At 55.3% G+C, this 56432-nt stretch carries 57 protein-coding genes and 3 pseudogenes (2 of these 60 running past the window's edge); 51 read left to right on the forward strand and 9 right to left on the reverse strand.

Going from position 1 to position 56432, the window contains the following annotated elements:
• Positions 1 to 1036 carry the start of an FHA domain-containing protein gene (locus JMJ04_RS10395; protein WP_201370438.1) on the reverse strand. The gene continues 2069 nt to the left of window position 1, outside the view, so only the first 1036 of its 3105 coding nucleotides appear in the window; its start codon is at positions 1034 to 1036; its stop codon lies beyond the left edge, outside the window.
• 346 nt (positions 1037 to 1382) lie between these two features.
• Positions 1383 to 2741 carry a DUF4097 family beta strand repeat-containing protein gene (locus JMJ04_RS10400; RefSeq protein ID WP_201370439.1) on the reverse strand — a complete coding sequence of 453 codons (1359 nt, stop codon included), beginning with the start codon at positions 2739 to 2741 and terminating at the stop codon, positions 1383 to 1385.
• A 244-nt stretch (positions 2742 to 2985) separates the two neighbouring features.
• On the opposite strand from JMJ04_RS10400, the gene JMJ04_RS10405 reads away from it, so the two are divergent.
• The 7 genes from JMJ04_RS10405 (at position 2986) to JMJ04_RS10435 (ending at position 8651) form a co-directional block, all read left to right on the forward strand.
• Positions 2986 to 3939 carry an MBL fold metallo-hydrolase gene (locus JMJ04_RS10405; protein WP_201370440.1) on the forward strand — a complete coding sequence of 318 codons (954 nt, stop codon included), beginning with the start codon at positions 2986 to 2988 and terminating at the stop codon, positions 3937 to 3939.
• Positions 3936 to 4673, forward strand: a complete 738-nt coding sequence (locus JMJ04_RS10410; RefSeq protein ID WP_201370441.1) for a site-2 protease family protein — start codon at positions 3936 to 3938, stop codon at positions 4671 to 4673. Before JMJ04_RS10405 ends, JMJ04_RS10410 begins: the two co-directional genes overlap by 4 nt.
• Before the next feature lie 120 nt (positions 4674 to 4793).
• Positions 4794 to 5321: a hypothetical protein gene (locus JMJ04_RS10415; protein WP_201370442.1), complete on the forward strand. Its 528-nt coding sequence runs from the start codon at positions 4794 to 4796 to the stop codon at positions 5319 to 5321.
• 6 nt (positions 5322 to 5327) lie between these two features.
• Entirely contained in the window at positions 5328 to 6236 is a 909-nt protein-coding gene (locus JMJ04_RS10420) for a segregation and condensation protein A (RefSeq protein ID WP_201370443.1), read from the forward strand.
• Positions 6237 to 6470: 234 nt separating this feature from the next.
• Positions 6471 to 7037, forward strand: coding sequence for a nucleotide exchange factor GrpE (locus JMJ04_RS10425; protein WP_201370444.1), 567 nt, complete (start codon positions 6471 to 6473; stop codon positions 7035 to 7037).
• A gap of 183 nt (positions 7038 to 7220) precedes the next feature.
• Complete coding sequence (locus JMJ04_RS10430) at positions 7221 to 8234, forward strand: DnaJ C-terminal domain-containing protein (RefSeq protein ID WP_201370445.1); 1014 nt, start codon at positions 7221 to 7223, stop codon at positions 8232 to 8234.
• 24 nt (positions 8235 to 8258) lie between these two features.
• Positions 8259 to 8651: a MerR family transcriptional regulator gene (locus JMJ04_RS10435; RefSeq protein WP_201370446.1), complete on the forward strand. Its 393-nt coding sequence runs from the start codon at positions 8259 to 8261 to the stop codon at positions 8649 to 8651.
• Between the two features lie 65 nt (positions 8652 to 8716).
• Here the strand turns inward: JMJ04_RS10435 and JMJ04_RS10440 are convergent, their stop codons facing one another.
• The 4 genes from JMJ04_RS10440 to JMJ04_RS10455 all read right to left on the reverse strand — a co-directional run bounded on the left by JMJ04_RS10440 (position 8717) and on the right by JMJ04_RS10455 (position 14924).
• Positions 8717 to 10540, reverse strand: coding sequence for a glycoside hydrolase family 3 N-terminal domain-containing protein (locus tag JMJ04_RS10440; RefSeq protein ID WP_201370447.1), 1824 nt, complete (start codon positions 10538 to 10540; stop codon positions 8717 to 8719).
• Between the two features lie 147 nt (positions 10541 to 10687).
• Positions 10688 to 12661: a zinc-dependent alcohol dehydrogenase gene (locus tag JMJ04_RS10445; RefSeq protein ID WP_201370448.1), complete on the reverse strand. Its 1974-nt coding sequence runs from the start codon at positions 12659 to 12661 to the stop codon at positions 10688 to 10690.
• Between the two features lie 214 nt (positions 12662 to 12875).
• Positions 12876 to 13961 carry a sensor histidine kinase gene (locus JMJ04_RS10450; protein WP_201370449.1) on the reverse strand — a complete coding sequence of 362 codons (1086 nt, stop codon included), beginning with the start codon at positions 13959 to 13961 and terminating at the stop codon, positions 12876 to 12878.
• A gap of 204 nt (positions 13962 to 14165) precedes the next feature.
• Complete coding sequence (locus JMJ04_RS10455; protein WP_007908627.1) at positions 14166 to 14924, reverse strand: response regulator transcription factor; 759 nt, start codon at positions 14922 to 14924, stop codon at positions 14166 to 14168.
• A gap of 530 nt (positions 14925 to 15454) precedes the next feature.
• Between JMJ04_RS10455 and JMJ04_RS10460 the strand changes: the two genes are divergently transcribed.
• The 33 genes and pseudogenes from JMJ04_RS10460 to JMJ04_RS10625 all read left to right on the forward strand — a co-directional run bounded on the left by JMJ04_RS10460 (position 15455) and on the right by JMJ04_RS10625 (position 46712).
• Entirely contained in the window at positions 15455 to 15892 is a 438-nt protein-coding gene (locus JMJ04_RS10460; RefSeq protein WP_007908625.1) for an RrF2 family transcriptional regulator, read from the forward strand.
• 274 nt (positions 15893 to 16166) lie between these two features.
• Positions 16167 to 16634 carry a response regulator gene (locus JMJ04_RS10465; protein ID WP_007908623.1) on the forward strand — a complete coding sequence of 156 codons (468 nt, stop codon included), beginning with the start codon at positions 16167 to 16169 and terminating at the stop codon, positions 16632 to 16634.
• Between the two features lie 42 nt (positions 16635 to 16676).
• A complete protein-coding gene (gene cysK / locus JMJ04_RS10470; RefSeq protein WP_201370450.1) occupies positions 16677 to 17630 on the forward strand; it encodes a cysteine synthase A in 954 nt (317 codons plus the stop codon).
• Positions 17631 to 17986: 356 nt separating this feature from the next.
• Entirely contained in the window at positions 17987 to 18820 is an 834-nt protein-coding gene (locus tag JMJ04_RS10475) for a hypothetical protein (protein WP_201370451.1), read from the forward strand.
• A 1026-nt stretch (positions 18821 to 19846) separates the two neighbouring features.
• On the forward strand, positions 19847 to 23338 hold the full coding sequence (rpoB, locus tag JMJ04_RS10480; protein WP_201370452.1) for a DNA-directed RNA polymerase subunit beta: 3492 nt from the start codon (positions 19847 to 19849) through the stop codon (positions 23336 to 23338).
• A gap of 85 nt (positions 23339 to 23423) precedes the next feature.
• Positions 23424 to 27776 (forward strand): DNA-directed RNA polymerase subunit beta', encoded by a 4353-nt coding sequence (gene rpoC / locus JMJ04_RS10485; RefSeq protein WP_201370453.1) that lies wholly within the window; start codon positions 23424 to 23426, stop codon positions 27774 to 27776.
• A gap of 100 nt (positions 27777 to 27876) precedes the next feature.
• Entirely contained in the window at positions 27877 to 28326 is a 450-nt protein-coding gene (rpsL, locus tag JMJ04_RS10490; RefSeq protein ID WP_007908613.1) for a 30S ribosomal protein S12, read from the forward strand.
• 585 nt (positions 28327 to 28911) lie between these two features.
• On the forward strand, positions 28912 to 29382 hold the full coding sequence (gene rpsG / locus JMJ04_RS10495) for a 30S ribosomal protein S7 (protein WP_201370454.1): 471 nt from the start codon (positions 28912 to 28914) through the stop codon (positions 29380 to 29382).
• Positions 29383 to 29391: 9 nt separating this feature from the next.
• Positions 29392 to 31467, forward strand: coding sequence for an elongation factor G (gene fusA, locus JMJ04_RS10500; RefSeq protein ID WP_201370455.1), 2076 nt, complete (start codon positions 29392 to 29394; stop codon positions 31465 to 31467).
• A gap of 480 nt (positions 31468 to 31947) precedes the next feature.
• Entirely contained in the window at positions 31948 to 33153 is a 1206-nt protein-coding gene (gene tuf, locus JMJ04_RS10505) for an elongation factor Tu (RefSeq protein ID WP_201370325.1), read from the forward strand.
• 81 nt (positions 33154 to 33234) lie between these two features.
• On the forward strand, positions 33235 to 33552 hold the full coding sequence (gene rpsJ, locus JMJ04_RS10510) for a 30S ribosomal protein S10 (RefSeq protein WP_201370456.1): 318 nt from the start codon (positions 33235 to 33237) through the stop codon (positions 33550 to 33552).
• Between the two features lie 325 nt (positions 33553 to 33877).
• Positions 33878 to 34666: a 50S ribosomal protein L3 gene (gene rplC / locus JMJ04_RS47985; protein WP_201370457.1), complete on the forward strand. Its 789-nt coding sequence runs from the start codon at positions 33878 to 33880 to the stop codon at positions 34664 to 34666.
• Positions 34667 to 34671: 5 nt separating this feature from the next.
• Positions 34672 to 35376 (forward strand): 50S ribosomal protein L4, encoded by a 705-nt coding sequence (rplD, locus tag JMJ04_RS10520; protein WP_201370458.1) that lies wholly within the window; start codon positions 34672 to 34674, stop codon positions 35374 to 35376.
• Positions 35377 to 35393: 17 nt separating this feature from the next.
• A complete protein-coding gene (gene rplW, locus JMJ04_RS10525; RefSeq protein ID WP_007908592.1) occupies positions 35394 to 35690 on the forward strand; it encodes a 50S ribosomal protein L23 in 297 nt (98 codons plus the stop codon).
• Positions 35691 to 35702: 12 nt separating this feature from the next.
• Complete coding sequence (rplB, locus tag JMJ04_RS10530; protein WP_201370459.1) at positions 35703 to 36539, forward strand: 50S ribosomal protein L2; 837 nt, start codon at positions 35703 to 35705, stop codon at positions 36537 to 36539.
• A gap of 3 nt (positions 36540 to 36542) precedes the next feature.
• Entirely contained in the window at positions 36543 to 36830 is a 288-nt protein-coding gene (rpsS, locus tag JMJ04_RS10535; RefSeq protein WP_007908588.1) for a 30S ribosomal protein S19, read from the forward strand.
• A 2-nt stretch (positions 36831 to 36832) separates the two neighbouring features.
• A complete protein-coding gene (gene rplV / locus JMJ04_RS10540; protein WP_201370460.1) occupies positions 36833 to 37183 on the forward strand; it encodes a 50S ribosomal protein L22 in 351 nt (116 codons plus the stop codon).
• Positions 37184 to 37198: 15 nt separating this feature from the next.
• Positions 37199 to 37939 (forward strand): annotated as a pseudogene (rpsC, locus tag JMJ04_RS10545) (30S ribosomal protein S3); the annotation flags it as partial.
• A gap of 294 nt (positions 37940 to 38233) precedes the next feature.
• The gene (rplP, locus tag JMJ04_RS10550; RefSeq protein ID WP_007908579.1) at positions 38234 to 38665 is read left to right on the forward strand and encodes a 50S ribosomal protein L16; all 432 of its coding nucleotides are present in this window, start codon (positions 38234 to 38236) and stop codon (positions 38663 to 38665) included.
• Positions 38652 to 38858 (forward strand): 50S ribosomal protein L29, encoded by a 207-nt coding sequence (gene rpmC, locus JMJ04_RS10555; protein WP_201370462.1) that lies wholly within the window; start codon positions 38652 to 38654, stop codon positions 38856 to 38858. The genes rplP and rpmC overlap by 14 nt, the downstream gene beginning before the upstream one ends.
• Before the next feature lie 2 nt (positions 38859 to 38860).
• Entirely contained in the window at positions 38861 to 39241 is a 381-nt protein-coding gene (gene rpsQ / locus JMJ04_RS10560; protein WP_007908576.1) for a 30S ribosomal protein S17, read from the forward strand.
• A gap of 21 nt (positions 39242 to 39262) precedes the next feature.
• Positions 39263 to 39631, forward strand: a complete 369-nt coding sequence (gene rplN / locus JMJ04_RS10565) for a 50S ribosomal protein L14 (RefSeq protein WP_007908574.1) — start codon at positions 39263 to 39265, stop codon at positions 39629 to 39631.
• Between the two features lie 11 nt (positions 39632 to 39642).
• Positions 39643 to 40026, forward strand: coding sequence for a 50S ribosomal protein L24 (gene rplX, locus JMJ04_RS10570; RefSeq protein WP_374229145.1), 384 nt, complete (start codon positions 39643 to 39645; stop codon positions 40024 to 40026).
• 5 nt (positions 40027 to 40031) lie between these two features.
• Positions 40032 to 40577, forward strand: coding sequence for a 50S ribosomal protein L5 (rplE, locus tag JMJ04_RS10575; RefSeq protein WP_201370463.1), 546 nt, complete (start codon positions 40032 to 40034; stop codon positions 40575 to 40577).
• Positions 40578 to 40591: 14 nt separating this feature from the next.
• Positions 40592 to 40777, forward strand: coding sequence for a type Z 30S ribosomal protein S14 (locus JMJ04_RS10580; protein ID WP_007908564.1), 186 nt, complete (start codon positions 40592 to 40594; stop codon positions 40775 to 40777).
• 100 nt (positions 40778 to 40877) lie between these two features.
• Positions 40878 to 41273, forward strand: a complete 396-nt coding sequence (rpsH, locus tag JMJ04_RS10585) for a 30S ribosomal protein S8 (RefSeq protein WP_007908563.1) — start codon at positions 40878 to 40880, stop codon at positions 41271 to 41273.
• A 12-nt stretch (positions 41274 to 41285) separates the two neighbouring features.
• Positions 41286 to 41861 carry a 50S ribosomal protein L6 gene (rplF, locus tag JMJ04_RS10590; protein WP_201370464.1) on the forward strand — a complete coding sequence of 192 codons (576 nt, stop codon included), beginning with the start codon at positions 41286 to 41288 and terminating at the stop codon, positions 41859 to 41861.
• 399 nt (positions 41862 to 42260) lie between these two features.
• Positions 42261 to 42815 carry a 50S ribosomal protein L18 gene (locus JMJ04_RS48400; protein ID WP_307811666.1) on the forward strand — a complete coding sequence of 185 codons (555 nt, stop codon included), beginning with the start codon at positions 42261 to 42263 and terminating at the stop codon, positions 42813 to 42815.
• 47 nt (positions 42816 to 42862) lie between these two features.
• A pseudogene (gene rpsE, locus JMJ04_RS10605) lies at positions 42863 to 43360 on the forward strand (30S ribosomal protein S5); the annotation flags it as partial.
• Between the two features lie 213 nt (positions 43361 to 43573).
• Positions 43574 to 43783: a 50S ribosomal protein L30 gene (rpmD, locus tag JMJ04_RS10610; RefSeq protein ID WP_201370466.1), complete on the forward strand. Its 210-nt coding sequence runs from the start codon at positions 43574 to 43576 to the stop codon at positions 43781 to 43783.
• 5 nt (positions 43784 to 43788) lie between these two features.
• Positions 43789 to 44244: pseudogene (gene rplO / locus JMJ04_RS10615) on the forward strand (50S ribosomal protein L15); the annotation flags it as partial.
• A gap of 243 nt (positions 44245 to 44487) precedes the next feature.
• Positions 44488 to 45819, forward strand: coding sequence for a preprotein translocase subunit SecY (gene secY / locus JMJ04_RS10620; protein WP_201370468.1), 1332 nt, complete (start codon positions 44488 to 44490; stop codon positions 45817 to 45819).
• Positions 45820 to 46052: 233 nt separating this feature from the next.
• Complete coding sequence (locus JMJ04_RS10625) at positions 46053 to 46712, forward strand: adenylate kinase (protein ID WP_201370469.1); 660 nt, start codon at positions 46053 to 46055, stop codon at positions 46710 to 46712.
• Here the strand turns inward: JMJ04_RS10625 and JMJ04_RS10630 are convergent.
• Positions 46709 to 46864, reverse strand: coding sequence for a hypothetical protein (locus tag JMJ04_RS10630; RefSeq protein ID WP_201370470.1), 156 nt, complete (start codon positions 46862 to 46864; stop codon positions 46709 to 46711). The genes JMJ04_RS10625 and JMJ04_RS10630 overlap by 4 nt on opposite strands.
• A 636-nt stretch (positions 46865 to 47500) precedes the next feature.
• On the opposite strand from JMJ04_RS10630, the gene infA reads away from it, so the two are divergent.
• The 10 genes from infA (at position 47501) to rpsI (ending at position 53253) form a co-directional block, all read left to right on the forward strand.
• Positions 47501 to 47719, forward strand: a complete 219-nt coding sequence (gene infA, locus JMJ04_RS10635) for a translation initiation factor IF-1 (RefSeq protein ID WP_007908553.1) — start codon at positions 47501 to 47503, stop codon at positions 47717 to 47719.
• A gap of 171 nt (positions 47720 to 47890) precedes the next feature.
• Entirely contained in the window at positions 47891 to 48007 is a 117-nt protein-coding gene (rpmJ, locus tag JMJ04_RS10640) for a 50S ribosomal protein L36 (protein ID WP_007908552.1), read from the forward strand.
• Positions 48008 to 48099: 92 nt separating this feature from the next.
• The gene (rpsM, locus tag JMJ04_RS10645; RefSeq protein ID WP_201370471.1) at positions 48100 to 48480 is read left to right on the forward strand and encodes a 30S ribosomal protein S13; all 381 of its coding nucleotides are present in this window, start codon (positions 48100 to 48102) and stop codon (positions 48478 to 48480) included.
• A gap of 20 nt (positions 48481 to 48500) precedes the next feature.
• Complete coding sequence (rpsK, locus tag JMJ04_RS10650) at positions 48501 to 48902, forward strand: 30S ribosomal protein S11 (protein ID WP_007908550.1); 402 nt, start codon at positions 48501 to 48503, stop codon at positions 48900 to 48902.
• 25 nt (positions 48903 to 48927) lie between these two features.
• Positions 48928 to 49560, forward strand: coding sequence for a 30S ribosomal protein S4 (gene rpsD / locus JMJ04_RS10655; RefSeq protein WP_201370472.1), 633 nt, complete (start codon positions 48928 to 48930; stop codon positions 49558 to 49560).
• Positions 49561 to 49763: 203 nt separating this feature from the next.
• Complete coding sequence (locus JMJ04_RS10660) at positions 49764 to 50744, forward strand: DNA-directed RNA polymerase subunit alpha (protein ID WP_007908548.1); 981 nt, start codon at positions 49764 to 49766, stop codon at positions 50742 to 50744.
• Between the two features lies 1 nt (position 50745).
• A complete protein-coding gene (locus JMJ04_RS10665; protein WP_201370473.1) occupies positions 50746 to 51372 on the forward strand; it encodes a bL17 family ribosomal protein in 627 nt (208 codons plus the stop codon).
• A 193-nt stretch (positions 51373 to 51565) separates the two neighbouring features.
• Positions 51566 to 52360, forward strand: coding sequence for a tRNA pseudouridine(38-40) synthase TruA (truA, locus tag JMJ04_RS10670; protein ID WP_201370474.1), 795 nt, complete (start codon positions 51566 to 51568; stop codon positions 52358 to 52360).
• Positions 52357 to 52827 carry a 50S ribosomal protein L13 gene (gene rplM, locus JMJ04_RS10675; protein ID WP_201370475.1) on the forward strand — a complete coding sequence of 157 codons (471 nt, stop codon included), beginning with the start codon at positions 52357 to 52359 and terminating at the stop codon, positions 52825 to 52827. Before truA ends, rplM begins: the two co-directional genes overlap by 4 nt.
• Before the next feature lie 54 nt (positions 52828 to 52881).
• Positions 52882 to 53253, forward strand: a complete 372-nt coding sequence (gene rpsI, locus JMJ04_RS10680; protein WP_201372356.1) for a 30S ribosomal protein S9 — start codon at positions 52882 to 52884, stop codon at positions 53251 to 53253.
• A 122-nt stretch (positions 53254 to 53375) separates the two neighbouring features.
• Here the strand turns inward: rpsI and JMJ04_RS10685 are convergent, their stop codons facing one another.
• Entirely contained in the window at positions 53376 to 54383 is a 1008-nt protein-coding gene (locus JMJ04_RS10685; RefSeq protein WP_201370476.1) for an LLM class flavin-dependent oxidoreductase, read from the reverse strand.
• 221 nt (positions 54384 to 54604) lie between these two features.
• Here JMJ04_RS10685 and JMJ04_RS10690 point away from each other — a divergent pair, with 221 nt between their 5' ends.
• Positions 54605 to 55480: a helix-turn-helix transcriptional regulator gene (locus JMJ04_RS10690; protein WP_236037975.1), complete on the forward strand. Its 876-nt coding sequence runs from the start codon at positions 54605 to 54607 to the stop codon at positions 55478 to 55480.
• Between the two features lie 135 nt (positions 55481 to 55615).
• Here the strand turns inward: JMJ04_RS10690 and JMJ04_RS10695 are convergent, their stop codons facing one another.
• Positions 55616 to 56432 carry the 3' portion of a branched-chain amino acid transaminase gene (locus JMJ04_RS10695; RefSeq protein WP_201370477.1) on the reverse strand. 107 nt of this gene lie beyond the right edge of the window, so only the last 817 of its 924 coding nucleotides appear in the window; the start codon falls outside the window, past its right edge; it ends in the stop codon at positions 55616 to 55618.

The following is a 56432-nucleotide window of genomic DNA, read 5'->3' on the forward strand; positions in this document are numbered from 1 at the left end:
TGCGGTAGCCACCCTGAACCTGTTCCAGGCGGGCATGGAACTTGGAGATTTGCAGGTGGTCCAGCACCACAGTATTCTCAGCGACGCGACCCAGTGTGATGACAGGCATCCCAAGCTGAATCGGGCGAATCTCGGGAATAGCATCACTTGAGTTGCCACTGCCATCTTTAAAGAGCAGGGTCGTAAAGGTGCCATGCTCATCGCTAATACGGAAGGTATCACCATTGGCCAGGGCATGCTGGAAGGATTCGCTGCCGCGTACCACATGTCCCTGGAACTCCACGCCATTGCTGGAACGCCCGGTTTTGGGATGCGGATGGACCAAGACCAGGCTCTGTCCCTGGCGCTGAATAATAGCGTGATAGGCCGAGACGGTGGGCCGGTCAATCACGATATCGTTGTCGGGCGCGCGCCCAATGCTAAAGCCCTGCTTCTCCGGCGCGAGCTGGAAGACGCGGCGATCCTGCCCAGTATAGTTTGTCACTTCAAGGGTGGGAATGCCCTTGATCTCGGGCGCGCCAGCCTTGGAGCCACCCAGGCCCATGGGTCCATTAGCCTGAATAGTGGGTTGGTATCCAGCCTGAGATGGTGCCTGTGGCGGCATGACCTGGTACCCCGCCTGTTGATAGCTGGCCTGAGGCGGTGTCTGTGGCGGCATAGGTGGCAATTGGGGTGAAGCTGCGTATGGTGCATTGCCTACCGTTGCAGGAGCAGCAGTAGGGATGCCCAGGCGGAAGTTCACCCGACCTCCTATGCAGACAATATCGCCTGCTTTGAGGAAGGCCTGTTGGGTCTCCTGCTGATTGACGGTTAGTGTGTTCTGGGGAGCCAGTTTCTCAATCTTCCAGGCACCGTTGACCAGCGAGAGCTGGACATGGCGGCGGGAGATTGAAGGATCGGAAATAACAATATCATTGCCCGGCTCGCGTCCAATTTGCAGGACCGGCTTGCCAACTGGCAGAACCGAGCCCGCGCTTGGACCTGAGAGAAACTCAAGCGAAGCGAGATTTGGGGACGGTGGTTGAGCCACGTTCATGTAGTGTTGTCGCGAGCGGACGCGCGTAGCATGCACGACGCGCCAGCGACGTCTCCTTTCCGCGAGAGGTAAGGTAAAAGATTGCGTTACAAAAATGGATATGATAAATGCGGATATTTGAGTATGTAATATGCCCATTATAGAGAATAAGCATTGCCTATGCAACCACTCTCTTATTATAGAGAACGATGGATCTGTCATGCTCTCGACCATGGATTTGTGTGATATCACCTTGCCCCATCCAATGCACAAATTATATATGGGTTAATAGTGTGTCCCCTGGACAGCCGGAGGCTGTCCAGGGGACACACTATTAACCCATTGCGAGCGCCGCAGGCGCGAGAAGTTAGGCGCCGGGGGCTTTGTGTAGGTTGATGTTGCCGATGCTCACATCAAGGTTGAGGGAGGCGGGCGCGGGCGTGCCAGCCTGGGGATTGAGTGGGCCGTTATAGCTCATGGAGTTCTCGTCTTTGGGATCTTTTTGGGGCTGAATAGGGAAATCGCTTTTGATTTTGCCTATATTAGTGGTGAGGTTGACCTGAATGTTCAGGTTGGCGGGAAGGGTTACATCGACATTGCCCTGCTCGCTACGAATGTAGTAGCGCGCAGGAGCAGTGGCGGTCGCCGTGGGGGGAATCAGGAGCAGGCCATTGAAGGTCACGCCCTTCTGGCCCGTTTCGAGGCGCGAGCCGGAGGCGAGGATGGCCTGGGTCACCTTGATGGCTCCTGTATTACCGTGAAGGCTATATACACCACTTAAGCCCTGAACAGTGATGTTGCCTACGGGCGCCTCGACTCCTATCTGGAGCGAGGGCGTCTGAGGGAGAATACCGGGCGGGATATGAATGGTAATATCGGTCGAGGCCGTCGTGTCCTGTGCCAGTCCTCCAGTAGTGGGAAAGACCACGTTGACAATCAGTGCCTCACCGCTGGCTGTGGTGCCCTGCTGATTGGTGGGATTAGGCAGACGGGTACAGGTCAGAGGCTGGGTTACGGTTGCAGGCGGCTGGATCTCAACCTTCATCTGGGCGAACTTCTGTTGCGCATCGCCCTGTGAGGTGGCCTGGACCATCTTCTTGCTGGTGATAGTCGTGGTGGCGCTGCTAGGATCGACGAGCAGCGCGACATTGCCAATTTTAGTGCAGACCTCAACTGTGCCCAGCGAGGTGATAGGCGTGGTCACGCTCTCTTCTTTAGTATACTGGTGTAGTGGATTAAAGGGATTGACGGGCGTGCCACCGTTTTTGAGGGAAGGGACGACGAAGTAGAGCACCACCGCGATGGCGAGACCCACGGCCACAAGCATCCCCAGCCCACAGCCAAGGAGCATTGAGGGGAGAGAACTCTTGCGGCGGCGGGGACGCTTGCGTGCCACCGGGCGCGCGCGAGCTGGTTCTCTGGGGCCAGGCGAGCGGCGTGGAGGTGTAGAGGAATACGCGCTGGAGCGCCTGCGCCGGGGAATGTACTCAGGATAGGTCTCCTCGTCGGCCTCGCCAGCGTTTACTGAGTCTTCCCACGCGTCATATGCGTCATACTCTTCAACTGGCAGCTCTTCTTCAAGATAATCCTCGTCATTAATGGGCCGTGTGCGCTGTATATAGGGCCGTTGGCGGTTGGTGTAGTAGCGTCCCTGGTCCTGTGCTCTGCGCCTGTTACGCCCATCGGGATACTGTTCCTGATTGCCGCGTGGGGTTCCCTGGTCCATACTCTCTCTCGCTTTCCCTGTCGTATATATGCTACACCTATCATACGTTACGCAGGCCGAATTTGCAGCAATTTTATATCCCTTTTTCGTGTCATAAGGATATGGACGATGGATGTGGCTGGTGGGTTTTGCCCACCAGCCACATCCATCGTCCATATCACAAAACCTTTTCAATCCCCTGACTGCACGTTATAATAGGGAAGATTATCTCATACGTTAAGCTGCGAGTAGGAGCAATTTTAAGATGGCTGGTAAGCAGCGTTTGCTAGTACGCTTTTGGGGTGTACGTGGCAGCTATCCAACGCCGGGAGCACATACGCTCCGTCATGGTGGCAATACCTCCTGTATTGAGGTGCAGGCGGGCGAGCATACCCTGATTTTCGACGCTGGCAGCGGCATTATTCGCCTGGGCGACGCGTTGATGAGGCGCCTGGCTCAGGATACGACGAAGCAGGAGAGCCTGGACCTGGCGTTGTTTATCACTCATGGGCATGGAGACCACCTCGTGGGTTTTCCATTCTTTGCTCCTCTCTTCGAGGCTCGTACGAAGTTACATCTCTTCGGCCCGGACCTGGCGGGCCAGAATATAGAACAGCTTGTAACACCACTTATGTCGCCCCCATATTTCCCGGTAGATATGCGCCAACTTCCCTCCCAACGTACCTTCCACACGCTCTATGATACTCAATGTGTCACCTGGCATGCTGGCGGCCCTGCTTTGGAGGAGAGCGCTGAGGGCAACGCGGGAGCCGAGGGCGAATTGAGGGTCGTCGCGAAATTGACGCAGTGTCACCCACAGAATGGAGCCTGTATTTATCGGATCGAGTACGCGGGGAAGAGTATTGTGTATGCGACGGATGTTGAGTGGAAGGAGGGGAGTGATGCCGAGTTTGTGCAATTTATAGAGGGGGCGGACCTCTTGATTCACGATGCACAGTATACCGTGACCGATTATCAACAGGAGAAGCATGGCTTTGGGCATAGCACCATTGCCATGGCGACTGAGGCGGCCCGCCTGGCGCAGGTTCGTGAACTGGTGCTCTTTCATCATGAGCCGACCTACGACGATAACCAGCTTGACCTGATGGAGGCTGAGGCACGCGCGCAATTCGCGCATACACGCTCCGCCTGCGAGGGGATGGAGATCGACCTTTTGGCAGAGACGCAGAAAGAACAGAGAAGAGAGAAAACGTTATGAAAATAAACGTGCTTCTAGCGCTGATGATCATCCTGTCATTTCTCGTGGCCATTGTGTTGCACGAGTGGGCGCATGCCGCCGTGGCGAACTGGCTGGGTGATTCGACTCCGCGTCGCGAGGGACGCCAATCTCTCCGTCTGCGTGCGCATATTGAGCCGCTTGGATTGATCATGTGCATTTTTATGGCGTTTCAGCCTGGAGCCTTACCTATGGGGCTTGGCTGGGGGGCGGCTGTGAAGCCTGACCCCTGGAAGTTGCGCACCGGCCCCAATCGTGGCGTAATCACGGTCGCCCTGGCGGGCCCGCTGATGAACCTGGGGCTGGGCATTGTAAGCGCTTTGCTGGTGCGTATACTGGAGACTACAAGCATTGCGCTCTACATTAACAACCCAATAACTATTCGTCTCGTTCAGCTCCTGGTCGTCTTTTCGGTTGTGAACTTCTCTCTGGTGCTCTTTAATATTCTGCCGTTCTATCCCCTGGACGGCTACCAGGTGTTGTATACGCTGCTTCCGAGCAAACAGGCCGTGAAGTTTGCGCGCTGGGCTGCCCCATATGGGCCAGTGATTATCTTAGTTCTCTTTCTTGTTTTACCATTTGTAGGGAGGCTGTTGAATGTAGGAGACTTCTTCCTCTTTAACTTAGGCCCCTATATCTGGTCGGGAGCGATAATAGCGCTTCAACCTCTTACTGGTATTCCAGTCCAATATCTCGGTGGATGGTATTTCTTATAACCTTGGGAGACTATACCGGAGTGCGATACATTAGCCCTACCGAGATTATTTATGTGGGTGTGTTGGTGAAGGTGGTTCTGGAAAGGGCCGCCGGTAGTTGTGAGGTGGTAGTAAGATACTATGATATTACAGAAGGTTCACTATCGGCTGGGACAGGTGCGGCAGCAGATGGGTTTTGTGCAGCCGCTCACGCTGGATGAGCATCGAGAGGTCACGCGCTGGCTTCCACAGTCGGCGCTCTCGTTGTTTTATACAATGACGCCAGCAGACCAGCGACATAGCGTACGTGTGTGTCAGGGGTTGCAGGAGAGCGGTTGCCAGGAAGAGGATATGCTCGCGGCGGCACTCTTGCATGATGTGGGGAAGGCTGAAGGACGTGTACCTTTCTGGACTCGACCGGTGATTGTACTAGGGAAATTACTGGCCCCAGCCCTGCTCTCGAAAATCGCCGTCTCTCCCCTGGATGCAGAGAAGAGTCGCGTAACACGCTGGCGGCTGACGCTTGGCTATGCCTGGTGGCACGCGGAGGTAGGAGCAGAACTGGCCCAGGCCGCAGGCCTTTCGGAACGCGCGGTCCTCTATATCAAAACTCATCACCAGGCAAATGGGCCCGCCGCCATCTTATACCGCATTGACGAGGTATCATAGTCCCCCATGTTAAAAAAAGTTGAAAAAGTTAACAAGGCTGAACACGCTGAGCAGGCTGACCCACGTGCCAACGCGCAACTTGCCTCGGAACTCTCGCCGAAGGAGGCGGCAGAGCAGAGCGCGCGCGAGCAGGCACGCTATGTCGTGCATCTTCCCATATTTGAAGGCCCCCTGGATCTGCTGCTGCATTTAATTGAGAAGCGGCAAATGGAGATTACTACCGTTTCGCTGGTCGCGGTAACGGATCAGTATCTGGAATATTTAGCGCAGTGTGAGTCGGAGGCTTTGCCTCTGGCGAATATGGCGGCCTTTGTCTCCATTGCCGCGCGTTTGCTGTATATCAAATCGCAGAGCCTGCTTCCTCAGACCCCGCGCGAGGAGGGCAATAGCGAGGCCGAGAGCGCCAGCAGCCTGGCCGAGGAGCTACAGCATCACCTCTTAGAGTATAGGCTGGCTAAAGAAATCGCCTCGACGTTAAAGCAGCGTGAGGAAGAGGGTTTGCAGACGCATGGGCGTTCGAGCCTGCTAGCAGGTATCGAGGCCCAGCTTGCCTGGATGCCGCCCACGCTCACAGGTATGGAGGCTCAATCGCTCAGCCGGGCCTTTCAGCGCCTACTGGAGATGAAGGTCAAGGAAGAGGCCCAGGGCGAGCACCTGATGCCCGTCGCACGCGTACGGGTGAGCGACCAGATCGCCGAGATTGTCGAACGCTTGCAGGAGCGCGAGACAATCTTACTCGAAGAGGTTCTAGAAAATGAGTCCTCACGCTTCGTGATTGTGGTCACCTTTATCGCCGTCCTTGAACTCTGGAAGTGGCGCCGCGTGAATGTGGCTCAGGAAGAGCTTTTCGGTGCCATTGTGTTAGAGCGCGGTGAGCGCTGGTCCTCAACTGAGCACGACGACGTAGAAGATTAATGAGTTGAGAGAAAAACGAGAGGATTGGTGCGCGACTAGTCGCGCACCAATCCTCTCGTTTTTCTCTCAACTCATTAAAAACTCTATGTGACTTCTAGCAGGAAACTTGACAGTAGTCGACTCAAGTTCTATACTCGAATGCATAATAGCTTGCAGGAGTTTATCGCCTTTGGCATAGCGATATGTAGCGTCCATCGTCGTAAAGATAAATAGATATGAGGAGATTGAAACACTGTGAAGGAAGAGTTTCAGGAGCAGACCAACCAGCAGCAGAATGAGCAGCAAACCTCTGGTGCCGAGGCGCGTGTCGCCGAACTGGAGGCCCAGCTAGAGCAGGCACGCAAGGAGGCCACAGAGAATTGGAATAAGTATCTGCGCGAGCGCGCGGAGTGGGATAATTTTCGCAAGCGCCAGGAGCGCCAGTTAGAGACGCGTGTTCTTGCTCACAAGAAATCTCTCTTTCACAAACTGCTCGATGTCATGGATAACGTGGAGCGCGCTCTTGTGTACCAGGAGAGCATGGATAAGCAGAACTTGCAGCAGACACTACGTATGTTCCACTGGCAGATGAACGAGATTCTCCGTGGTGAGGGTCTGAACCCTGTCCCCACGGTGGGCGAGCCCTTTAACCCCTATATGCACGAGGCCATTGAGGCGGTCGAAAGCGCCGATAAGCCAGAGGGCACGATTCTGGAGGAGACGCGCAAAGGCTACACCCTCGGCGAGGAGACGCTACGTCCCGCGCACGTCAAAGTCAGTGTTCCCCTGGGAAAGAATGGCAACAACGGAGCCAATAACTAGCACAACGTGTACGTTATGTCTGGTAGGTGGTGCGGGTTGGCGGCTTGCGGCCGCCAACCCGCACCACCTACCAGCGAGCGCCGCAGGCGTGAGGAGTCAAACCAATTGTTAGTCAAACCCCGTGTGCACAGGGTTTGACTAACAAACAGAGTATATGCATGGTAAAAGAGTGAGGCTGGGCCGATGGATTATAAGGACTACTATAAAATTTTAGGGGTATCGCGCACTGCCAGCGCCGATGACATCAAGAAAGCCTTTCGCAAACTGGCGCGCACTCATCATCCCGATGTCAATCCAGGTGATAAGAAGGCGGAAGCGAAGTTCAAAGAGATTAACGAAGCCTACGAGGTCTTATCTGACCCCGATAAGCGCAAGCGCTATGATACGCTTGGACCAAACTGGCGCGATCAATTTAACGGCTTTTCGGGAGCCAGGCGGAGTGCGGGTAGCTATCCTAACTATGATCCTAGCGGCTCAGGCTTCTCTGATTTCTTCGAAGTACTCTTTGGTCGTAGCGGCGGGCAGGGATTTCCCCCTGGCGCGAACGGGCGAGCCTCTACCGCGGGCATGCGTAGTCGCGCGGGCGAAAACCTGGAGCAGACCGTCGAGGTGACAATTGAGGAGGCCTATCTTGGTAGCCAGCGTACGTTTACCATTCAGGCCCCTGAGACCTGTTCCGCCTGTAGGGGCATGGGGCAGATTGGTGGACGCCTATGCGCGAAGTGTGGTGGCCGGGGCAGCCTGAATGGACAGGGCAAGCGCCTGCAAGTTAAAATTCCGCCCGGTGTAGATAACGGCTCAAAGATCCGTGTGGCGGGCGAGGGTCATCCTGGCGCCGGTGGCGGGCCGCGTGGCGACCTCTTTCTGGTCATAAGCATCAAGCTAGACTCTGCTTATGAGCGCAAGGGTGATGACCTGTATATGGATGTGGATGTTGACCTCTTCACGGCTATGCTGGGGGGATCAGTGCCAGTGACGCTCCCCGATGGGAAGCGCCTGAGTCTGACGATTCCCGCCGAGACGCAGAATGGCAGTCTGTTTCGCCTGGCTGGGAAGGGCATGCCACATCTCAAAAGCGAGGGGCGAGGGAGCTTCTACGCCCGCGCTAAGGTTGTGCTGCCAATGCGCCTCTCGCCAGAAGAGCGTGGCCTATTTGAGCAGCTAGCGCGCGCCCGTGGGGTTGAAGCGCATCCATAGCCCGCTGAAAGGAGGGATGTACGCATGCCAGAGATGCGTGATGGCGCCTGGTATATCATCAGTATTGCCGCGCAAAAGGCTGAGGTACACGAGCAGACGCTGCGGCACTATGAGCGCCTGGGCTTGATCGCGCCCGCGCGCAAGGGCGAGAGTCCGCATAGCCCTCGGCTCTACTCGGATAAAGACATCGAGCGTGTGCTACATATCCGGCGTTTGATGCGTGACCTGGGGGTAAACCTGGCAGGCGTCGAGGCCATCCTGCGTATGAAAGATCATATGGAGCAGATGCAGGAAGAGATGAAGCACCAGCTAGAGGAGATGCGTATCCAGCACACCAATGAGACCCGGCGCCTCAAAGAGATCATCGAGCGGCTACAAGGCGCGCCCGATGTCTTCTCTCCCGAGGAAGATAAGTAGTGTAAAAAAGAGCGAGAGAGAGGTGAAGGCGGCATTTCCACTTTCACCTCTCTCTCGCTCTTTTTTTAATTTTGGGGTGGGACGGCGGGCATCAGGTGACGTTGCATCTTGAGTGCGATCACGCGTGTGGCGGCCTCATCCAGGCGCGCCCTGGAGAGCGTGCCATCCTGGAGGGCGGCTTTGATGGCATTGACCATGTCCAGGGTTTGGACGTAGCCGGTGGGGCCAAGCAGCATGTCGTTGCCTGCCTGGAGGGCCATCACACCCGCCTGGGCCATGCTGATGGGCTGGCCGTTGATGGTAACCCCCTGCATGTAGAGCGCGTCCGTTAGCGTCATACCATCATAGCCAAGCTCTTTACGCAGGATATCAGTCATGAAGGTGTGCGAAAGTTCTGCGGGATAGATTGGGTCGATGGCGGGCATCAGGATATCTGTTGGCATAACCAAGCCAGGATTCTCCAGCTTATCCTTAGTCTGGATGAAATGCTTAAAGGGAGCAAGCTCCGTCTGGTAGAGCTGCTCTTTGGTGCGATTTACCACAGGCAGGCCTTTATGAGGATCAATCTCGGCGGCGCCTATACCGGGAAAATGCTTGATGCAGGCGATAACACCATCTTGCTGCATAGACTTGATATAGGGGCCAGCGAAATTGATCACTGAGTCCGCAGTATAGCCAAAGGTGCGTGTGGCCTGGCCGGGACCCTGGACCAGGGCCACATCCACGCTAGGAGCGAGATTGGTATTGATGCCCAGCGCGAGAAGGTCTTGCGCAACTTTATGCCCCTGCTGCGCCGCGACCTGTGGATCGCCAGTATTATAGATATCCAGCGCCGAGGGGCGTGGTGGATAGATGTTGGTGAGTCGGTGAACGATGCCACCTTCCTCATCGGTGGAGATGAGCAGCGGGAGCTTTGCGTGTTGCTGCATGCTGCTAATATCACCTTTGGTCTGAGCCGCGGTCTGCATCTGAAACTCATACATGATGACGCCCCCGGCGTGCAGCTCGGTGAGCATGCGGTTCAGATCGTCGGAGTAGTAGGTGTCATCGTACTCGACCATGATAACCTGTCCGATCTCCTCATCCAGCGACATGCGGGCAACATAGAGACCAGCCAGTTGCTTAGCGCTCATACGTGTCGAGAGATGATGTAGCTCATCTATTTGCTGCGCATTGAGCGAGGTCTGCGCAAAGGTATTGGGATCGTTGGTGGTGTCCAGTGGATTTGCCGTGCTACCAGCCAGTAAACGCATAAGCGTAAAGGAGCCGCCAGTCAACACGATGAGAGCCAGCAGTATGACAGAGATCAGCAGGCGCAAGTGTTGTGGCCAACTGTGTCCCTGAGGGCGTTTAGCAAAGACTTGAGGCGTGACCTCCAGTTTTTTCGGGATAGCCAAGGGTGTACGGTCGGGTGGTGGTAGCTCTAGCCCGCCTAATATCGGCATAGGCGCGGGAGCCAGCGTTTCCTCGGGCTGTGGGGAGGTTGGCGCGACATTCTTCTCCGGCGTCGCAGGCAATTTGTCGCTGTCCTGCTCCTGCTTATATTTAAGTGCGGGCATAGGGCGGGAGAGCTTAAACCAGCGCGAGGGCGGGGCCTCATCCTCGTCCAGCAGGCCTGTGGGGAGCTGGTTATCGATCCAGACCTGTGAACCTGGCGAGACGGCTGGTGGCTCTATCTTGCCTCGTTTGCCTGTGGTCTGTTTCCGCTGGGTGCGCAGACGTGGTTGGGTAGGTGTGTTGTCCTCCTCCTGGAGGGGGCTTTCCTGTTTAGGAGCAGGGATAGACCCGTCAGGGAGGGTGGTAGGGGTGCTATGCGATTGCGAGCCGGGCGTTGCCGGGGAATGTCCCTCGGTCGTATCCAGGCGAGGCTCCTGTTTATCGGTTGACATGCAGTTTTCCCCGGAAATTAATGATTTCTCTTCTCTAATTTGTAGGGTCCATGCTGGCATGGACTGCGAGCGAAGCGACCTCCCTAGCGTCAGGGGGCCGGCCTGCGGGCCGGGCGAGTCCATGCCAGCATGGACCCTACAAACAGTCTACTTCTTGCGACGATTACGTGTCCGCGAAGGTCGCTCCTGTTCAATGGCTGGAGGGGGCATAACTGACTGCTCCTGGCTGTCTGACTCCTGGGCGCTGCCTTCAGTCGCTGGCATCTCTTCTTCAGGTTGGAGTGCCGACTCATCGGACTGCTCAGCAGGCGCGTCAAGCATTGGCTCGAATGGTTCCTCAGGCTGCTCGGGTATGACGATGGGTGTCACTTCTGCCTCGACTGGCTCCTCGGCCTCAGCGGAGAAGTCGATTGGCAGCTCCTCGGCCTGCTGTTCCGGTGTGGCTGGTAGAGGCTCAACTGAGAGGGCCTCTGGCTTGCCAGGCGTTTCTAGCACTGGTGACTCGCCGGGTTGAACCTCGGCGTCGCTAGCGGATATTGCTGGCACTAGTTCGCCCTCAACATTCGCGGGGAGTGATGGCAAGTCTGACGTCGAGGGAATATCCAGGAGAGGCTCGCTTTTCTGCTCCTTGACATGCGTCTCGCTGGCTTGAGCCCTGGCCTCTTCTCTGGCTTTATGCCTGGGGTTGGGCATCGCATCCGTCTTCTCGATGCCGGAGGTAGCAGGAGGGGCGGGAGCTACAAACTTAGCAGTTGACTCCTCCTCGGGCGCCGGGGTCGCTGGCGTGACAGGCTCTATGTTCGGTGTCGTGGCAGGGCTGGTCTTGAGCACCTTCTCGCGTAGCGGGAGTAGCGAAGCCGAGCGCCTTGGACGCGCGGAGGCGCGCACGTTAGGCACGACGGATTGAGGGACAAGCGAGTAGTCAAATACGACCTTGATGGCCCGGCTCTTGTCCTTGCCCATGGCGGTTTCGAGCGCCTGGCGATAGTCGGTCAGCGCGAAGCGATGGGTCAGGAACTGCTCGGGCGCGATACGTTGCTCGCGCATCATATCAGCGACGACCTCGAAGGTAGAGTGCATGCGCCCGCTGCGCTGCGGCCAGTGCTCCTGTCCATGGCTCATAGTACCAATGAGCTTAATTTCCTGGTTCCAGACGGGCGTCAGGTCGATATGCATCGGGTGGAGGTGGACGCCCACGAGAACCACATTTGCACGCGCGCTGGCCCAGCGAAGGGCGTGGGGGAGCGTGCGGTTACTGCCAATGGTATCAAAAATCGTCTCATAGCCGCCGACCAGCATATGATTGCCCAGCCAGCCCCGATAGCTCCTGGCATTTGTGACAGTCTGGACGCCGAGGTAGCTATCATGGGTATAAATAATGTGGCTGGCACCCAGGCGTGTGGCCTGTTCTATCTGGAAAGGGTGGCGTGCCAGAACGCTGATCTCAGCCTCAGGAGCCAGTGCGCGCAAGACCTGGAGCGTCAGCAGGCCAATGACGCCCGCGCCAATGATAAGCACCTGGCTATCGGGGCGGGGTAGGGCGCGCAGGACCGCGTGCAGGGCCACAGCCGTGGGTTCTAGCAGGACTGCCTGCTCATCGCTCATCCAGGAGGGAACGCGGTAGAGCCTTTGCTCCGGCAGGAGCATCTCCTCGCTCCAACCGCCGCCGATGGCATGCGGGCCGGGCAGCGAGCCATGTTCACACAAATTGTAGAAGCCCTCGGCGCAGAAGCGGCAGATGGGCTGGACTCCCTGCGAGAGGCAGTTCGCCTCGTGCTGGAGCACAACGCGGTCCCCTACGCGCAGGTGTGTTACCTCGTCGCCAATTTCGACGACTTCGCCCACGACCTCGTGCCCGGGATAGTGCTGTTGATGACCGGGCAGGGCCGCCAGAGAGACGCGCAAATCACCGTCGGCACTCACGAGATGCAGATCGCTACCACAGATACCAGCGAGTCGGTTGCGGACGCGTACCCAGGAGGCAGCGGGGAGGGTAGGGCGAGGCAGGTTTTCAACACGGAGAGGAGCATAAGAAGAGAAGTACGCGCCGCGCGAGAAGCGGCCCAGCACTCGTGTGAGAAGAACGCGTTTCGGGTCGAGATCAAGCGTTGAGGTCCACATATTTCTGTCTCTCTTTGGCGAAACTACCGCTTTGGACAAAATTTTGTAGTTAACAATAATAGTAGCAGTACTTATTTTTAATGATGGCAGTGTAACATGCTGCCAGCGGGACGGTCAATAAGCATAGGAAGGATTGCAGGTTTTATTATGATAAGGTGGGTGCGGTGGCGGCTGGCGCAGCCAGCCGCCACCGCACCCACCTTATCATAATGTATTACTTGGTGTAGGGTAGCATAAATGTAAAATCGCTGCCCGCGTCCGAGGTGCGCTGAACGGTAATATGGCCCTGGTGGGCGTCGACGATAGCCGCGGCAATGGCCAGGCCCAGGCCGGCTCCAGGGGTTCGCTGGTGCTGCCCATGATAGAAAGCCTCGAAGATATGTTTCAGTTCATCTTCTGCAATGCCGGGTCCATTATCGATTACATGTACCTCGATCTGTTGCTCGCGCTTGGTCAACTGAACGGTAATCGAGCCTTCAGGCGCGGGCAGGCCATGTTTTACCGCGTTGTCCAGCAGGATATAGAGCAGTTGTTTGATGCGCTCTTTATTGGCTTGCAGGCCGAAGGGAGCCTCCCCACGTAGTGAGATCTGCATCCTGCGATCATCAGTTGCCTGGGTGCGTGCCTGTTCGATGCTTTCTTTGACGAGGTCGAGTAGATCTATATACTGCATTTTTAGTGGTTGATGTTCACTGAGACGCGAGAGTGTGAGCAGGTTGTTGATCAAAGCTGTCATACGCTCGCCCTCGTTGCGCATCAATGTCAGAACGCGTTGCGCGGTCTCGGGATCGTCTTTGGCGCCGCGCAAGAGAACCTCAGTAAAGCCCCGAATCGAGGTCAAAGGCGTGCGTAACTGATGGGAGGCGTCGGAGAAGAAGCGACGGAAACGCTCTTCGGCTGCATGCTGTAACTCTTCGGCGCGTTCCAGGCGTGTCACCATCTCATCGATGCTGCCACACAGGCGGTCGATCTCGTCCTGTGGTGGCAGGTGAAGAGGCGGGAGGCGACTGCGCTGCTTCAGATCGCCCAGAGCAATGGCTTGTGCTGCATCGGTCAAACGTACCAGTGGGCGCAGGAGGAGCGTCGTAAAGGTCGCGCTGAGGACAATACCACCCAGAGCCAGCAGGGCCACCGTTGGATAGAGCAGGGCATTGCTGCCTGACGCATCACGCAAGAGTATCGCCGCGACCATCAGCACCATGAGTAGGATCAGGCTGAAGATAGTCGAGAGCTGTACGGGCAGGCTAAGAAAGGGGCGGAGCCAGCGTGGAGTCTGAGCCGTGAATGTGCGTGCAGGCATGATCATGCCCGTCAGAGGCGATGTAGTAGCGGAAGAGCTCTGAGGCGAGACAGACTGAGATGACACTGGAGCTGAGGGGCTTTCAGTGTTGGCATGCTCGCTTTCGGCTGTTATTTTCCGCCGTGAGGTCTCTTGTGATTGCTTTGAATATGGATCAGGCATTACCTTTGGACTCCGCTATAGACAGGAACAATGTGTTGCGCTTTACCCTTTCAACACGTATCCAACGCTACGAACGGTTTGGATGAGCCTAGGAGTACTGGGTGAATCCTCGATCTTCTCGCGCAAGTATCGTACGTAGACTTCAATGATGTTCGTTTCGCCGAGAAACTCATAGCCCCAGACGCGTTGGAGAATCGTCTGTCGGTCGAGCACCTGGCGCGGATGGCTCATAAAGAGGTGAAGCAGGTTATATTCGGTCGCGGTCAGCTCAATCAGGCGACCAGCGCGGGTGACCTCGCGGGTAGCGGTATTCATACGCAGATCTTCAAACTCGAGCATGTTGCCATTCTCGGCTCCTGCCGCGCCCTGGGGACTCTTCGTGCGTCCCTGACGGCGTAAGATGGCGCGAATACGCTCAAGTAATTCATCGAAATCGAAGGGCTTGGTCAAATAGTCATCCGCACCTGTACGCAGGCCCGCGATACGGTCGCGTACCTCGTCTCGCGCTGTAAGCATCAGAATAGGAATCTCGCGTGTTGTTGGATTCTCGCGTAAGCGGCGACAGACTTCCAGGCCATCTATGCCGGGGGGCATCATGACATCCAGAATAATGATGTCTGGATTGATGCGCAGTGCCGTAGCGATACCAGTCTCGCCATCGTTAGCCGACTCAACCTGAAACCCTTCATAGCGGAGGCCGAGGCGAATAAATTCAATAATGTTCTCTTCATCGTCGACGACCAGGACTCTTAAGAGCGGCTGCTTCTCCTGTCCTGATTGCCATGAATTGCCTTGCTGCATAAGTACAGGACCCCCTTAAACCCAGAAAACGTGGCCATGGCATGCATGAATAGAGTGCCTTAAAATGTTTAGAATGACAGTCTCATTATAGATGTCCTTATGCAGGGCTGCAAGCTTGTACGAGCATATGCGCCATATTCTCAGCAGAAATTAATCAATGGAGGTGGCAGAAGCGGTGGCAAAGCTGAGGTATGTAACAAAACGGGAAAGCGGTAATAGCGGGGTTGAGGAGCGATGCTACCCATTGACATGCATGCTTTACTGATATATTCTAATATCAACTTTACTTACTTCTGATCCGAAAATCCTGAGTGCGAAGCACTAGTCACGCCAGTGACGTTGGGTTTCGGAATAAGATCTTAGTATCTATCACTCTTTCCTCACCTGGAAAAACGGGTTGGCAGTGACTGGCAAAGGGAGGCGTCACGCGCACTTCAACGTCCACATAAGATTACCGTAATTTGGCATGTATTAATAATAGATGAGTGGAAGCTAGATCAGTCACATCGCCCGAAAGAAAGGTCCCATATATGAAGCTTACAATGAAGGGAGACTACGGTCTGAGAGCAATGCTTGATATGGCCGCTTATTATGGACAGGGGCCAATTGAGAGCTCAGATATTGCCAGTCGCCAGTATATCCCTGAACAATACTTAGATCAGATCTTGATGGTCTTGAGGAAAGAGGGCCTGGTAAAGAGTGTGCGTGGTCCCAAGGGTGGTCATATGCTAGCGAAAGCGCCGGGTCAGATTACAATGGCTCAGGTGATGCAAGCCCTGGAAGGCTATGTACCACCAATGGAGTGCCTCCCAAATCCCGACTTTTGCAAACTTTCCCCAGGATGTGCGCTACGTGAGGTCTGGCAGAAGATCGACGCTGCGACCCAGGAGATACTTAACTCGACCACAATTGAGGAACTGGCGCAGCGGCATCGTACAGGCACCACCGAGACCATGTACTATATCTAGCTCACACACGAAACGCGAGATGGCTTTCCATCTGGTAGGGACCCGGTTTACCGCGTCCAAATGCCATTAATGGCATGCCAGCGCAAGCCGAAGCCTTTGGTGGGCAATAAATCTTGTTGCGCGATATCATGAAATGGAACATTTTGGGCTCTGCCCACAGGCGATCAATCGCCTTAGGACGCGCTAAAGCTGGTCCCTACCCAAAAAAAGCGCGTTTTTATATCCATAAATAATAATCCAATTGAGGAGGGGTGGGCGGAGAGGCGCCAGGGGCATGGAGGGTATTGAGCCAGGAACGGGGACGTTAGCCGATAAGGGGGTTTGGAAGCAAGTGGCTGAAGCAATGGATGCAACGCGGCCAGGAGCGAGTAAGCGTATCGCTATTATTGAGGATGATCCACTCCTGAGAACGCTTTTTAGTGATACCCTGGACTGTTTTGGGGATTGGCAATTAAGCTTTTTTATAGATGGGCAAGAGGCCAAGGATCGTTTGCCTGAACTGGATGCGCACCTGATTCTCCTGGATGTTGGCCTCCCCAATCTGGATGGTGCCTCGCTCTACAAGATTCTCAAGGGGCACAACAAGACGAAAGATATCCCTATTATTATGATTACAGGGAGTCATGAGTGGGAGCTACATCGCATGGGCTTACAATCCGGCTTGCTGCTACGCAAGCCCTTTAAGATTGAGGAGCTCATCAATATTATTACCGCTTTGCTGCCCGCTGAACCTCAGAGTTAAGGGCTGGCAGAGAAGTATAGCAAAAGGAAGAACAGGGATATTATGACCGGTTGGTCGCACGACGCTTCTGAACTCGTTGGTCGCACTCCCCTGGTCGAGCTGACGCGTTTTCCCGCCAGGGCTGGAGGCGCGGCAGCGACCATACTGGCCAAATTAGAGATGTTTAGCCCAGGTGGGAGCGTCAAAGATCGCGTGGCGAAACGCATGATCTGCGAGGCGGAGAGCCAGGGCTTGCTCCGCACGGGAAGCACAGTTATTGAGCCTACAAGCGGTAATATGGGCGTCTCGCTGGCGATGATCGCGGCTGCACGGGGATATCGCTGCATACTGACTATGCCAGATACTGTAGGCCTAGAGCGGCGTCTCCTGTTGCAGCGCCTGGGGGCTGAAGTCATGCTCACGCCTGCGCGCCAGGGGATGCGGGGTGCTATCAATAAAGTGATTGAGTTGCGCACAACCCTTCCGTACGCCTGGTATCCCCAGCAATTTTATAACCAGGCCAATCCACGCGCACATCGCGAGGAGACCGCGGTCGAGATCTGGGAGGAAACGGGTGGAGCCGTGGATATGGTGATTTTAGGTGTAGGGACGGGTGGCACGCTAACGGGCATCGCCGAGGGGCTGCGTGAGCGCAAACCCGAGGTCGAAGTCGTTGCCGTCGAGCCGGCCTCCTGCGCCGTCCTTTCAGGTGGACGTCCGGGTCCACATCGCCTGGAGGGCCTGGGTCCGGGTTTTATCCCCGATACGTTGCGTGTGGACCTGATTGACCGGGTCATTCCTGTTAGCGATCAAGACGCGGTCGCGACCGCCATCCAGCTGATGCAGGACGAAGGGCTCTCGATTGGTATTAGTAGTGGAGCCGTGGCCTGGGCCGCCTTACAGGAGGCGCGCAAAGAAGAGAATCGGGGCAAAATCATAGTGACGCTCTTCCCCAGCGCAGCCGAACGCTATCTACACACCGTCCTCTTCGATGATCTCCGCGGCAAAAACCGCTAGACGAATGTAAGAGTAAGCAACAAGCCAATCCCGAGTCACGCATGAAGACAGGGAGGCGGACCGCCAGGTCCGCCTCCCTGTCTTCATTCTTTATCCCCTCGCAGGGAATCAATACGAAAAACGAAGATACAACGTGTTATAATTGGCGGCCAAATAATGTAACCTCAGCGCCAGGGGAATCGTTTAAAGACATAGGAGATAATGGCTAGACATACGTTAAGCGCTGAGAAGCAAACGCAATCTGTAGATCCTGAATCTTCTTCTCCGCAAACCTGAGCGTTTATCCCCGAATGGGGGCGGAGCGCTAGGCACGCCAGTGACGTTGGGTTTCGGAATAAGATCCATAAGGGGATAATATGAAACAACCTGCTAGTGATACCTATATCTTTCACCTGGGGCGTACAGCCTATCAGAGGACGCGCTTGTTGGGTGTGTTGATGGCGGTCGCGCTGTTTCTGGGCGCACTTGGGTCGGCCTGGGCGTGTGGTTGGATGTGGGGCACTTATCGTCATGATTTTACTTTTTATCTGAAGTGGCAGGATGCGCTGGTTGGCCTGCTGGGTTTCCTGACCTTCGCGATGCTCAAAGGGGATATTTTAATTGCACGCTTCCTCTTCGCGCTTCACCAGGGCTATCGCAAGGGAACGTTTCTCGTCAGCGAGCATTCGCTCGAGGCACGTGATCTCTCTCCACTGAACCTTTCCAGCATTTTCTGGATGATGAACAGCGAGTTCTGGTGCTTTGTGGCTGTGCTGGTGGGCCTGGTGCCAGCCATTCTTGTGGGCTGGACCCTGCATATTACGCAACCGCTCTTACTGGTACTGGCGACCGGGTCTGCGCTCTTGTTGAGCCTGGCGGGCCTGGTAGTCAGCATTGTCGCGTTCTCATTTATCCTGATTGGCTGTGTCGGTGCCATCTCGTTCACTAAAAGCCTCGGCGCGCCCCAGACCTATGAGTTAAGCAATCGAACTATGGTACGCATCGATGATTGCCAGTTAACCATCATCTATCCAGGCGCGCAGGAATCGCTCGTGGATCTGCGTTTATTAGACAAGGAAGATCGCTGCTTCTTGCTGGACTTGCTACGTGAGCGCTGGAATAACGCGCAACATGTGTGGAATCCCACCCTGGGCGAGGAGATTGAGCAGGCCCTACGCGAGTCTGAAGAGCGCCGCGCCGTTTTAGTATAGAGTGGCGTGGGGTAATTTTCTGATCTGTGGAATAAATGATGGCTGGCCGATGTTTCCTTTGGTAGATATAATGCTGGAAAAACGTGTTGGTTAGTCGCTTTACTGGCAGGCGAAGAAAATACAGACTAGAGTATTGACATATGTAGGTGGAAGTAGTATACTTACCTCTTGCCAGTGTAGTATACTAAAAGCAGCGATATTTCCAATAGCTGCTGATGCGAAGATACATAATAGGCTAACAAGGTTGACTAACAAGCGAGCAAAGAACGGACAAACACATCATCTCCCCAAGTGCGCAGCGTGAGCGTAGATACCACAAACAATACTTTTATCCACAGCAGAAGACCGACACCGATGTCAGTATGCAGCATGGATTTATGTTTGATTGTGTTGAGCGGGAGGTGGTGTGAGTTTTCTGCTGTTCCTGGCTCTTAGTTGCAAGATCTTATGCGGAAACCAACGTCACTGGCGTGACTAGCGCTTCCCCCATTCGGGGACAGGCGCGCTCAGGTTTCCTGATAGGTAGTAAACTCTTATTCCGAAACCCAACGTTGCTAACGCGACTAGCGCTCCGCGCTCAGGTTTTCGGAGAAGTAGTAAACAGAGTTTGTAAAGCATGCCAAGAATATATCCTGTTGGGGGTGATGATGTGTGGGCGCAAGGCAGGAGAGATTGTTAAGTTTCAATGCGAGTAGGAGTAACCGCTTATTGAATTGGTGAGCGGTTACTTTTCTTGTCGTTGACCGTTTCACAACACAGGTCACTCTAGGTATTAATAGATAACATTTCGCAATTATCTAGAAATTTTTTCGTTTTTTCCCGTTTCCCGTTACTCTTTGAGAATGTCTCCATCCCGTGCCTCTACGCTATGCATACATGTAATACGCTTATGTATTATACAACGTTGACAAACGGTTGTGTATGCGGCGAGTGGTGTGGGCCTCTGGTGCATTCTGTGAGTGGCATGCCCCTGCGTGTCCCTCATGATCCTCTATGGGCGAACTAGGTGAGAGGAGAATACCACATATGGCAGTAAGCACGAAGGCCGTTGCACTCCCAGAGCGCGTCTCTTTTGGGCGTATCCCGGACATACGGCCTATGCCTGGCCTAATTCAGATTCAGCTCGACTCCTTTGAATGGTTCAAGAAGGAAGGTCTCCGCGAACTTTTCGAAGAAATTTCTCCTATTGAAGACTTTACCGGCAAAAACCTCAGCCTGGAATTTATTGTCCCTCCTGAACCCTTTGGCAAGCCAAAGTATGACGAGGATGAGTGCCGCGACCGTGACGCTACCTATGCCGCACCCCTCAATGTGAAGGCTCGCCTGATTAATAAAGAGACAGGTGAAATCATCGAGAAGGACATCTTTATGGGTGACTTCCCGTTGATGACCAAGGCTGGTACCTTCATTATCAATGGCGCCGAGCGCGTTGTGGTGAGTCAGTTGGTGCGTTCCCCCGGCGTCTACTTCACGGTGGACGAGGATGCGACGACTGGTAAAAAACTCTTTGCCGCAAAGTTGATTCCTGGGCGTGGTGCCTGGCTGGAGTTTGAGACCAGCAACAAGAATCTGCTAACCGTCAAGATCGACCGCAAACGTAAACTACCTGTAACGACCTTGTTGCGTGCCATTTCGCGCCTGGCCAAAGAGCACTGGCATGCGGAGGACCTGGACCTCTCAACCGACCAGGGCATTCTGGATGCCTTCGCCGGGGTAGATAACGACCCGGTCATCCGCTATATCCAGGCGACCCTGGACCGCGATCCCGTGAAGAAGGAGGAGGAGGCCCTCCTGGAGCTGTACAAGAAGCTGCGTCCTGGCGATCCCGCCACCCTGGACAACGCGCGCTCCCTGGTGAAGAACCTCTTCTTCAATCCACGCCGTTACGATCTGGGCAACGTTGGTCGCTATAAGTTGAACCGCAAGCTGGACCTCTCGATCCCGCAGAGCCAGCGTATCCTGACGCAGGACGACCTGGTGGCGATCATCCGGCGCCTGGTCTCGCTCAATAATGGGCGTGGACGCAAGGATGACATCGACCACCTGGGCAACCGCCGCGTGCGTTGCGTGGGTGAGCTGATTCAGAGCCAGTTCCGCGTTGGTCTGCTGCGTATGGAGCGCGTGGTCAAAGAGCGCATGAGCATTCAGGAGCCTGGGCAGGCTACCCCGAACGCGCTTATCAACATCCGCCCTGTCGTGGCCGCGATGAAAGAGTTCTTCGGCGGTAGCCAGCTGTCGCAGTTTATGGACCAGGTCAATGCTCTGGCGGAGATCGGTCACAAGCGCCGTCTCTCGGCCCTGGGTCCCGGTGGTCTCTCGCGCGACCGCGCAGGCTTTGATGTACGTGACGTACACGAGTCGCACTATGGCCGCATCTGCCCGATTGAGACCCCTGAAGGTCCAAACATTGGTCTGATTGGTAACCTGGCGACCTATGGCCAGATTAACCCCTATGGCTTCATTGAGACACCCTATCGTCATGTGATTAAGCGCCTGGCGGCAACTGACGGGCGCCTGCTTGGTCGTGAGTTGCGTGGCTATTACGGTCGTCGCGAAGATATCGTTACGGAGGACGGTGAGGTGCTGCTCAAGCGCAATAACCCGGTGCGTGTTGATGAGGAGCTCTTTGAGAAGCTGGCCTTCCTGGGCGATACGCCTTTGAGCATCAAGCCATTTGTCACCGATGAGGTCGATTATCAGACCGCCGATGACGAAGAGAACTTCTATATCGCCCAGGCGAATGCTGTGCTGACTGATAACAACGAGTTTGCTGACGCACGCGTGCTGGCTCGCTATCAGGGTGAGTTTACCGAGGTTCCCTCGGAGAGCATTGACTACATGGACGTCTCGCCTCGTCAGACGGTGAGTGTCGCGACCGCGCTGATTCCCTTCCTGGAGCATGACGACGTGAACCGCGCGCTGATGGGCGCGAACATGCAGCGCCAGGCTGTGCCTCTGCTGCGACCACAGTCGCCCATTTGTGGCACGGGCATCGAGCGCCAGGTGGCCGTCGACTCGGGTCAGGTCATTGTGGCCCAGGCGAGTGGTGAGGTTGTCTCCTCTACCTCGCGCAAGATCGAGATCATGGACGAGCATGGTCAGCTCTACTCGCACACCTTGCGTAAGTTTGTGCGCTCCAACAATGGTACCTGCATTAACCAGCGCCCCATTGTGAAGAAGGGCGACTATGTCACCAAGGGCCAGGTGGTTGCCGATAGCTCCTCAACCGAGCTGGGCGAGCTGGCGCTGGGTCAGAACATCCTGGTTGCCTTTATGAGCTGGGAGGGTGGCAACTTTGAGGACGCCATCCTGATTAGTGAGCGTATCGTGCGTGAAGACCTCTTTACCTCGATCCACATCGAGAAATACGAGGTGGATGCCCGCGATACCAAGCTTGGTCCCGAAGAGATCACACGCGACATTCCGAACGTGGGTGAAGAAGGTCTGCGCAACCTGGATGAGCGTGGCATCATCTATGTGGGCGCCGAGGTTGGCCCACAGGATATCCTGGTCGGTAAGATCACGCCGAAGGGCGAGACGGAGCTGACCGCTGAAGAGAAGCTGCTACGCGCCATCTTCGGTGAAAAGGCTCGTGAAGTCAAAGACACCTCACTGCGTGTGCCTCATGGTGAGCGTGGTAAGGTTGTCGAGGTCAAGGTCTTCTCCCGCGAGGCGGGCGATGAGCTCTCGCCAGGCGTCAACCAGCTGGTTCGCGTCAGCATCGCGCAGAAGCGTAAGATCGGCGCAGGCGATAAGATGGCGGGGCGTCACGGAAATAAGGGTGTGATCTCGCGCGTGCTGCCGATTGAGGATATGCCCTTCCTGCCCGATGGTTCACCAGTGGATATCATCCTGAACCCGCTGGGTGTGCCTCACCGTATGAATATCGGCCAGATCATGGAGACGCACCTGGGCTGGGCTGCTAGCGTTCTTGGCTTCAAGATCGCCACCCCGGTCTTTGATGGCGCGACCGAGGAAGACATCGAAGAGATGTTGCGGCGTGCGGGCCTGCCTGAGTCAGGTAAGGTTCAGCTCTATGATGGGCGTACCGGTGAGCCATTCGATCACCCGATCACTGTTGGCTATACCTATATGCTCAAACTGGCCCACCTCGTCGAAGACAAGGTACACGCTCGTTCAACTGGACCATACAGCTTGATCACGCAGCAGCCGCTAGGTGGTAAGGCGCAGTTCGGTGGACAGCGCTTCGGTGAGATGGAGGTATGGGCGCTTGAGGCCTACGGTGCAGCGAATATCCTGCAAGAGATCCTGACTGTCAAGTCGGACGACGTTGTGGGTCGCGTAAAAACGTATGAGGCCATCGTCAAGGGCGAAAACATTATGGAGCCTGGCGTGCCTGAATCCTTTAAGGTGTTGGTCAAAGAATTGCAAAGCCTCGGTATCAACGTTGAGGTGCTGAACGAGGACGAGCAGAAGATACAATTTGTGGAAGACACCTCGAATGATGTGATGCCGGAACTGGGTATTAATCTGTCCGGTTTCGAAGGAGACCAATAGTAGGGAGTGCGACCGTGTATGCGTGTCTGTAGCCGCGCCCAGAGGATGCTCACGCGCATACACTGCCCTTACCCCAGGAGGTAGCATGCTCGAAGTCAACGATTTTAACGCTATCCGTATCAGCCTTGCCAGCCCTGAGCAGATTCGTGGCTGGAGCTATGGTGAGGTCACGAAACCGGAAACCATCAACTATCGTACACTCAAGCCCGAGAAGGATGGCCTTTTCTGCGAACGCATTTTTGGCCCCACCAAGGACTGGGAGTGCTACTGTGGTAAATATAAAAGAGTTCGCTTCAAAGGCATCGTTTGCGATAAGTGTGGCGTAGAAGTCGCGCGCTCAAAGGTTCGCCGCGAGCGCATGGGCCACATCGAACTCGCTTCGCCCGTCAGCCATATCTGGTACTTCAAGGGCACGCCAAGCCGCATTGGCCTGCTGCTTGATTTGTCACCACGTAACCTGGAGCGCATTCTCTACTTTGCTCTGTATGTCGTCACACATATCGACGAAGAAGGGCGTCAGCGCGAGCTGATGCGCATCGACGAAGAGTTGCAGCAGCTCGACCAGGACCTCGATACGAAGGTCGTTGATCGCGTCAATAGCCTCAAGTCGAAGCGCGACACCGCCATTCGCGATAGTGAGCAGCAGTTCTCTACGCTTGACCGCAAGAGCATCGAAGAGAAACGTGAGCAGGACCTGGATAACGCGCGCCGGGCCGAGAGCGAGACGCTCTCTGAACTGCGCGACCTGATGAACCAGGCGACTGACAACGATATCATCTACATGCCCACCGATTCCGTCATCGTCCGCTCGGGTGAGACCGTTTCGCCCAAGCACCTGGATACGCTGGAGCGGGTTGCCGAGTCGTCGCGCAACGCCATCGCCGAGCAGGCGCGCCGCGAGATTGAGGCCGCCCTCTCTGAGAGCAAGCGCGAGGCCGACCGCCTTGGCCTTGAGTACCAGGGCCAGATCGATACCGCACAGTTGACACTGGAGCGCGAGCGTAGCGAGTCCCGCACACGCCTGGACAACATGCGCCGCGACCTGGAAGGCCTCAAAAAGCTTGACCTGTTGCAGGAGAATCGCTATCGCGAACTCAGGGAGTCCTTTGGCAGCGTCTTCCGTGCTGGTATGGGTGCGGAGGCCGTGCGCGAGCTGATCGCAGCCATCGACCTGGAGAAGCTCTCTAATGACTTGCGGCACGAGATCATTTCGACGGTTGGTCAGCGTCGCAAGAAGGCTACCAAGCGCCTGAAGGTTGTTGAGGCTTTCCGCAAGTCGGGCACCTCGCCTGAATGGATGATCCTGACCGTGTTGCCAGTGCTGCCGCCTGATCTGCGCCCGATGGTGCAATTGGATGGTGGTCGCTTCGCGACATCCGACTTGAACGACCTCTATCGCCGCGTGATCAACCGCAATAATCGTCTCAAACGTCTGCTGGAACTGGGCGCGCCTGAGATCATTATTCGCAATGAGAAGCGCATGCTGCAAGAGGCCTGCGACGCCCTGATTGATAATGGACGTCGTGGTCGTGCCGTGGCGGGCTCGGGTAACCACAAACTCAAGAGCCTCTCTGATATGCTCAAGGGTAAGCAGGGTCGCTTCCGCCAGAACCTGCTCGGTAAGCGCGTTGACTACTCTGGTCGCTCGGTTATCGTGGTTGGTCCTGACCTGAAGCTGCACCAGTGTGGCCTGCCCAAGCGTATGGCGCTGGAGCTCTTCAAGCCGTTCGTCATGCGTAAGCTTGTGGAGCAGAACTTTGCCCATAACATCAAGAGTGCCAAGCGCTTTGTTGAGCGTGTCAAGCCCGAGGTTTGGGACGTCCTGGAAGAGGTGATTAAGAATCATCCCGTCCTGCTCAACCGCGCGCCAACGCTGCACCGCCTGGGTATTCAGGCCTTTGAAGCCGTTCTGGTTGAGGGTAGCGCGATCCAGTTGCACCCGCTCGTCTGTTCAGCCTTTAACGCGGACTTTGACGGTGACCAGATGGCCGTGCACGTTCCCCTGTCCGATAAGGCGCAGGACGAGGCGCGTCGCTTCATGATGTCAACGCGCAACCTGCTCTCACCGGCCCATGGCGAGCCTTCGATTGGTGCCAGCCAGGATATGGTGCTTGGCTGCTTCTACCTGACGCAGGATCGCCCTGGCAAGAAGGGCGAGGGACGACGCTTTACTGACGCCACCGAGGCCTTGCTGGCCTACTCTCAAGGCATTGTAGAGCTACAGGCGCGTATCAAAGTGCGCATTGGAGATGTCGAGGTCTATGACAATCCTCCGCCCGCCAAGCCATCGATGAGTGCGGCTGGTAAGCTTGTTGAGACCACTGTTGGCCGTCTCATCTTCAACGAGGCGTTGCCTGAGCGCTTGCGCTACCGCAACTACGCGATGAAGAAAGAGAATCTGCGCCAGGTGATCGCAGACTGCTTCAAGTACTATGGTCGCGTGAAGACCACTGAGCTGGCCGACGAGGTCAAGCGCCTTGGTTTCTCCTACGCTACCAAAGCCGGTGCAACCGTCGCCATTAGCGACGTCAAAGTGCCGATTGAGAAGCAGGAAGAGATGGCGAAGGCCGATCTCAAGATTGCTGAGCTGGAAGAGCAGTATCGCGACGGTCTGATCACCGAGAACGAGAAGTACCAGCAGACGATTGAGACCTGGAACGAGGTGACCGATAAAGTCACCAAGATGGTTGAAGCGACGCTGGACCCCTACGGCTCAATCTTCACCATCGCGAAGTCTGGCGCGACCAAAGCGAAGTTCCAGCAGATCCGTCAGCTTTCTGGTATGCGTGGTCTGATGGCCAGCCCGTCGGGCCGTATTATCCCGGTGCCAATTCGTGGTAACTTCCGCGAAGGCTTGAGCGTGTTGGAGTACTTTATCAGTAGTCACGGCGCGCGTAAGGGTCTGGCTGACACCGCGCTACGTACCGCAGAATCTGGTTACCTCACCCGTCGCCTGATTGACGTCGCGCAGGATGTCATCGTCACCGAGGAAGATTGTGGCTCGACCGAGGGTATTCTCATCACCGATGAGGACTCCAAGGAAATGGGTCTCGACAACCTGGGGACGCGCCTGCTGGGTCGTGTGCTGTCCGAGTCAATTCCTGGCCTGGAGCACATGGAAGCTGGCGATGAGATAACCGAGGAAATGGTCGAAGAGATCGTGGCCGCGGGTGTCAAGAAGGTGCGTGTCCGCTCCGTCTTGAACTGCCTGGCCCGCAGGGGCATCTGCCGCAAGTGTTATGGCCGCGACCTGGCAGCGAACGCGCTGGCCAACATTGGTGCAGCGGTCGGTATCATTGCCGCTCAATCGATTGGTGAGCCGGGAACGCAGCTCACCATGCGTACCTTCCATACTGGTGGTATCGCAGGTGCGCAGGGTGACATCACGCTGGGTCTGCCACGCGTTGAAGAGCTGTTCGAGGCGCGTGTACCGAAGGACAAAGCCGAGATCAGTGAGATCGACGGCGTTGCCGAGATCATTAAAGACGAGAACACAAACCAGCGTACCGTACGCGTAGTTGCCAGTAACGTCTTCTTTGATGAGTACACCATGCCCGCGAAAACCAAGGTACTGGTTAACGACCAGGACCAGGTCGTCAAGGACCAGGTGATCGCGTTGATGCCTGCGGAAAAGGGCGGTGAGCCGGTTCCGGTCATGGCACGCACGGATGGCACGATCAACATTGGCGCGAATGGGCTGCTCTCGATTCGCTTTGAGGAGCATGACGAGCGCACTTATGCAGTGCCAGCGGCACGTAGCATCGCCGTGGAGCATGGACAGAAGATTCAGGCGGGCACGCCCATCACTTCTGGCCAGCGTGATCCACAGGATGTTCTGCGTATCCAGGGACGTGAGGCGGTGCAGTTGTACCTGGTCAAAGAGGTGCAGCGTGTGTACCGTAACACTGGTGTGTACAATAACGACAAGCACATTGAAGTTATTGTCCGCCAGATGCTTCGCCGCATCAAGGTAGAGGATTCTGGCGACACCGACATGTTGCCAAACGACCTGGTTGATCGCTTCCATTATGATGAGACCAACGCGCGCGTCCTGGCTGAGGGTGGAGAACCCGCCACCGCTACGACCGTGTTATTGGGTGTCACTAAGGCCTCGCTCAATACTGACAGCTTCCTGGCTGCGGCCTCCTTCCAGGAGACCACAAGGGTGCTGACAGAGGCGGCGATTGAGGCCCAGACCGATCACCTTGTTGGTTTGAAAGAGAACGTCATCATTGGTAAGCTCATTCCGGCGGGTTCAGGCATTGCCCAGCGCCGTAAGGAGCAGATCGCACGCCAGCAGGCGGCGGCCGCGCGCATCGCGGCGCAGCAGACTCCCGTGGTTGCTGGAGTCGTGGCTGGCAGCGCGAGTGAGAGCCTGGGGGATGGTTTTGCCAGTGGTACCCTTGGGCTGACACTTGACAGCGGGGACAATGAGTGATATTATATGCAACCGCGTATATGTGATAAAAAGTCGCGGGTAGCAACTTTGCTATCCGCGCTTGCAGTCATTCTTTTATAGGGACAGGGAGGACCTTTCCTTGCCGACAATCAATCAGTTGATCCGAAAGGGCCGCAAACAAAAGCAGAAAAAAGTGAAGGCCCCAGCGCTGCTGTATTCCTACAACGCGCTAAAGAATAAAACGTCGCGTCTGCGCGGATCTCCACAGAAGCGTGGAGTATGCACTCAGGTGCGTACCATGACCCCGAAGAAGCCGAACTCGGCGATGCGTAAGATTGCTCGTGTTCGTCTCTCGAACCAGATGGAAGTCACCGCATACATTCCTGGTGAAGGGCACAACCTACAGGAGCACTCTGTTGTCCTGATCCGCGGTGGTCGCGTGAAGGACCTGCCGAGTGTGCGTTACCATATCGTTCGTGGTACACTTGACAGCGATGGTGTCTCCAAGCGCCGTCAGGGTCGCTCAAAGTATGGGGCGAAGCGTCCGAAGCCCGGACAGGCAGCAGCACCAGCGAAGGGGAAACGCTAAGCTGGTCTGGCTGCGTCAGTATTGCCCGCAAGCCGCGGCTTGATGGGAAGGCCAGGGTAAACTGGAGTGGCCATCAAGTTTCGCGCCAACTCCCTGCTATAGCGTAAGCGGGGTGGTTATCACGGTCACCGTGGGGCAACTTACGGTGATAGTCGGGTGTCCTCCTAGTACATAGCCAGTGCGACGCATGAGTTATCTCGTCGTGGCTATGCTTCTCAGAACGTCTCCTCTCAAGGACGTGAGGGAAAAAGGGAAAGGCGCCCGCGTGTAGGCGTCAGAGAGAGATTAAGGCGAAACGCAAGAAATAGCCTTAATCATTAGGCTCGACGCCTTTTCTGGTGTCTGTAAACTCCTTCTGGCTGATGCGGAGCGGGGGAGTTCTTGTGAGACACAAGTATTATCTTGCACTAGACGCGCGAGCGTCGGTTCTATGGCTTGACGAGAGGACAACATCGCATTCAGAGCGAAGTGATGCAGCAACAGTAGGGAATTTGGGTTAGTGGGATGTGAAAACTATCCACCGCAGCCGAAGTAATTCTAGAATGTGGTTGCTTCGCATCTGAATGGCTGAAAGGGAGGCAGAAATTGCCAAGACGTAAGAGAGTGGTGCGACGGCCCGATGTGCCGGATGCAAAATACAGAAGCCGTAACGTGGCTCGCTTCATTAACAAAATGATGGTTGATGGAAAGCGCAGCCTGGCTGAGCGTATTCTCTACGATGCGCTAGATGCCATTGAAGTAAAGCAGAAGCGCCCATCTATTGAGGTGTTTGATCAGGCATTGAAGAATGCGACACCCAGTATTGAGGTTAAACCCCGTCGTGTTGGTGGTTCCACCTACCAGGTCCCTGTGGAAGTCCGCAAGGATCGTGGTAACGCATTGGCAATGCGCTGGTTGATTCGTGCTGCTCGCACGAGAAACGGCAGGTCGATGTCGGATAAGCTGGCTAGCGAGTTGATGGATGCGGCGGCGGGACAAGGTTCCACTATTAAAAAGCGTGAGGAAACTCACAAGATGGCGGAGTCCAACAAGGCTTTCGCTCATTATCGCTGGTAAAAAGACATCATGGCTAGAGAATTCCCACTCGATAAAATTCGCAATATTGGTATCATCGCTCACATTGACGCGGGTAAGACGACCACCACAGAGCGTATCCTCTACTACACCGGGCGTATCCATCGCATTGGTGAGGTGCACGAGGGCGGCGCGACCATGGACTGGATGCCGCAGGAGCAGGAGCGTGGTATCACCATCACTTCAGCGGCCACTATGTGCTTCTGGAATGATTATCAGTTCAACATCATCGACACCCCTGGACACGTAGACTTCACAGCTGAGGTTGAGCGCAACTTGCGCGTACTCGACGGTGGCGTAGTGGTCTTCGACGCAGTCGCGGGTGTTGAGCCTCAGTCTGAGACCGTGTGGCGCCAGGCGAACAAGTATAACGTGCCTCGTATCTGCTACGTCAACAAGATGGACCGCACGGGTGCCGATTTCTGGCGCACGGTTGATATGATCAGAACGCGCCTGAGTGCGGTTCCTGTGCCCATTCAGGTTCCTCTCGGCAGCGAGAGTAACTTCAAGGGCTTTATCGACCTGATCACGATGAAATCCGTAACCTTCACCGACGAGAAGGGCGCTTCGCCAATGATTAGCGAGATTCCCGAGGCGTTGAGGGACGAGGCGCAGCAGCATCGTGATACCATGGTTGAGCGCGTTGCCGAGACCGACGAGGAGCTGACGCTGAAGTTCCTTGAGGGCGAAGAGATCTCCGAAGAGGAGCTGAATACCGCGCTGCGTAAGGCGACCATCTCCAACGCCCTGGTGCCTGTTCTCTGTGGTAGCTCCTACAAGAACAAAGGCGTGCAGGCCATGCTCGATGCTGTCGTGCATTATCTGCCATCGCCAATTGATATTGCGCCACCTGTAGGTATCAATCCAGATACCGAGCAGGAAGAAACCCGCGAGGTTGATGACAACGCTCCCCTGAGCGCCCTGGTCTTCAAGATCGTGTCTGACCCCTTTGTTGGTCGCCTCTCCTACATTCGTGTTTACTCTGGTACCTTGAAGAAGGGCGCCTCGGTCGAGAATACGACGAAGGACAAGACCGAGCGTGTTGGTCGCCTGTTGCGCATGCATGCCAACCACCGCGAGGATATCGATGAGATTCGCGCGGGCGACATCTGTGCCGCCGTTGGTCTGCGCAACACCTTCACAGGTGATACGCTCTCCGACTCGTCCAAGCCGATCATCCTGGAGTCGATCTCCTTCCCCACGCCGGTTATCGAGATCGCTATCGAGCCTAAGACGCGTGCCGATCAGGAAAAGATGGGTGTTGCTCTGGGCAAACTGGCTGAAGAGGATCCCACCTTCCGCGTCAATACCGACCAGGAGTCTGGCCAGACCATTATTAAGGGTATGGGCGAGCTGCACCTGGAAATCATTCAGGATCGCCTCTTCCGCGAGTTCAAAGTCGAGGCGAATGTTGGTCGCCCACAGGTGGCCTATCGCGAGACGATTACGCGTACCGCGCAAGCCCAGGGCCGCCACGTCCGTCAGACAGGTGGTAGCGGTCAGTACGGTGACGTCTGGCTGCGTGTTGAGCCAAATGAGCGCGGTAAGGGTATCGAGTTCGTCAGCGAGGTCGTTGGTGGTACCGTCCCCAGGGAATACATCAAGCCGACTGAGCAGGGTGTGCGCGAGGCGCTGGAGAACGGTATTATCGCCGGCTTCCCCGTCGTCGACGTCAAAGTTGCTCTGTATGATGGTTCTTACCACGACGTTGACTCCAGTGAGGCGGCCTTTAAAATCGCCGGTTCGCTGGGTGTCAAAGAGGGTGTCCGCAAAGCTGGCCCCGTGTTGTTGGAGCCAATCATGATTGTAGAGGTTACCACACCTGAGGACTTCTATGGCGATGTCATCGGCGACCTCAACCGCCGCCGTGGCACCATCCTTGGTATGGAGACCCGTGCTGACTCGAACGTCGTCAAAGCTAACGTTCCCCTGTCCGAGATGTTCGGCTACGTGAATGAGCTGCGTTCGATGTCCAGTGGTCGTGCCAGCTACTCGATGGAATTCTCCCACTACGATCCCGTTCCAAAGAATATTGCCGACGAGATTATCGCCAAATCGAGCCGCTAATCTGAGCAGATCGTAGTCAAGCTTGTTTAAGTGCTCGCCGTTTGCGGTGGCAATGCGCCGCAAACGGCGGGTGGCTGAGAAAAAAGGTTTTGGGTGGGGTTGGTAGCTTCGTGGTTGTGACCATATAGCTGCCAGCGTATACTGAACATACGCGGCTTATGGTGTATAAGTGGTGGAAAAGTCAGGGATGATCCCCCAAACCTCCCTATCTACTTGTCAGCAAGGACTCGAAAAGAGTACAATCTTCTTTGCGTGTTTTGGCTTACTACCTATCGGAAACCTGAGCGCGAAGCGCTAGGCACGGAAGTGACGTTGGTTTCAGCATAAGGAGAGACTACCTGATTGGAAAAGGTAGGATGTAGAAGGACCTGCCCGGTGCCGAACTCAGGGACAGGCCTACCGGGCCAGGGCATAAGTCTGCACTGAGAAGATAAACTCCTACGGTAAAGTAGGGGATGGAAAAAATTAAGAGGATAAAACATGGCAAAACAGAAGTTTGAGCGCACAAAACCTCACGTTAACGTGGGTACGATTGGTCACATCGACCACGGCAAGACGACCCTGACCGCGGCCATCACCAAGACCCTGGCTGCCGCTCAGCTTGCTAAGTACACGGCCTTCGACCAGATCGACAAGGCCCCCGAGGAGCGCGAGCGTGGTATTACCATCTCGATCGCGCACCTGGAGTACCAGACCGAGAAGCGCCACTACGCTCACGTGGACTGCCCCGGTCACGCTGACTACATCAAGAACATGATCACCGGTGCCGCCCAGATGGACGGCGCGATCCTGGTCGTGAGTGCTCCTGATGGTCCTATGCCTCAGACGCGCGAGCACGTCCTGCTGGCACAGCAGGTTGAGGTTCCCGCGATGGTGGTCTTCCTCAACAAATGCGACATGATGGAAGACGAGGAGCTGCTCGAGCTGGTCGAGCTGGAAGTGCGGGAGTTGCTCTCGAAGTACCAGTTCCCTGGCGACGATGTTCCTATCATCCGCGGTTCGGCGCTCAAAGCTCTGGAGAGCAAGGGCGACCTCTCGCGCAACGACGAGGCAGCCAAGTGCATCTGGGAGCTGATGGATGCGGTGGACTCCTACATCCCCACGCCTCCTCGCGCGACCGACAAGCCGTTCCTGATGCCAGTGGAAGACGTCTTTGGCATTAAGGGTCGCGGTACCGTGGCCACGGGTCGTATCGAGCGTGGTATCGTCAAAGTTGGCGAGAACATCGAGATCATTGGTATGAAGGAAGAGACCCGCACCGTGGTTGTCACAGGTGTGGAGATGTTCCAGAAGACGCTGGATGAGGGCCAGGCAGGTGACAACGTTGGTTGTCTGTTGCGTGGTGTTGAGCGTACGGACATCGAGCGCGGCCAGGTGCTGGCCAAGCCGGGCTCGATCAAGCCGCATAAGAACTTCCTGGCGCAGGTTTACGTCCTCTCGAAAGAAGAGGGTGGCCGCCATACGCCATTCTTCAACGGCTATCGCCCTCAGTTCTACGTTCGTACCACGGACGTGACGGGATCGATCAAGCTGCCCGAAGGCGTGGAGATGGTTATGCCTGGCGACAACATTGAGATGACGGTCGAGTTGATCCAGCCGGTCGCGATGGAAGAGGGCGTGAAGTTCGCCATCCGCGAAGGCGGTCGTACCGTTGGCGCTGGTATCTGCACCAAGGTTCTTGCATAAGATCAGGGGAAACCCTATAGCAAAAGAGAGGCTGGTAACAGCCTCTCTGGCTGTTGGGAACCTATCAGGAGAAAAGTATTCATGGCTACGGGATCAAAACAGCGCATCCGCATTCGCCTGAAGGCGTTTGACCACCGCATTCTCGACCAGTCTGCGATGCAGATTGTGGATGCTGCCCAGCGCACTGGCGCACGCGTTTCGGGGCCAGTGCCACTGCCTACGAAAATCGACAAGTACACGGTTATGCGCTCACCCTTCATTGATAAGGATGCACGCGACCAGTTCGAGATTCGCACGCATAAGCGTTTGATTGACATCGTCGATCATACTAACAAGACTGTCGAGGCCCTGACTCATTTGAATCTGCCCGCAGGTGTAGACATTGAGATCAAGCTCTAGCTTATGAGCATTCTGGCAAGCGAAGCACTCATCTTACTACCTTTCGGAAACCTGAGCGCGAAGCGCTAGCCACGAGAGTGGCGCCGCGCCCCGAATGGGGGTTGGTTTCTGTGTAAGATCTTAAAGGCTTGCCGGAGGCTGTGTGAGCAGCGAGGTCATCTGAAGAAGCGCGAGAAAGCCATCGTTGCAGGGATGGGAACCATTTTGTGTGTCTTTTTGTGAGGCATGGAGGGTGGAAAAAGAGCGTTAATGCTCGATCTCTTAACATGAGAGACGCTGGTGGACTGAGTATTCAGATGCCTACAGTATGAAGAGGTAAAAGAATATGCTAGATGCATTGTTGGGCAGGAAGGTCGGCATGACCCAGGTGTTTGGCCAAAACGGCACCGTCATTCCGGTCACTGTAATTGAAGTCGGCCCCTGCATCGTAACACAGGTCAAAACGGTGTCCCGTGATGGGTATGAGGCAGTGCAGATTGGTTTTGAAGAGACCACCCTTAAGCACTCAACCCGTCCTGAACTGGGGCATCTTGGTCATAGCCTGCCATTGCTGAAGGGACAGCGCAAGGCATTGCAGACGCATGACCAGCAGGCAAAGAGCGAAGAGAACAAAGAAGAAGAGAAGCAGAGCAAGCAAGTACGCAAGTTGCTCAAGATCAGAGAGAACCGCCAGCGCCGCCCAGGACCAGAACTTGGCCCTTTCAAAGTGTTGCGCGAAGTAGGATTGCAGGAAGGTGTGGACCTGGGGAGCATTGAGCTGGGACATAGCTTTAATGCTAGCCTGTTCACCGATGGCGAGATCGTTGACATCGTGGGCATTACCAAAGGTAAGGGCTTCCAGGGTGGTGTCAAGCGTCATGGCTTCCGCGGTGGTCCTCGCACGCATGGTCAGTCAGACCGCTTGAGAGCCCCGGGTTCCATCGGTTCTGGTACGACTCCAGGCCGTGTCTTGAAGGGCACACGCATGGCTGGTCGCATGGGAAATGCGCGCGTAACAGTAAAGAAACTGCAAATAGTTCAATCTGATCCTGAGCGCAATCTGCTGGTGGTAAAGGGTTCGGTACCTGGCGCCAATGGCGGCTTGCTCACGATTAAGAAGCATGTGATGAGGTAACCGAAATGCCCTCGACTACAGTGTATAACATGGCCGGAGAGGCCGTAGAACAGCTCGAGCTGAGCGAGCAGGTGTTCGGGGTCACTCCCAACATGGCGGTTTTGCACCAGGTCGTTACTGCGCAACTGGTCAATCGCCGTCAAGGCAATGCTTCAACCAAGACTCGCGCCGAAGTCTCGGGCGGCAATAAAAAGCCTTACAGACAGAAGGGTACGGGTCGTGCTCGTCAGGGTAGCACCCGCGCACCTCAGTTCCGTGGCGGCGGTACCGTCTTTGGTCCGAAGCCTCATCCATATCACCACGATGTGCCCAAGAAGATGCGCCGCCTGGCAATCCGCTCGGTGCTCTCGGACAAAGTGGCGAACCAGAGCTTGATCATTGTGAACAAGCTTGAAATGGAGACCCCCCGCACAAAGGACATGCTTGAGCTGCTGAATAAGCTTCCATCAAGCGAGGGGAAAAAGGTCCTAATGATGTTGCCGAAGCGCGATGAGAACGTCGTATTATCTACGCGTAACATTCCTTCGGCGAAAGTCCAACATGTCTCCTCGATCAACGTTGTTGAACTGCTGAAGCATGATTATATCGTCATGACACCCAAGACTGTGCGCTGGATTGAGCTGGTCTTTGGTGAGGGGTTGAGCGCTGAAGAAGCCACCCTTAAGATTGCCGACGAAGCTACAGCAGCGGAGACCAGTAGCGAAGCGTAGGCGAGGAGGAACAGACTGTGGAAATCACAGAGATACTACGCCGAGGTATCATCACCGAGAAAACGGTGAAGCTGCAAGAGCAGAATCAGTATACCTTTGAAGTGGCGAAAACTGCAACCAAAGTTGACATACGCCGCGCAGTCGAGACGCTTTTCAAAGTCAACGTGACGCATGTCAATACGATGCGTATGCCTGGTAAGCCGCGCTCGATCCGTCGGCGTGGAGCGGCCCCGCGTCCAGTCGAGGCTCGCGAATGGAAAAAGGCGATTGTCACCCTCAAAGAAGGACAGACAATCGACGCAATGAAGGCGTAAGGGATATAAGAGATGCCAATCAGACAGTATCGACCAACGTCTCCTGGGCGTCGTGGCATGTCCGTCTCGACATTCGAGGAGATTACAAAGACAAAGCCTGAGAAGTCGCTGACTGTTTCGCTGAAGAAGCATTCTGGTCGCAACAATCAGGGTAAAATTACGACCCGCCATCGTGGCGGCGGTGCAAAGCGTGCGTATCGTATCATCGATTTCAAGCGCAACAAGTTTGGTGTCCCAGCCCGGGTCGCGGCGATCGAATATGATCCAAACCGCTCTGCCAATATTGCTCTGTTGCATTATCTAGATGGTGAGAAGCGCTACATCATTGCTCCTCTGGGCCTTAAGGTTGGGGATCGTGTAGAGGCTGGCCCTGACGCGGACATCCGCGTTGGTAACGCCCTGCCCCTCAAGAACATCCCGACTGGTACCACGGTTCACAACGTGGAGATGGAGCGTGGCCGTGGTGGTCAGCTTGCACGCGGGGCTGGTGTCGGCATCCAGTTGATGGCGAAAGAGGGCGATTACGCCTTGTTGCGCCTCCCCTCTGGAGAGCTGCGCAATGTGCATATTCTGTGCATGGCGACCATTGGCCAGGTTGGTAATCTTGATCATGAGAACATTAGCATCGGTAAGGCCGGTCGTTCGCGTCATCTGGGGCGCCGCCCGACCGTCCGCGGTTCGGTAATGAACCCACGAGACCATCCTCATGGTGGTGGTGAGGGCCGTGCACCCATTGGTGGTAAGCCACAGACGCCCTGGGGCAAGCCTGCAATGGGCTTCAAGACTCGTCGGAACAAGAGAACCAATCGCTTCATTGTTCGCCGTCGCAATGCGGGCAGGAGGAAGTAAGGAATGTCGCGCTCAAGAAAAAAGGGACCATATATACACGAGTCTCTCAGGAAAAAGGTGCTTGTCATGCGCAAAAGCGGCGACCGCCGCTTGATCAAGACCTGGTCACGCGCTTCGATGATCTTCCCCGAGATGGTTGGTATGACCATCGGTGTGCATAACGGGAAGACCCATGTGCCGATTTATATTACTGAGAACATGGTTGGTCATAAACTTGGTGAATTCGCCCCGACAAGGCATTATCGTGGTCATGCGGGCGGAAAAAATGAGAAGACCACTTCGGTGAGGTAGAGATGCAAGTCAGAGCTATTGCAAAAGACATCGGAATTTCGCCGCGCAAAATGCGTCTGGTGACGAATGCGGTGAAGGGGCTTCGCGTAAATGAGGCTCTGGCTATTCTCCAGTATTTGCCCAACGCTGGTGCGACACCTGTACGCAAGGTTGTCGCCTCGGCTGCGGCGAACGCGGAGAATAACTACAGTCTCAATCCCGATGATCTATACATTTTGAACATTGTCGCGGACGATTCATTCCGCATTAAGCGTGTAAAGCCACGCTCTCATGGCCGCGCGGCTCGCATTTTGCGCCGCTTCTGCCATGTGACAGTGGTTGTTTCTGACGATCCTGCTGACGCGGGCCGTTAATTAAGGAGGACACAGTTGGGACACAAGGTACACCCAATAGGGTTCCGGCTTGGCGTCATCAAAGGCTGGGAATCATGGCAGTCACGCTGGTACGCTGAGAACAACTACAAAGATATCCTGGCGGAGGATTTCCAGATCCGCCGTATGATCAACAAAGAGCTTTCCAGCGCCCATGGGGCCAAGGTTGACGCGGGCGTCTCAAAAATTGAGATTGAGCGCGCAGCCCCCAAACAGGTGCTGGTAAAGATCAACACCGCCAAACCCGGTATTGTTATCGGTAAGAGTGGTGAAAAGGTAGAGAGACTGAAGGCTCACCTTGAGTCCAAAACGCAGAAGCGTGTGCGCGTTGAGATCGTCGAGATCCGCCAGCCTGAGCTGGACGCGTACCTGGTTGGTCGCAGCATCTGCGATCAGCTTGAGAAGCGCGTCTCTTTCCGTCGTGCGATGAAGCAGGCGGTTCAGAAGTCGATGCGTGCTGGCGCGAAGGGCATCAAGGTAATCGCTGGTGGTCGCTTGGGTGGCGCGGAAATTGCTCGCACCGAGAAAGAGGTTGAGGGCAAGGTTCCTCTGCATACCCTGCGTGCCGACATCGATTATGGCCTGGCCGAGGCACACACCACCTTTGGTGTGATTGGCGTAAAAGTGTGGATCTATCGCGGGGACATTCTGCCAAGCCGCCGTCGCGAAAGCGCGGAGGCCGTGGATCTGTTTGCACCTACCGCCCCGCGTGAGTCTGGCGAACGCCGTCCTGATCGCCGCAGAGGCGAGGGCGGCCCACGCGGTCAGCGTCCTCAGGGAGACCGACCACGTGGTGGTGAGCGCCCCCAGCGCGGACCTCGTCCGCAGGGAGAGCGTGGACCTCGCCCGCAGGGAGATCGACCGCCACGCGGGCCTCGTCCGCAGGGCGAGCGCGCCCCACGCCCACAGGGCGAGCGCGCTCCACGTCCACAGAGCGAGCGTCAGCAGCCAGCGGCCGAGCAACAGCAGCCGCAGCAGCCACCGGCTGGGCCTACCGAGTCCACTCAGGGCGAATAAGAGGAGAGCGAAGCCATGTTATTGGCACCATCAAGAACAAAGTACCGTCGCCAACATCGTGGGCGTATGAGGGGCGAAGCCACTCGCGGCGCAACGCTTGCCTTCGGCGATTTTGGCCTCCAGGCTCTGGAGCCATGTTGGATGGAGGCGCGTCAGATCGAGTCCGCTCGTATCGCGATGACGCGTTATATGAAGCGTGGTGGTAAAGTCTGGATCCGCGTCTTCCCCGACAAACCTATTACCGCCAAGCCTGCCGAAACCCGTATGGGTAGCGGTAAAGGTGCGGTCGATCACTGGGTTGCCGTGGTGAAGCCTGGACGCATCATCTTCGAGATCGGTGGCGTCAGCGAAGAGATCGCGAAGGAAGCCATCCGCCTTGCTATCCACAAGCTGCCTGTCAAGTGCCGCTTTATTACTAAAGGGGAGGCGGAGAGTGTCGAAGCTTAACGAACGTCGCAAGCAAATTAGCGAGATGGGCGAGGGCGAGGCGCGCAAAGAGATTCAGGAACTTCGTATGAAGCTCTTTAACCTCCGCTTGCAGCAGCAGCGCGGTGAAGTCAAAGACAACCGCGTCTTCGCGAACACTAAGAAAGATATTGCACGCTTGTTGCATCGCCTGACGATGTTGGAGAGTGAATAATCATGACAGAGCGAGTAGCCACTACTAGCTCGACCGCGGCGCCTTCAGTGCGCCGCGTCCAGAAGGTCGGGCGAGTAATTAGCAATAAAATGGACAAGACCATTGTTGTATCGGTCGAGTCCTTGAAGAAGCATCGTATCTACAAGCGAACATACAAGCAGACGAAACACTTCCATGTCCATGATGAGAACAACCAGTGTCAGATTGACGACGTTGTGCGCATCGAGGAGACTCGCCCCATGAGCAAGCTTAAGCGCTGGCGCCTGGTCGAGATCGTAAAGAGCGGAAGTGGTATCGTCCCGGTTGCAGAAGTTCTGGCTGAGGTTGATCCCAACCTGACGCAGAGCGAATCATCCGCGGAAGCTGAAAAGTCTGCCGAATAGAGTTAAGAGAGGGACGAACAGATGATTCAGCCGCAGACACGCTTGAAAGTCGCCGATAACACCGGCGCTAAAGAGATCATGTGTATCCGCGTGATGAGCGGTTCGGCCAAGCGCTACGCTGAGGTTGGCGATATTATCAAAGCCTCAGTGAAAGTCGCGACTCCGAACGGACAGGTAAAAAAGGGCGAAGTAGTGAATGCTGTGGTCGTGCGTGTGACGAAGGAATATGTCCGCCGTGATGGCTCGCATATCCGTTTCGATGAAAACGCCGCAGTTATCCTGGCTCCCGGTAACAATCCCAGGGGCACCCGCATCTTTGGCCCTGTAGCTCGCGAACTGCGTGAGAAGAACTTTATGAGACTAGTCTCACTCGCGCCAGAAGTGCTATAACGAGGGGAAAGATGTCAGTAAAAAAGAAAGAGAAGAAACCCCTGCACCTTGCGAAGATGAACATCAAAAAGGGTGACACCGTCTTGATCATCACGGGCAAGGATAAAGATAAAGAAGGAACGGTTTCGCGAGCGTTGCCCCAGGACAGCAAGGTAATTGTTGAGGGCTTGAACGTCGTGAAGAAGCACGTTAAACCGCAGGGACAGACCCGCCAGGGTGGCATCATCGAGAAGGCAATGCCATTGCATGTCTCGAACGTTATGTTGAAGTGCACAGAGTGCGGCGAGCCTACACGCGTTGGTCATGACCGTCGCGTCATGGGCGACAAAGAACGCTCGGTTCGCGTCTGCAAAAAGTGTGGCAAAGTCATTCAGGACCGGACGAGGAGTAGTTAAGCATTATGTTGGCATCACGCTTGAAAGAAAAATATCGTCAAGAGGTTGTGCCGGCCCTGCATAAGGAGTTTAACTACGCTAATCCGATGCAGGTTCCTGGCATTCACAAGGTTGTTGTTAATATTGGCATGGGCGAAGTCATCCAGAACGCCAAGGCTATGGATGCCGCCGTTGCCGACCTGGCGACCGTTACTGGTCAGCGCCCGGTCGTGACACGTGCCAAGCGCTCGGTGGCCGCGTTTAAACTACGCGAAGGGATGCCGATTGGCTGTATGGTGACACTGCGCGGCACGCGCATGTTCCACTTCCTCGACAAGCTGATCAACGTCGCGCTGCCACGTATCCGTGACTTCCAGGGCATCTCGGCTGATGCCTTCGATGGCCGCGGCAACTATACTCTGGGACTGCGCGAACAGCTGGTCTTCCCAGAGATCGACTACGATAAAGTAGACAAGCTGCGCGGCATGGAAGTGAGTATCGTCACTACGGCTCGCACAGATGAAGAGGGGCGCAGATTGCTCGCACTAATGGGCATGCCCTTTAAGAAGTAACGCTGGAGGGCGCGATGGCAAAAATATCAATGATCATTAAGTCGCAGCGCAAGCCCAAGTTTGAGGTGCGGCATCACAATCGCTGTCAGGTTTGCGGGCGACCCCGTGCATATATGAGAAAGTTTGGCCTGTGCCGCATTTGCTTCCGCGAACGGGCGTTGCGCGGTGAGCTACCCGGCGTCACAAAATCGAGCTGGTAGATTGTAGTCGCGAATTGTTCCAGTTGGCTTTGATGACTACAGAGCAGCGTCGCTGTATCTGAGCGTCAAGCTGCCTGGGAAACTTAGTGGAGGATGTTCCATGAACATGACTGATCCCATTGCGGATATGCTGACGCGCATCCGTAATGCGGCTACAGCACGACATACTCGCGTACTCATTCCAGCGTCGAAAATGAAGCTGGCGATTGCGCGCGTGCTGAAAGAAGAAGGTTACATTAAAGATATCGAGATCCTGAAGGATAATCCACAGGGAACGCTGCGCCTGACGCTGCGCTATGTGGAGAAGAAGCCTGTCCTGACGCAGCTCAAACGCGTGAGCAAGCCTGGTCTGCGCGTCTATAGCAAACAGACCGACATTCCCCGCGTGCGTGGTGGCCTCGGTATCTCGATTGTATCGACATCCAGGGGCCTGATGACTGGCGCTAGCGCCTATAAACAGGGCGTGGGTGGCGAAGTCATCTGCTACGTTTGGTAAAGGGAGGTTAGAATGTCGCGTATTGGACGTGCTCCTATCACTGTCCCGCAAGCGGTGCAGGTGAACTGGACCGAAGACAATCTCGTGACGGTTAAAGGCCCCAAGGGCACGCTGTCTGAGCAGGTCGACCCTCAGCTTCAACTGAAGCTGGAGGACGGCACGCTGACGGTGACCCGCCCTTCGGATAGCAAAGAGCATCGCTCAAAGCATGGCCTGTATCGCACGTTGATTAACAATATGGTTGTGGGTGTGACCACTGGTTATACCAAGATGCTTGAGATCCATGGTGTGGGTTATCGCGCCGTCCAGCAGGGGAAGAACCTGATCATCCTGGTCGGTTACTCGCACCCGGTGGAGGTTCAGGCCCCTCAGGGTATCGAGTTGAAGCTTGAAGCGCCTGATCCCGCTAGCAAGGCGACCCGTATCAGCGTTACTGGCATCGACAAGCACGCGGTTGGTCAGTTGGCGGCCAACATTCGCCACATCCGCAAGCCCGAGCCTTATAAAGGCAAAGGCATCCGCTATGCTGGCGAGGCCGTGCGCCGCAAGGCTGGTAAGGCCGGTAAAGTCGGCGGTAAGAAGAAGTAAATAACGGCAAACACATTCTGTTGTAGGCGTCCGGGAGGAGTCTTCGAGAGTCCTCCCGGTACCTGTTGCATACGGCCTGTTACGGCAGGGCCAGCATACCTGGTCCTGGTGATTGGCATAGTGTTTACGACTGCTTTATACTATCTTTCGACGGTCTCTTATCACGTCATGAAAAAGCAATCGTGAATGCCGCTTCGCAGCGGCTAGCTTTCGCTCACACGATTGTATGGCAAGACAGAAAGACGCGACGCGAGGGCTGAACCCGGGAGACGTAGTGCCGACCACGTATTCCAAGTCCCTCAATCGCGCATTTTGCAGAAAGGGGATGAGCAGAGGAAGTTTTCCTGTGTCCTCCCGGTAATGGGAGAGCAGAGAACATGGATCTTCTGTTCACAGACAATGATTAAACAATTTCATGCAAATCAAGCAAGGCTGCGGCGGCACCAGCGAATTCGACGCCACCTTGAAGGCTCAGAACTGCGCCCACGTTTGAACGTATTCCGCAGTGGGCAGCATATCTACGCGCAGATTATTGACGATACCACGGGTAAGACCCTGGTTTCGGCTTCTACTCTGGACGAGAGCTTGCGGGACTTTAAGCCGGCCACTACTGAGCAGCACAAGCAGGCTGTCCAGACCGAGAGCGCGCCCGCCGCAGTAGAAGAGGTTGTGGAAGAAGCTGCCCCCGCCAAAGGGAAGAAAGCCGCTAAAGGTGGCCGTGCCGCCGCTGTGGCCGAAGCTCCGAAAAAAGAGAAGAAGAGCCAGACCGAGAAGCTGGCGGGCATCTTGAGCAATCGCAAGGTCTCCCTGGCGCACGAGGTTGGGAAGCTGGTGGCTCAGCGAGCGCAGGAAAAAGGTGTTAAGCAGGTTGTCTTCGATCGCGGTGGCTATGCCTATCACGGCAGAGTCGCGGCGCTTGCTGAAGGCGCTCGTGAAGCGGGACTGGATTTCTAGGGCCACGAGAGAGCCAATGAGCCTTTCAAAGAGGCATGAGGAGTATTATGGCAAGAATTGATGCTTCAAAACTGAACCTTGAAGAGACTGTGGTTGAGGTCAGCCGCGTCTCCAAGGTGGTGAAGGGTGGCCGACGCTTCAGCATTCGTGCCCTGGTAGTTGTCGGTGATCGCAATGGTTTTGTTGGGTATGGTTTCGGTAAGGCAGCTGAGTACACTGAGGCGATTCGTAAGGCTGTGGAAGACGCGAAGAAGCACCTGGTTGAGGTGCCTCTCTCTGGCACAACCATTCCTTACCTGGTGAAGACGAACTTTGGCGCGTCTGAGGTGCTGCTCAAACCGGCGGCCCCCGGTACGGGTGTTATCGCCGGCGGTGCTGTCCGCGCTGTCATGGAGGCCGCGGGTGTTCGCGATATCCTGACCAAGACGCTGGGAAGCACCAACAAGGCAAACACCGTTCAGGCATGCGTCAAGGCGCTACGCGAACTGCGTTCCCCCGATGCCGAGGCGGCACGCCGTGGGAAGACCGTGGTTGAGCTGCTTGGCAAGAAGCGCGCCGAGCAGATGGCAGCCGCGACGGCAGCCGCGGCTGAGCAGGCTGCGGCTGCTCGTGCGGCACGTGAGGAAGAGGCGCGTGAGAGTCGCGCCGCAGCAGCAGGTCGTCGTGGCGGCGGTGATCGTCGTGGCGGTGGTGATCGCCGCGGTGGTGGCGGTGAGCGTCGCGGTGGCGGCGGTGAACGCCGTCGATAGGAGTAAGCAATGGCAACAACGGGAATAACAGGATCAAAAAAATTACGCGTAAAATGGGTAAAGAGTTCAATCGGTTACGCGCAGGATCAGAAAGATACCATCCGCGCTCTGGGGCTGCGCAAGCTGCACCAGATCGTTGAGCATAACGACCAGCCTGCGGTGCGTGGCATGATTCGCAAAGTCAATCATCTAGTGCAGGTTGAGGAGATTGCAGAGTGAGTCTAATTAACCTTTCCAATTTGCAGCCTGCTCCAGGTTCGCATAAGACTGAGAAGCGCCTCGGTCGCGGTCACGGCTCCGGTCGTGGTAAGACCGCTGGCCGTGGTACTAAGGGTCAGAAAGCTCGCACTGGCGGGCGCGTCCATCGCGCATTTAACGGCGGTCAGACTCGCCTTTCAAAGCGCTTACCTTTCCTTCGTGGTCTGGGGAATCAGAATCCCCTTTTCCGCGACGACTATACTATAATTAATGTTATTGATCTCGCTCACTTCAATGCCGACACTCAGGTTACTCCTGAGGCCATGGTTGAGAAGGGGCTGCTCATCCCCGCGCAGGCTCGCGGCCTGATCAAGGTGCTGGGCGATGGCGAGATCGACCGCGCGCTGACCGTCCGCGCGCACAAATTCTCGGCGAGCGCGAAAGAGAAGATCGAGGCGGCCGGTGGTCGTATCGAGATTATCGAGCGCAAAGTGTACGAGAAGACGAAGCGTCGTAAAGATGAGAAGTCTGCAACAGAGCAGGGCGCGGGGGAGTAATCCCCCACGACCCTGCCCCGTGGCAGCGGTTACTTGAGAGTCTGTCCTTCATTCCTCTCCATCTATGCAAGATTCCCGATATATTGAGGCTCTAGAGATAGAGTCGAGATAGAGTCTTGGAGCCTTGTATAGCAATGTGGGAGGATTGAAAGCCGGAAGGAGGCTCCCATGTGGGAAAAGCTGCGTAGCATCTGGACTGTTCCCGATTTGCGCAATAAAATACTCTTTACGTTGGCAATGCTGATCGTGGTCCGCATCCTGGCCCACATCACCATTCCTCTTACAGGCGATGAACATAAAGCCCTGGTTAGTCTCTTTAACAGTGGCAAAAACGTCGGCCAGCTCTTGGGTCTACTCGATGTGTTCTCTGGTGGTTCGTTGCAGACGTTCTCCATTGTGGCTCTGAGCGTCTACCCATATATCACCGCTACCATCGTCATGCAGTTGTTGCAACCCATCATTCCGGCCTTGCAGAACCTGGCCATGCAGGGTGAGGCGGGTCGCCTGCGCACCAGCCAGATTACTCGCATGATCGCTGTTCCTCTTGCCTTCTTGCAGGCGTTCGGCCAGTGCGCGCTGTACCAGAATCAGCACGTATTGAACAACTTCAGCCTGGTCGATCCAAAATACGCCCTCGAATCGTTCGCAATCCTCATCACCCTGACCGCCGGTGTTATGATCCTGGTCTGGATTGGTGAGCTGATCACTGAGAACGGCATCGGTAATGGTATTTCGCTGGTCATCTTTGGTAATATTGTGAGCCGCCTGTGGTCAACAGTCCAGCAGGGCTATGTCTCCGCGACCTCTGGTGGTGGTAATGGTAGTGGTATCGTCAGCATCGGCGTGTTCCTGCTGATCGGCCTGATTACCATTGTTGGCATTGTCTACATTTATCTGGGACAGCGTCGCGTACCCGTGCAGTATCCAACCAAGCGTATGGTCGGGCGTAATATGCTGGTTGGTTCCGCGCAGACAACCTACATTCCGATGCAGGTCAATAGCGCGGGTATGATCCCGCTGATCTTCGCGCAGTCAATGATGCTCTTCCCGTCGGTCATCTCGCAGTACTTGACCTCGAGCACCACACCCTGGTTGCGCGATAGTGCTGTATGGGTTTCGACCTACCTGGTCAACCCGAAGTTATGGTGGTACTGGGCGATCTACTTTGTGCTGGTCGTCGCGTTCACCTACTTCTATGCCTACGTTATGTGGCAGCAGCAAAATATACCGGAGAACCTGCAAAAGCAGGGCGCATTCATCCCGGGCTACCGGCCCGGTCAGCCTACGAGCGACTACCTGTTCGCGATTCTCAATCGCATTACATTGGCAGGTGCGTTGTTCCTGGGCATTATAGCTGTTCTACCCTTCTTTGCAAGCGTTGGTGGCAATCAGCTGCTTGGAAGTGCTTCGCTACTGATTGTAGTCGGCGTCGTTCTGGATACCGTGAGACAGCTTGAAGCCCAGATGGTAATGCGTAACTATTCGGGCTTCCTGTCTTAAAATTCTTATTCCGAAATCAATGGCACTCTCGTGCCTAGCACTTCGCGCTCAGGATTTCGGATAGGAAGTAATAAGGGAGTTGTGCCGCCCCGCAGTGGCTGTTTTCACTGCACTTCCATAAAGGCACTGAGGGACATGGCAGCGGTAGAGCGGTCTGTGCTGGAGAATGTCTATCATGTGTGTATGGGAGTGCAGCGGCGCACTCCCTGTCATTTTTCCGCTGGAGGAAAAACGTGAACATTATCCTGATCGGTGCTCAAGGGTCTGGCAAAGGAACACAGGCCGAGAAGCTATCGCAGTCGCTCGATATTCGTCACGTGGCTAGTGGCGATTTGTTTCGCAGCGCCATAAGCCAGCAGACGGAGTTGGGGCTGAAGGCGAAAAAGTACATGGATGATGGTCACCTGGTCCCCGATGACCTGACCATCGCCATGGTGCTGGATCGCCTGCAAGCCCCGGACTGTGCGAATGGCGTGATTCTGGATGGCTTCCCTCGCACTATTGCCCAGTCCCAGGCACTAGATAAAGGATTGGCAAATGTAGGCAAGCGGGTTGACTGCGCGCTCTACCTGGAGGTGCCGCGAGCCGAGTTGCTCAAGCGCCTCTCGGGCAGATATATCTGCAAAGCCCACCAGCATGTCTATAACATTGAAACCAACCCCCCGCAGGTTGCGGGGATCTGTGATATCGATGGTAGCGAGCTGTACCAGCGCTCCGATGACCGTGGGGAGGCGATACAGAAGCGCCTGGATATCTTCTTTAATGATACGATTCACCTGATCGATTACTACGATGGTCAGCAGAAGTTGATTCGGGTGAATGGGAATCAAAGCATTGATCGTGTACAGCAGGAGCTGGTCAACGTGATTAGCGAACGCGCCGGTCAGCGCTAAACTGGGATCAGATTAGGTAGGTACTCGCCGCCGCCAGGTGGTGCTCTCGGTTTGGAGCCAGCCAGGTGGAAACTGGGTAAACGAGTACGCAGGCAGAAGAGCTGAAAGCCGCTCAACAGAGGAAGCTTCTCCCTGAGGGGTGAGGCCTTCACTGCGAAGGCGGCTCTTTACTGGAAGAAGGACTGGGGCAGAAAGTGTACTGCCTGATAACCCACAAAGGGCTATCCTGGTTACTCCGCGCATCGTTGTACGTCGGTACACGAAGAGTGGAGTACAAGAGAGTTGTGGGGGACACGGGCGACTACGAATGTTCTAATGGCGAAGTCGAGAGGTCTATTCTGGCATCAGAGAATTGCCCTCTCGACTTCCTGGAGAATGTATGCTATAATTCGTAGTTGGCTGCAGCAGTACATACTGCTGCCCTTTTGTACTTGTAAGAGTAACAAAGCTTTAGCTGAGCAAATACACTCAAATGGGATAAGAGTCACAAGCGGTACTGAGGTGTGCTGCCTCAAGGGGAGCCGTTTTGTGTACCTGTAGAGAGGCTTGAGCAAAATGTATCTGTCGTTGTCCGTCAGATAGTTCTTATGCGGAAACCAACGTCACTCATGTGACGAGCGCGAAGCGCTCAGGTTTCCTAATAGGTAGTAATCGCGGATAGCCGTCCTCTCTCTCAGATGCATTTTATAGAGAAGAGCTGCCGCGTGCTGGCTGCCACGCGTAGACGATCCTTGTGATGAGCCGAGAGCAGGAGAGAAAAACGTCCCGATGATCAGGGAAAGGATGCTATGCCAAAAGATGAAATAGCTGTCGAGGGTACTGTACTAGAGGCCCTCCCCAATGCCATGTTCAAGGTGAGAATAGACGAGCAACATGAAGTCCTGGCAGTCCTCTCAGGGCGTATCAGAATGAACTTCGTGCGTATCGTTCCAGGTGATAAGGTACGAGTAGTGCTATCCCCATATGACCTGAAGCGAGGCCGTATCACATGGCGAGTTAAGGGTTGATGGTGGAGTAGGCATCCTTCTTTGTTCCCGTTGCTACCTGTGACCCAGACAGGTGTATGAGAAAGCGACAGGCACCGTCTAGGAAGACGAGGCATGCTTACAAGCGTGCTGTTGTACTTTTGTGTGCCTGGAAGGTTAGTAGAGACTCAACTATCTTGAGGAGAGCAAGTCATGAAAGTGAGTGCCTCGGTAAAGCCACGTTGTGACGGATGTAAGATTATCCGCCGTCACCGTGTGGTAATGGTGATCTGTAGTAAAGATCCAAAGCATAAACAGAAGCAAGGCTAAAATGGCGTTGCGAGTTTCCATTCCGTTCCCGTCCAGAGAGTTCCTTGTTGTGGCGGGTGAGTGGAAGGGGGAACTCGAAGCTGGAGGGAAAGATGGCTAGAATTGCTGGCGTTGACATTCCACGCGAGAAGCGCGTGGAGATCTCGCTGTGCTATATCTATGGTATCGGGCTTACTACAAGCCAGAAGATCCTGGAGAAGACAAGAATCAATCCGGACACCCGCGTTAAGGACCTGACTGAAGAAGAGGTAAACCGGTTGCGCGAGGTCATCGACCGTGAACACAAGGTTGAGGGTGACCTGCGCCGCGAAGTTCAGACGAATATCAAGCGTTTGATTGATATCGGCTGCTATCGTGGCCTGCGCCATCGTCGTAACCTTCCTGTACATGGTCAGCGTACTCGTACGAATGCGCGCACGCGCCGTGGACCAAAGAGAACCGTTGCCGGTAAGAAGAAGGCCGGTAAGAAGTAACGCCGGGAGAGATAGAAAGCATGGCAGACAAGAAGAAAGCTACTACTGGCAAAGTCAGGCGGCGTGAAAGAAAATCCATACCGCGTGGACAAGCTCATATTCAGGCTACGTTTAACAACACGATTGTGACGCTCACTGATCCCAATGGGAATGTCATCTCCTGGGGTAGCGCGGGAGCGCAGGGCTTTAAAGGCTCGCGCAAGAGCACGCCATATGCTGCGCAGGTGACTGCCGAGACGGCGGCGCGCCGCGCCATGGATCATGGGCTTAAGCAGATCGATGTGTTTGTGAAGGGACCCGGCTCCGGTCGTGAGGCGGCCATCCGCTCATTGCAGGCCTCAGGTCTGAATGTCACATCGATTACAGACGTAACACCTATTCCGCACAATGGCTGCCGCCCGCCCAAACGGCGTCGTGTATAGCCTGGGTTTTGAGGAGGATATATAGATGGCGCGTTATACCGGCCCGGTCTGCAAATTATGCAGACGTGAGGGGGTAAAACTATTCTTAAAGGGCGACAAGTGTATCCAGAAGTGCACACTTGAGCGCCATGGTCGCAATACTCGCCCTGGACAGCATGGCACGAGCCGTGCGCGTAAGGAGTCGGGTTATGCGAAGCAGTTGCGCGAGAAGCAGCGCGTGCGTCGTACGTATGGAGTGTTGGAGCGCCAGTTCAGCAAACACTTCGTCGCCGCGGCCCGCCGCCCTGGTAAGACCAGCGAGAACCTGTTGCAGATCCTTGAGATGAGGCTCGACAACCTGGTCTACCGCCTGGGCTTTGCTGATTCGCGCGCGCAGGCTCGCCAGCTGGTCAATCATGGTCACTTCGTTGTCAATGGCCGCAAAACGGACATTCCGTCCTTCATCGCCAAGCCAAACGACGTGATCGCGGTGCGTGATTCCAACAAGAGCCTTGAGTACTTCAAGAGCCGCGCGCTGCTGTTGTCTCAGAAGGGTATTCCAACCTGGCTGCGCCTGGATGTGGATGCGATGTCTGGTCGTGTTCTGACGTTACCTTCACGAACAGATCTCGAGCTGCCCTTCGATGAGCAGATGGTCGTCGAGTACTATCAGCGATAACACGTTGAGTTGCGGTGGGTCGATCCCTGGGCGTAGCTCCTTATATGGAGCCGCTTGGGGGCATAGCACTCTTGGACTACCGTCATTCGTGGCGTCTCCCTCTTCCAGTGCGTGCTCCTAAGGCTGCGGTAATGCAGCAAACCTGGGAGAGAGAGCACGCTTGCGGATGGATAGTGGTAGAAAAAGAAAGGCAGGTTTGAACCTTGCTAGATATTACTCTGCCTCGTATAAAGAACACCAAGACACAAGGGAATTATGCGAGTTACGACATTGAGCCGTTAGAGGCGGGGTACGGCCAGACCCTGGGCAACGCGCTTCGGCGTGTATTGCTGTCATCGCTGCCTGGTGCAGCCGTGACCTCTATTCGAATCGAGGGCGTGCAGCATGAGTTTCAGGATGTCCCCGGTGTGTTGGAGGACGTGACCGATATCGTCTTGAATATCAAGAAGTTGCGCCTGCGCAGTTTCTCCGAGCATCCCGTTACGATGCGCCTGGAGGTCAATGGCGAGCGCGAGGTCACGGCGGCGGATATCGTCGCGCCGAGCACGGTGGAGATCGTGAACCCGGAGTTGCATATCGCATCTCTGGATAACGATAATGCTCATCTAGACATGGAACTGGTGGTGGAGACTGGTCGCAGCTACGTGCCTGCTGACTCGAAGGAGGATCAACCCATTGGTGTGATCCCCGTCGATGCCATCTACACACCAGTACAAAAGGTCAATTACACGGTTGAGCACACTCGTGTTGGCCAGATGACAAACTACGATAAGATCGTTCTTGAGGTCACGACCGACGGAACTATTACACCGGATGAGGCCTTGCGCCAGAGCGCTGATGTCCTGGTAAGGCACTTTACGTTGCTTGCCAACTATCGCGCCTCTCTGCCCGAGCCAGAAAAGGCTCCGCTGAGCAGCCTGCCCATCCCACAAAAGATCTACGACACGCCGATTGAGGAACTTGATCTCTCGGTACGTGCCTATAACTGCCTGAAGCGTAGCAATATTACGAAGGTAGGTCAGGTGCTCTCGATGAATGAGGAAGATCTTCTTGGCGTACGCAACTTTGGTGAGAAGAGCCTGCAAGAGCTGCGTGAGCGCTTGCTAGCGCGTAACTTCTTGCCTAATCCGCGCACAAGCGCGGTCGGAGCCGACGTAGACGGCGACCACGAAATGGAGGAATGAGTTGAGGCACCGAATTGCCGGAAACCGGATGAACATGCCTGAGCCGCGCCGTCGTTCTGCGCGCCGTAACCTGATGGCAGGCCTGATCCGGTATGACCGTATTAATACAACTACCTCGCGTGTAGAAGCTATTCGCGGCGAAGCAGAGAAGCTGATTAGCACGGCTGTCAAGGGCCGCCTGGCTGCTCGTGAGCACCTAGCTAAGGTGGTCAGCGATACCGAGAAGGCCGAGCAGATCCTGGCGTTTGCCCGCCGAGGTCGCTTCTCACTGAAGGCGACTATCGGGAGCAACGAAGAGCGTGCCAAGCAGCAGAAGGCTCCTCTGACCGATAAGGGCCGCAAGTTCCTGGAGGATAAGCACAAGGCTCGCCGTGAAGAGTTGCTGAAGATCATCTCGAATGAGTCTGAGGCGGAGAAGGCTCTGGCGGCTGCCTACGAGGCAATGGTGATCGAGCTTCACGCTCGCCGCCAGATCCTGAGCGCGCTCCCTGATGAGCTGGTCGTGAAGAAGATGTTCGACGAGCTTGCTCCTCGCTATGTCGGACGCCCGGGTGGCTACACGCGCATTACCAAGCTGGGACGGCGTAAGGGTGATGCAGCGGAGATTGCGCAGATTGCCCTGGTATAACCCGGAGAGCCTACACACAGCGTAAGGGCGACAGCGCTACGACAGAACGTTCTTAGCTTTTTCATGAGGTTATTCATGATGGGTCGCCGGCGCAGGCTCGATTAGCAAGGGCGTACCGGGTGCGGAAGAAAGTCGCTTTCACTCTATTCAAGAAGCGTACGGAATGTACGAAAAGCTGTACTTTTGAAAATGTATGATTATTGCGTGCGGTATTGAGTATGATGGCACTAACTACCATGGTTTTCAGCGGCAACGCGCGAGCCATGGTCCGACGGTGCAAGGAACACTGGAAACTGCGGTAACGCAGATCAGTGGTGTACAAACCACGGTAATGGGAGCGGGGCGGACCGATGCTGGCGTTCATGCCAGCGGTCAGGTTATCCACTTCCGTACGGAGTCGCGTCTGACCGTTGAGGTCTGGCGGCGAGCACTGAATGCCGTTCTACCCAGTACTGTCGTGGTCCGCTGGGCGAAAGAGATGCCGGAAGGCTTTCATGCTCGCTTTAGCGCGCAGAGCCGTTCATATCGCTATACGATCTGGAATGAGCGCTTTCCCACGGCCCTACGCGCGCGCTATGCCTATCACTGTTCACGCGAGTTAGACGTGACCCTGATGGATGATGCGTGTCGCTATTTACTGGGTCGGAAGGATTTTGGAGCGTTTGGACATAGTCCCGACGACTCCAATCCACTCAAGCCAGGACCACATCACTGTATTCGTACAATGTTAGAGGCCCGTTGTTTGCGTGATCATCAGCAAGCAGAACTCATCTATTGTGACTTTACTGCTGATGCCTTTCTCACGGGGCAGGTACGCAGGATGGTTGGCACACTCCTGTTGGTAGGACAGCAACGCCTAAGTGTTGCGGAGTTTGCCGAGATTGTGCAGCGGGCGGAGAAAACGCACCCTGGTTCAGCGGCCCCATCGCTTGGGCTGTGTCTGGTACGGGTTGAGTATCCTGAAAAATTTGGAGTTAATGGACAATGAATAAGACATATAGCGCCAAGGCCGCTGATCTGCAACCCACATGGTATGTTATCGATGCCGAGGGACAGGTATTGGGTCGTCTGGCATCGCAGATCGCGCAGATCTTGCGCGGTAAGCATAAACCTACCTTCACACCGAATCTTAACACTGGCGACTGTGTTATCGTCATCAATGCCGATAAGATCGCGGTTACGGGCAAGCGCCTGGACCAGAAGATCTATTATCGCCACTCACAGTATCCTGGTGGTTTGAAGCAGCAGACGCTGCGCCAGGTAGTCGAGGGCAAACATCCCGAGCGCGCTCTTGAGCACGCGATCCGTGGCATGGTTATGCACAACCGCCTCGGTGCGAAGGTGATGAAGAACCTGAAGATTTATGCTGGCTCAACACATCCACATGAGGCCCAGAAACCCGTGGCCTGGGCGGGGGCGGAAGCTCTGTTGAAGCAGCCCGCCGCTGAGAAGTAAAGAAGAGGAGATCCTACCTTGGCTGAAACACCTAAAGGTGAGTACTATTACGGCATGGGTCGGCGCAAGACGGCGGTTGCTCGCGTGCGCCTCTATCCCAACGGTGATGGTAGCATTACAATCAACGGCAAACCTGCTTTTGAGTACTTTGGCAAGCGTGAGACACATGTCTCGACGATCATCTCGCCCGTCCGCGAGCTGAATATCGGCAACTACACCATTACTGTGCGTGTAGTCGGCGGTGGCACAGCTGGTCAGGCTGGCGCGATCCGCCATGCCCTGGCTCGCGCCCTGGTTCGCCAGGATGGCGAGAATAAGCCCGCTATGCGTAAAGCTGGTTTCTTGACCCGCGACCCACGCATGAAAGAGCGCAAAAAGCCAGGCCTCAAGCGCGCCCGCAAGGCCCCACAGTACACAAAGCGTTAGTTTCCCCCGCGAAACAAGCGTCTTTGGTGGTCCTGTTGGAACCCAAGATTTCAACCCCTGCCGGAACTCTTCTGGCAGGGGTCTCTTTTCTATACTTGAATTGTTACCCCTTCGCGTCTTCTTTAAAGAGAGCCAACTAGATGGAGTAACTGTTTTCGCTCACTTTCCTCATCGGCAATAGGGACGAGTTGCAACATCAGCTCATCCAGGCTACTTGCCAGAAGCTCTCTCAGACGATGGCGTATGGTTTCCTCAGTGCCGCTGATCACTAATGTTCGCACTAAGGCATCGATCTCTTCTTCATTGCCGTTTGCAGCTCTGGGAAAGCCAGCAGATGCCCACATCTGAGTGAAAGAGCTGAAGCGCGCGGCAAATTGCACCCCCTGGCGCATCTTTGAGCGAACTTTCGCTTCATCGGTACTCAGTGCAACTCGCACATGCGCAATGATGGGAGGAACAGGACGACCTTGCTCCTCAGCCCCAGCACGCAGTTCTGGAAGTGCCGACTCTAGAAGATAAGGAATCGGGCAGGCCCAGGAGATCGCCCCATCAGCAATCTCCCCTGCCAGCCTGAACGCTTTGAGGCCAACTGCTGAAGTCAAGAGAGGAACCGAAGCGCTCCGCGACATGTTTTGCTTAGAAGTGTTCAGAAGTATATGCTCCACATTGAAGAACTTCCCGTGGTGGGAAACCGCTCCACCCTTGAAAACGCCGCGCAGTATCTCCAGGTACTCTTGGAGATAGGCCAGGGGCGTTGTTTGCGCGAGACCGTATGAGTTCTCAATCAGCATTTTGTTGCCGGGACCAATACCTAATCTCAGGCGCCTAGGAGCAAGATCCTCTATGGCGAAAACCTGTCGTGCCAACGTCAACGGGTGACGTGTATAGACGGGAACAATGGCGCTTCCAAGCCTTATACGCTCAGTTTGTGTAGCAACCGCCGCAAAGAACGTTACAAGGTCGGCATCTCCAGCATTCTGTGCCCAGATTTGTTGGACCCCTGCCTGCTCCGCTTCGCAGACTCTGGCGATGGCGTCCAGAATATCAGTCGCTTCAGAAAAAATTCCAACACGATCACGGATGGAGCGCGGAGTAGCAGCTATTGAAGGATATTTTTCTTGTTGCATCATAAATTCTTTCTTCCTTTGGCTCGTTTGTTCTGTTCAGGTGATCGAAACAATCAGGCTCCCCATCCGTCGGAGTAGTTTTAGAGTAGTATCCTTCCAAAGAATATTTATCTGACAACCACAGGGAAATGGATAGACCAGCCAATCTGGTGGTATTATGGAGCAACATCTCTGCTGAAACCAGGAGTGTATTTTCTCATAGGTGTAAAAAGTAACAGTTTTCGATGCTAGATGATGAGGAACAGATGAGCGAACGTGTGAAGCGCCGTGTAGGACTCTCCGATTTTTTGCGCACTCGTCGCGCGCGCTTGCGTCCAGAACAGTTTGATCTCCCAGCAGTTACAAGACGACACACTCCTGGGCTTAGACGAGAAGAACTTGCCCAACTCGTGGGCGTGGGTATTTCCTGGTACACTTGGCTCGAACAAGGTCGAGATATTCAGGTTTCTGAACAGGTGCTTTCTCGCCTCGCAGACATCTTGCAACTCGATGCTGAGGAACGTCTCCATTTGTTTGGCCTGGTGCGAGGTCGAGTTTCACTGTCAGCAGAACTGGATAGCGGCAAGCTTTCACAGAATACTTCCTATCAAGCTATCCTCGATGCATTTCTCTATCCGGCCCAACTGATCGATCATCGTTTGAGTGTGGTCGCGTGGAATGACAGTGCTAACCAACTCTTCGGCGATTACTCCACAAGCTCGGAGCGCGAACGTAATCTGGCCTGGTCTCTTTTCATGAACCCTCTGCAACGCCAACGCTTTATCCACTGGGAGCGTGCAGCACGCGGTTGTATTGCGCATTTGCGTGTGATGAGGGACCGGTATGGCGATGAAGCATGGGTAACGGAATTGATTGACGACCTGAATAGCTCCAGCCATGAATTTCGGGCCTGGTGGCCTGAGCATGAGATTCTCTTGACATGCAACAGTTCTGGTGAAATCTATCATCCCCTGGTCGGTCACCTGGCGTTTCAAATCACCACTCTCTCCATTCCTCAACAACCTGATTGGGGTATGGTTGTTTATACCCCTCAACCCCAGACCGATACGGCTGCCAGGCTAGGTGCGTTGATGAGAGGGGAAGCTTATTCCCAACTCTGACCTGACAAGGTGAAACAACTTGCGAATTGTGTTAGAAGTACTTGATGGCTGAATAACGAATAAGGAGGTGCAGACCAAGGGTCCGCGCCTCCTTACTGATTGTATATAATGGCGTCTGAAAGCCTATAAGAGGCTTTATTTTTTGTAGACGGGGGTACACCACTGCGCGCTATATTCAGGGTGTTTGCCGCGCACGATATCGAAGTAGAGTTCCTGCAATCTGCGTACAACAGGGCCTACTTTGCCGCTGCCAACCGGGCGGCGGTCAACCTCGATGACGGGGGCGATCTGCGCGCCTGTGCCACAGAGGAGGATTTCGTCGGCGAGGTAGAGTTCTGTGCGGTCCACCGGGCGCTCGCGTGTGGGAATGCCAAGCTCGCGCTCCGCGATCTTGATAACGGTGTCGCGGGTGATGCCCAGGAGAATGTTCTCGGTTGGGGCCGGGGTGACGAGCTCGCCATTGGTGTAGAGGAAGATGTTCTCGGCGCTGCCCTCAGAGACGTTGCCCTCATGTGTGAGCATGATAGCTTCATCGAAACCGTTCTGGAGCGCCTCAGTCTTGGCAAAGGCCGCGTTGACGTAGCTACCGCAGATTTTGGCACGTGCGGGCATGGCGTTGTCATCGATACGGCGCCAGGAGGAGACCCCACAGCGCAGACCCGTGATCTCGACGTAGTTGCCCAGAGGCTCGGATGTGAGGATGTAGTCGTCGCGCAGGTCATGCAGCTTGACGCCTATAATTTCATCACCCTTATAGGCGACGGGGCGTAGATAGACATCCTCATGCTGGCCGTTGCGGCGTACCAGTTCCGTGCTCTGTTCGATCAATTGCTCAACACTATAGGGGAGAGACATGCTTAAGATCTTGCAGGAGCGGAGCAGGCGCTCATAGTGCTCGCGCAGGCGGAAGAGATAGAGCTGCTGCTCCTCTTCGTTCCAGTAGCCACGGATG

The organism is Ktedonobacter robiniae, assembly GCF_016587375.1.
GTDB classification, from domain to species: Bacteria; Chloroflexota; Ktedonobacteria; order Ktedonobacterales; family Ktedonobacteraceae; genus Ktedonobacter; species Ktedonobacter robiniae.

Bases quoted from the DNA above. Each gene is read 5' to 3' on its own strand.
- JMJ04_RS10400 (WP_201370439.1), bottom strand. From the start codon at position 2,741: ATGGACCAGGGAACCCCACGCGGCAATCAGGAACAGTATCCCGATGGG.
- JMJ04_RS10405 (WP_201370440.1), top strand. From the start codon at position 2,986: ATGGCTGGTAAGCAGCGTTTGCTAGTACGCTTTTGGGGTGTACGTGGC.
- JMJ04_RS10410 (WP_201370441.1), top strand. From the start codon at position 3,936: ATGAAAATAAACGTGCTTCTAGCGCTGATGATCATCCTGTCATTTCTC.
- JMJ04_RS10415 (WP_201370442.1), top strand. From the start codon at position 4,794: ATGATATTACAGAAGGTTCACTATCGGCTGGGACAGGTGCGGCAGCAG.
- JMJ04_RS10420 (WP_201370443.1), top strand. From the start codon at position 5,328: ATGTTAAAAAAAGTTGAAAAAGTTAACAAGGCTGAACACGCTGAGCAG.
- JMJ04_RS10430 (WP_201370445.1), top strand. From the start codon at position 7,221: ATGGATTATAAGGACTACTATAAAATTTTAGGGGTATCGCGCACTGCC.
- JMJ04_RS10435 (WP_201370446.1), top strand. From the start codon at position 8,259: ATGCCAGAGATGCGTGATGGCGCCTGGTATATCATCAGTATTGCCGCG.
- JMJ04_RS10440 (WP_201370447.1), bottom strand. From the start codon at position 10,540: ATGTCAACCGATAAACAGGAGCCTCGCCTGGATACGACCGAGGGACAT.
- JMJ04_RS10445 (WP_201370448.1), bottom strand. From the start codon at position 12,661: ATGTGGACCTCAACGCTTGATCTCGACCCGAAACGCGTTCTTCTCACA.
- JMJ04_RS10450 (WP_201370449.1), bottom strand. From the start codon at position 13,961: ATGCCTGCACGCACATTCACGGCTCAGACTCCACGCTGGCTCCGCCCC.
- JMJ04_RS10455 (WP_007908627.1), bottom strand. From the start codon at position 14,924: ATGCAGCAAGGCAATTCATGGCAATCAGGACAGGAGAAGCAGCCGCTC.
- JMJ04_RS10460 (WP_007908625.1), top strand. From the start codon at position 15,455: ATGAAGCTTACAATGAAGGGAGACTACGGTCTGAGAGCAATGCTTGAT.
- JMJ04_RS10465 (WP_007908623.1), top strand. From the start codon at position 16,167: ATGGAGGGTATTGAGCCAGGAACGGGGACGTTAGCCGATAAGGGGGTT.
- cysK (WP_201370450.1), top strand. From the start codon at position 16,677: ATGACCGGTTGGTCGCACGACGCTTCTGAACTCGTTGGTCGCACTCCC.
- JMJ04_RS10475 (WP_201370451.1), top strand. From the start codon at position 17,987: ATGAAACAACCTGCTAGTGATACCTATATCTTTCACCTGGGGCGTACA.
- rpoB (WP_201370452.1), top strand. From the start codon at position 19,847: ATGGCAGTAAGCACGAAGGCCGTTGCACTCCCAGAGCGCGTCTCTTTT.
- rpoC (WP_201370453.1), top strand. From the start codon at position 23,424: ATGCTCGAAGTCAACGATTTTAACGCTATCCGTATCAGCCTTGCCAGC.
- fusA (WP_201370455.1), top strand. From the start codon at position 29,392: ATGGCTAGAGAATTCCCACTCGATAAAATTCGCAATATTGGTATCATC.
- tuf (WP_201370325.1), top strand. From the start codon at position 31,948: ATGGCAAAACAGAAGTTTGAGCGCACAAAACCTCACGTTAACGTGGGT.
- rpsJ (WP_201370456.1), top strand. From the start codon at position 33,235: ATGGCTACGGGATCAAAACAGCGCATCCGCATTCGCCTGAAGGCGTTT.
- rplC (WP_201370457.1), top strand. From the start codon at position 33,878: ATGCTAGATGCATTGTTGGGCAGGAAGGTCGGCATGACCCAGGTGTTT.
- rplD (WP_201370458.1), top strand. From the start codon at position 34,672: ATGCCCTCGACTACAGTGTATAACATGGCCGGAGAGGCCGTAGAACAG.
- rplB (WP_201370459.1), top strand. From the start codon at position 35,703: ATGCCAATCAGACAGTATCGACCAACGTCTCCTGGGCGTCGTGGCATG.
- rpsS (WP_007908588.1), top strand. From the start codon at position 36,543: ATGTCGCGCTCAAGAAAAAAGGGACCATATATACACGAGTCTCTCAGG.
- rplV (WP_201370460.1), top strand. From the start codon at position 36,833: ATGCAAGTCAGAGCTATTGCAAAAGACATCGGAATTTCGCCGCGCAAA.
- rplP (WP_007908579.1), top strand. From the start codon at position 38,234: ATGTTATTGGCACCATCAAGAACAAAGTACCGTCGCCAACATCGTGGG.
- rpsQ (WP_007908576.1), top strand. From the start codon at position 38,861: ATGACAGAGCGAGTAGCCACTACTAGCTCGACCGCGGCGCCTTCAGTG.
- rplN (WP_007908574.1), top strand. From the start codon at position 39,263: ATGATTCAGCCGCAGACACGCTTGAAAGTCGCCGATAACACCGGCGCT.
- rplX (WP_374229145.1), top strand. From the start codon at position 39,643: ATGTCAGTAAAAAAGAAAGAGAAGAAACCCCTGCACCTTGCGAAGATG.
- rplE (WP_201370463.1), top strand. From the start codon at position 40,032: ATGTTGGCATCACGCTTGAAAGAAAAATATCGTCAAGAGGTTGTGCCG.
- JMJ04_RS10580 (WP_007908564.1), top strand. From the start codon at position 40,592: ATGGCAAAAATATCAATGATCATTAAGTCGCAGCGCAAGCCCAAGTTT.
- rpsH (WP_007908563.1), top strand. From the start codon at position 40,878: ATGAACATGACTGATCCCATTGCGGATATGCTGACGCGCATCCGTAAT.
- rplF (WP_201370464.1), top strand. From the start codon at position 41,286: ATGTCGCGTATTGGACGTGCTCCTATCACTGTCCCGCAAGCGGTGCAG.
- JMJ04_RS48400 (WP_307811666.1), top strand. From the start codon at position 42,261: ATGATTAAACAATTTCATGCAAATCAAGCAAGGCTGCGGCGGCACCAG.
- rpmD (WP_201370466.1), top strand. From the start codon at position 43,574: ATGGCAACAACGGGAATAACAGGATCAAAAAAATTACGCGTAAAATGG.
- secY (WP_201370468.1), top strand. From the start codon at position 44,488: ATGTGGGAAAAGCTGCGTAGCATCTGGACTGTTCCCGATTTGCGCAAT.
- infA (WP_007908553.1), top strand. From the start codon at position 47,501: ATGCCAAAAGATGAAATAGCTGTCGAGGGTACTGTACTAGAGGCCCTC.
- rpmJ (WP_007908552.1), top strand. From the start codon at position 47,891: ATGAAAGTGAGTGCCTCGGTAAAGCCACGTTGTGACGGATGTAAGATT.
- rpsM (WP_201370471.1), top strand. From the start codon at position 48,100: ATGGCTAGAATTGCTGGCGTTGACATTCCACGCGAGAAGCGCGTGGAG.
- rpsK (WP_007908550.1), top strand. From the start codon at position 48,501: ATGGCAGACAAGAAGAAAGCTACTACTGGCAAAGTCAGGCGGCGTGAA.
- rpsD (WP_201370472.1), top strand. From the start codon at position 48,928: ATGGCGCGTTATACCGGCCCGGTCTGCAAATTATGCAGACGTGAGGGG.
- truA (WP_201370474.1), top strand. From the start codon at position 51,566: ATGATTATTGCGTGCGGTATTGAGTATGATGGCACTAACTACCATGGT.
- rplM (WP_201370475.1), top strand. From the start codon at position 52,357: ATGAATAAGACATATAGCGCCAAGGCCGCTGATCTGCAACCCACATGG.
- rpsI (WP_201372356.1), top strand. From the start codon at position 52,882: ATGGGTCGGCGCAAGACGGCGGTTGCTCGCGTGCGCCTCTATCCCAAC.
- JMJ04_RS10685 (WP_201370476.1), bottom strand. From the start codon at position 54,383: ATGATGCAACAAGAAAAATATCCTTCAATAGCTGCTACTCCGCGCTCC.
- JMJ04_RS10690 (WP_236037975.1), top strand. From the start codon at position 54,605: ATGCTAGATGATGAGGAACAGATGAGCGAACGTGTGAAGCGCCGTGTA.